The sequence below is a fragment of the Solibacillus sp. FSL K6-1554 genome, from assembly GCF_038005185.1.
Lineage (GTDB): Bacteria > Bacillota > Bacilli > Bacillales_A > Planococcaceae > Solibacillus > Solibacillus silvestris.
Map to the genome: position 1 here is coordinate 3692501 of NZ_JBBOSS010000001.1, position 47500 is coordinate 3740000.

The following is a 47500-nucleotide window of genomic DNA, read 5'->3' on the forward strand; positions in this document are numbered from 1 at the left end:
TCCATGCGTAGTGCATCTGGTAAACCTTCAATATCAGATAGCGTTAAAATGCTAGGGTTTACTACTAAAATGTAAGCCATTGCCAAGAATGTTGTAAAGCCACCTAAAATTTCTCGGCGATAATTAGTTCCAAGTTTATCGAACTCGAAATACTTTTTCATAAGAAACTTTCCTCCGTGTTGTCGTCTTCAACATCTAAAGAACACTTAACCTTAAAAACAAAAAAGACACGCAAAGCATAAATGCCGCATGTCCACGATTTAAGGAAAATAAGTATATTACACTCCCATTACAGTAGTGTTGTAACAACTTATTTATAAATCGTAGTCGAATCATTTACGGTGATTCGGTAGAAACTCACGGGCCATATTCCCGACATTATACGACGACGTATTTAATTTACGTTAGTAATATATCATTTCAATTTTTAAATTACAAGCTATTTCCGAACGTTTTTTATATATTTTAGATCATAGTTCGTAAAAACATCCGTAAATTAGCCATTTTCTTCTATTGATGTGTATTTATTTGTTATTAATAAACTTGGCATAATCAAAGATTCAATCTAAAATTCTAGTATATTCATACAAAATAGGGGGACTTTAACTTGAATGAAATTAAGGTTGTTGTAAAGGGTGTTCTTATTAAAAATAATAGATTACTCATCGTGCAGCGTTCTCAAATTGAAACTGTCGGTGCCGGCACATGGGAGACTGTCGGTGGGAATCTTCATTTCGGCGAGTCATTTGAAACTGCACTAAAAAGGGAATTTTCAGAAGAAGTAGGACTGAATATTACTGTTAAAAATCAATTATTTTCAACAACATTCCATACGAGCAAAACACGCCAAATTGTACTACTCACTTTTTTATGTGATACAAAAGAAGAGCAAATTACGGTTTCCGATGAACACGAACAATATTTATGGGCGACAAAGGATGATCTGCTCACTTTATTGCCGCAAGAGATTATCGAAGACTTCTCCCAGCATAATGTATTAGATTTATTAAACTAATAAAATAATTTTATAAAAAGTTTATAGAAATGTTATATAACTCCTCTATAGTAAAGTTTGAACAAATAGAGGGGGGATTTTTTTGCACCAGCAACGAAAATGGGCAATGCATTTAATTCGCTTTGCAGCTGTTTCCGGTTTTATCGGTGTATTAATCGGATCAATTATGAGCGGTAACATGAACTTCGCTTTACGGCCAGTCCACGCACACATTGTATTAGTAGGTTGGTTATCAGTCTTTGCTTGGGGGATTTTCTATTATTCAGTACCTGTCCGTAAGCTAATCTTAGTTAAAATCCAAAGTATTTTAGGCATGATCGGAGCTTTTGGTTTATGTGTAGGAATGTGGTTACATTATTTAAACCCGCTGGACACAAATGAAACATTGAACATGGTGTTCTTCATCGTAGGCGGTACTCTTTTACTAATCGCATTTTTCCTATTTATAATTGTGACATTTTTTGTCGAAAAGAAAGAAAATTAATTATATCTAGCTCTATTAATTAAGTGCATTTTCCTTTAATATGTTAAAATAATAAAAGTAACATCGAGAATGTTAAAGGAGGTTTTTAAATGCCCTATTGGTTACATAACACATTATTTGTACTTTTAATAATCGTTACTTTTGGATGTGTTACTAGTGGAATTGAGTGGAAATCTCGCGAAAAAGCCACAGTTGAAGAATAATTTAAGCTTAAACGACTTACTATAATGTAACTAACATACAAAAAAGGAAGCCTACGCTAAATAGGCTTCCTTTTTTATGGTTATCTTATAATCCGCGGTTAGTACGTTTTAACGGATCATCTTCCAAATGGTCCACATCATTTAAATGATTCGTAGTATTAGTCGTATCTTTAACATCCGCTTCTTCACGACGAACCGTATCTGATACAGTTTCCGTATCTGTTACTTTTCGTTTGCCGACAACAATTTCTTCTGTCACGACATCTTTTTTCGTAACCTCTACCTGTTCTTCAGTTACAGGGATATGGATTTTCCCCTGCTCTTCATAAGCATGAGTGATTCCGTCACGCAGCTGACCATTTGCATTAAGTGTTGTGTCCTCATTAACAGGACGTCTTTCCACATAAACTTCTTCATGTTCTACCGGCACCTCAATCGTTTGCTGCTCTTCGACTACATGTTTATCGACCTGCACCTCACCCGTTTGCACGCGTTTTTTATCTACTTGCAAGCGTTCTTCATGAAGCGCTAAACGTTCTTCATCCGTTTTCTCATAATCACGCTCATAATGATCATTCAAGCCATAATTTTTAGTACCTTCATCAAAATAAGTACCATAATCTTTATCTACATACAATAAGTATTTCCCAGCCTGTAATTCATCATAGTAACGGTTTCGTTCTTCCTCAGAGATACCCATTTGCGTAAAGTGCTGATCGCGTACTAAGTCTTCACCCATCATGAATGCTTTAAAGCGATCCCACCAAGAACCTTCTTTGTAATCAGTGCCATAGCCATCCGTGTTAGTGCTGTAACCTTTTGAGTTTCGGTACATCGATAGTTGATCATTGCGATTAGATACAATATACATATCCTCTTCACCATAACCTTGTGCACGAAGGCGATCCATTTCTGCCTGTAATTCTGCTTCATTATCATAAATACCATATAATTTGTTATCACGTGTTTCCATGTTTCATTCCTCCAGTTTCATTAATTTAATTTTGTATACCTACTGTCTATACTTGTTTGGCATACTATACAATACCTTTCCTCCTAAATAATAAACGTGAGGATAGTAAATTTAACATTCTGTAATAAAAATGAAAGAAAAAGATACACTGCTATGACAATAATTTATTATTAATAAGGGTAAGGCGAAATCAGAGCACAAAAAAACATAGAAAGATGTTACTCTTCCTATGTTGCCATTCAACCTATTCATCGTTTTGCTTTTGTTTCTTTTCCAAATACTGTGCACGCAATTTTTCAAGTTGCTGCTTTTTATCGAATTGGGCAGGCTTGTTTTTTTCATGATACTTCGCAACAGCTGCCTTACCTTTACTATCCAATTGATATTTCCCCATTTTGTTCACCTACTTCTTTTCGCTTTTTCCACCAATGTTCGTACTCTTCAACTGTCAATGGCTTTGAATAATAGTAGCCTTGGACGATCGGCACTTTCTCCAAGCCCATAATAAACTGAACTTGCTCCTTCGTTTCGACACCTTCTACCAGAACATTTAAATCAAGTGAATAGCACAAGTGAATAATCGATTTTAGGATTGAGGCATCTTTTGCGGAATTGGGCACACCATCTATAAATGATTTATCAATCTTAATAGTGGATATCGGTATTTCTTTCAAATAAGATAGAGACGATAAACCTGTTCCAAAATCATCCAGTGCTACAGACAAGCCCTTTTCCCTGAAAGTTCTTACTGCTGATATAGCATTATGAATATCATGAATGACACTTGTTTCAGTAATTTCCAATTCAATTTTAGATGCTTGAATTTTATACTTAAGCAAACTCCTATTGATTACTTTATTTAAACGCGGTGATGTCAAATACATACCCGGAATATTAATCGATATTTGTGGCAGCTCTATCCCTATATTAGTCCATGCGGCTAATTTTTGGCAAACTCTCTCGATTAGCCAATCTGTCACATCTGAAATACGATTAGCATTTTCTAATATCGGTATAAATACCGCCGGAGATATTATTCCGTACACCGGATGCTTCCAACGCATAAGTGCCTCTATTCCTACTACACTATTTTGCTCCGGATGCACTTTCGGCTGATATACAATGAACAATTCATTTTCATCCATCGCCCGTTGAATATCAAGGCTTAATTGACGTTCAAAATTAAACGTATGAATTTTTGGATCGTACTTAATTATTCCATGCCTGGATTGTGTCGACGGAGCATGTAATACCGCAATTGCATTGGTAAAATGTTCATGAACCGCCTTTTTTTCATCTGACTGCGAAACAGCAAAAACTGCTTCTATCGAAACCATACGTTCATCGATATTTAACGGACGCTCTAACAAAAGACAAATACTCCGTAATCCATTGATTGTATTTTGCACACTTTCAGCAGGTGCATGTATCACCGTAAAGCGATTAGCTTCCGTGCGATACAATTTCGTCTCCTTTGGCAGACTGGTTTGCATTATTTCTATTACACTTTTCACAATTGCATCCCCAAAAGAATAGCCATAAGCTAATATATACTTCTCTACGTTGTTTAAATGAACAATGGCCACCATTTCCGTATTCTTTTTAATATGCTGGTCTTCTGTAAATTGATTATGGTTTGGCAATTGTGTCAACGCATCAAAATATTTCATACGGAAGTCAACATAGCTATCTAGGCGACTGGCTAAAATTGCAAGTCCAAACAAACTGCCAATCCCAATTGTCACAAACAACGCGACTTCAATCATATTGGAATCATGCGTATGTACACGGATCGGCCCCTCTACATAAAAACTCATCGCTAACATACCTGTATAGTGCATGCTTGTTACAGCGATAGCCATTAAAAAAGCGGCGACACTTTTCACCAAAACCTTTTCCATTTTAGTATCAGTAATCGAAAAGATGTACAAAGAGGCAAACGATGCCACAATTGCTATCAAGATCGATAAGCCAAACAGGACCGGATTATAAACAACCTTCGCATCCATTTCCATAGCAGCCATACCTATATAATGCATAAGTGCTATACCGCATCCCATAAAAAAACCAGCTGCGATAAAGATTTGAACCTTTTTATAGTCGCTATTGGTTAAATAAAATGCCATATACGATGCACCAATAGCAGGGATGACAGATATAATCGTCAGTACCAAATTATGCTTCATAGGTATGGATATGACGAACGCACTCATTCCAACATAGTGCATTGACCAAATTCCAAGCCCCATTGCCAGTGAAGCCAACACTAACCATATATTTTTATGAAAAAAACCCTTTCCATTGATGCGCCGATTAATATAAATCGCTGTATAGGATGCACCAAAAGCGATAATGAAAGACAATAGCATTACTAAGGGATCATATGTTCCTTCAATAATATGCATGCTTTCCAAGTCAGGTTTTGTAAACAAAGAAATTCGCTCCCCTTATCTGATTGGTAATTAATGTTCCAATTATTCATGTTGACCTCAATTGCTGCATCTTGATAAGAAGTGCATGTTGGCTTCATAAAGTTTAATACATCCAATTTAAATTGAACAGAATAAAAATAATTCTTTTTTTTAAAGATAATCTTTGCGAACAAATTCTTTTCTTTCACATCCGATACACACTAGCACAATTGAAGTATGTCTCCCTGTTCTTTCGCATTACCGAGACATAAAAACCCCTGGAGGTTAGATTTTTTCTAACTTCCAGGGGCATTATCATTAAAAGAATGTTTTTTTGTAAATGTAATAGGACTAGAATGATGAATGAGACATTAGACAACTAGTACTATTCCCACTCAATCGTTGCTGGTGGCTTAGAAGTAATGTCATACAGCACGCGGTTTACGTGCTTCACTTCGTTGACGATACGTACAGAAATCTTCTCTAGTACATCGTAAGGGATACGTGCCCAGTCAGATGTCATACCGTCGATTGATGTTACACCGCGGATACCGATTGCGTAGTCGTACGTACGGCCATCGCCCATTACACCTACTGAACGGATGTCAGGTAATACAGCGAAGTATTGCCAAATGTCGCGCTCCAGGCCGGCATTTTTAATCTCTTCGCGCAGGATGTAGTCTGCTTCTCGAACGATTTCCAGCTTTTCTTCTGTTACTTCACCAAGTACACGGATACCTAAACCAGGACCCGGGAAAGGCTGACGCCATACAACTTCTTCAGGTAGACCTAATTCAAGGCCTAAAGCGCGTACTTCGTCTTTGAATAGTGTATTTAATGGTTCGATTAATTCAAACTTCATATCTTCCGGTAAACCACCAACATTATGGTGTGATTTAATTGTTTGGGCAGTTGCTGTACCTGATTCAATAATATCTGTGTAAAGGGTACCTTGCGCTAAGAAGTCCATATCTTTTAGCTTTGATGACTCTTCATCAAATACGTAAATGAACTCATTACCTATAATTTTACGTTTTTGCTCTGGGTCAGAAACACCGGCAAGTTTATTCATGAAACGCTCACGAGCATCGATTTTGATCAGTTTCATATCGAAATCTTCTGTGAATGTTTTCATTACCTGTTCAACTTCACCTTTACGGTTTAAGTTGTGGTCCACGAACATACAAGTTAATTGGTCACCGATTGCTTTGTGGATTAACACTGCTACTACAGATGAATCAACTCCGCCTGATAATGCACAAAGTACTTGCTTATCTCCAACTTGCTCACGGATTTTCGCAATCTCGATTTCAATGAAGTTCGCCATCGACCAGTCGCCTTTTGCTTCACAAACATTGAATACGAAGTTTTTCAGTAAATCATTTCCGTATACAGAGTGGCGTACTTCCGGATGGAATTGTACTGCATAAAATTTACGAGAAGCATCAGCCATTGCCGCGATCGGGCATGCAGGGCTTGTCGCAATTACTTCAAAACCTTCTGGCACTGCTGTTACATGGTCACCGTGGCTCATCCATACAACTTGATTTTTTGGTAATTCCGCAAATAATTTATTATCTGAAGTAATGTTAATTTCAGCTTTCCCGTACTCACGAGTTGCTGCGCCTTCCACTTTACCGCCATGTGTTTGGGCCATTAACTGCATGCCATAGCAAATACCTAAAATCGGTAAACCTAATTCAAAAATCGCCGGATCTACATGGAATGCTGATTCATCATATACAGAGTTTGGACCACCTGAAAATACAATACCTACAGCATTCATTTCTTTAATTTCTTCAGCAGTAATCGTATGTGGATGTAATTCAGAGAATACACCGAATTCACGAATACGACGAGTGATTAATTGGTTGAACTGACTACCGAAATCAAGAACGACAATCTTTTCTTGTTCTTTTAACAAAGGAGTTGACACTATTTCCACCTCTTCTAATTTTTTGCGGCCTATATTAAGAAAAAAAACGCGTAAGAAAATAATTTCTACGCGTTCATATTTCATCTCTTCTTCAAGTGGGTAAACCTATCCCTTATAAGGATATAGTGGGACCCACCGTCATAGATAAGTTATTTAGGGTAACTTAGTAGAAACATCTGGACCATATTACCAGACTTATATGAAGGCACAATACTATTTATTTTTCTAAATTTTACTCTTTCGTCGAGTTAAAATCAACCACTCGTACGATTGATTAAATATTCCCAAATTTCTTTCATTTCAGTCGTGTTCATTTGGTCGGTCTGTTTTGCATAAATAAGTCGCTCATAAAATGCCGTCAACTCACTCATTTTAGTGGTATCCAGCTGTCGATCAACACGCATTGCAAACTGTTGCAATGTTTCGTCTTGTCCTCGTTTCAAATGAACCCGCTCCAACTGTTTTAATAACACAAAATATGCTTCTTCAAATGTTGCTGCTTTATCTAATTTCGATTTGTTCATTTGAACTGCAAGTTTTGGTTGCCATTTTCCGCGTTTTTTCCAAGCAACAATTAACCCAATCACAACAAGAGCCAGTAATCCGTACAGCACCCATTTAAATTTTGACCAGTCCATTCTACTTGTCCCATTAGTTGATTGCTTAGTTGTATCTTGTTCTTCCAACTCCGGCTTTGGTGCTTCCGGTTCTTCCATATCAGGTAGCTGCTCTTCTTCGGGAGCTTCGAAATCTACATCATAATTAATATTCATCGGATTACTAAAGCCAATTGTCGGCTCAAACGGCATCCATCCAATACCGTCAATATACGCTTCCACCCATGAATGGGCATCATTATTCGTCACTTGATACGTAACCATACCGTCTTGTGAATCGATTCGGTCTCCACTTGAAAAACCTTTTACCCAACGTGCCTGAATCCCTATCGAACGAAGCATGACGACCATCGAAGTAGAGAAGTTATCACAATATCCAAGCCTTGTTTCAAACAAAAACTGATCTACATAGTCTTGATCTGCTGATGGAACTTGTACATTTGTCGTTTCATATTGAAAGCCACTACGCGCAAAGTAACCTTCAATTGCACGAGCCTTGTCATATACACTGTCATACATGTCGGTAATTTCAAGAGCTAAATCAGTTACACGCTGCGGAAAATTATCCGGAAGCTGTAAATAGCGCGAATCATTTTCAGTTGAGGATAATGATTCTTTCAAAGCAACGTAACTATATTCCGGCTGTTGAAATGTCATCTCGTATGATGCAGGAGCTACAACATCGCTGTTTATAAGAGGCAGAATTTTTTCATTGCCTGTATTAAATCTCAATCCAGTTTGTGTACCGTCTAGATTATAAGAAGTAATGCCATATGCCTGCAATAAAAACAAGTATTCTTCATTTATAGCCTGCACTTCCACCGACTGAGGCTCTTCTCTTCCAGGCTTGATTGAAAGCGGGAGAGGATCTGCAAACTTAAGCGTTTGTTGCAATGACTCATCATCTGATTGCTCCCAACCTTTAGACGTATAAAAATCTTTCGTCTCAACACGCCAATATTGACGGATCGGTGTTTTTATTTCATAGACAATCGTATTATCCCCCGCAAACGGTCCACCCAGTCGCTCATCATTTTCCCCGTAACCAACTGTTGCAACCGATTGACTGGCATTACCCCCAATACCTGCAATATTTTTTACATATGGAACCGGGTCCGACCATTGAGGCTCTGCTTTCGGCATGACTGTTGCAACAATTCCTGCAATCATAACAAAAATGATAATTGGAGTCGCATATTTCAAGTAGTTCATCCAATCTTTTTGCATTTCCGCGGCCTGCATAAGTCGTTTTATAAACAGCAACGATGTAAGCACAAGACCTAGTAACATTACTTTAACAATCGCCGCTGTGCCATCGTATTCTGTAAAAGTATCGAGTGTCCCGATGAAAAATACTGTAAGCAGCAGGAAATAGTAAATGCTATAGCGCACACTTACCCAATGCTGAATTAAATAAATAAGCATCCAGATCAATATAAAAAACAAACTTGTCCGAAATGGATCACTCACATAAATCCACTCACCTGCAAGCAATATATCCAAATTGTATTTCAGTTCTTCCGATAAAAATTGCGTCGTCGTCAATGCTTCATCTTTATACACACTGACAACAAACCATGTAATGTATGCTAACTTAATAAACCAATTAACAATAAACGGCAGCGAAAAAATCCCCAGTACTAAACATATCCCTATGAATAATACAAACTGCGTAAAGTAGCCTGTGTTCGTTAACTCCATTACCGGTATTAACCATTCTCGTAAAATCAGAAAAACAATAAAATAAAAAATAGCGAGTTCTATTTTTTCGGCTGTGCTGTGTCTCATGCGTGCTTCACCTCCGAATACGTTCGCTGTAACTCGTCCATACCGACATAATGCACTTCATTATTTTGGCTTATATGCTGCACCGGATCTTTTTGGTCACTTACGACAAAACATATAATTTTGCGAGCATATTTCGTTCCGGCATTTAATACTTCCTGCAGTTCAGGAGTCATTTCACCAGTAATGATAACAACAACAGAGCGGCTCATCATTTTCTGTTCTTCAAACAATAAACGTTCTACACCAAACTGCGCATCCGGTACGACCGTTGCTAAATGCTGCAGGACCGTTTCATACTGTTTACCTGTTTTAATCACCGGCGTAAAATAACGGTCGACCCCGACACTTAAAAATGAAACATCGCCCTGTTTTTTTACAATTTTATTAATATAGGATGCCGTGTAATCGACAACATCATCAAAGTTCTTCTGCACTGCGCGATCAATTAGCACAAATGTATTTTGTGATTTTTGATCTTCAAATTCCTTTGTACGCAGTTCCCCATTTTTTGCAAAGGATTTCCAGTGAATCCAAGAAAAGCGGTCACCCGGTACATATTCGCGGACACCAGTCGCAACCGTCGTATCCTTAATTAAAGAATAGCGCGATTGACTTGTACCTTGGTCATATTGCATTCCAATCGGCAATAATTTGACATCGGATACTTTTGGATATACTAAAAACAGCTGCGGGTGATTCATTACAACATTCCGTATTGTCCATCCAAAAAAGTCCGTACATGTAAACAGCAATCCTCTAAAATGATGCTCTCCTCGTTTTAACTCCTTCAATTCATAAGTCCACTTAAACTCGCGCTTCCACCCAACCAAAAATAGTTTCGTTACATTTCCGTTCGGTTTTTCAAAATGTTCCTCCCTCATAGGTAATTCTCGGACCATCATAAAAACAAACGGAAACCAGCTCGTATTGCGGAATGTTACGGTAACTTGAACATTGCCCCCACGTTCAACTCGTTCTTTCGATAAAGTACGGGATATTTCTTTAAAACGAATCGGAATAATTGCCAGTAAAATCGAATAGACCAAAAACGGTAAAATCGTGAAGAAAACAAACCAGCTAACAAAGCCCCCTTGGAACATTGCATAGCAATACGTAATTATAAGCAACGAAACAACGGTAATTAAACGCCCGCCATGCTTTAGAAACTGCTTGATTCCCTTCATTACGGCACGTACCTTTTTACTGGAACATGGACATAACGAAGAACACTTTCAATCACTTGTTCTTCCGTAATTCCTTCATAGCGTGTTTCTGGTTTTAAAATAATTCGGTGGCCGAAAACGAATTTCGCTAAATATTGAACATCATCCGGAATAACGTAATCTCTCCCTTTCATAAAGGCATAGCTTTGCGCAGCACGCATTAATGCGATGGAAGCACGAGGACTTACACCTAAATACACATTTTCATGATGACGTGTATGTTGTGCGATGGACACAATATACTCTTTAATATTATTTTCTACATGTACTTGTTTTGCTTGTTCTCTTAAATCGTTCAACTGCTCGATTGTTAATACCGGGAAAAGATCATCTATCGGAACCGATTTTTCGGCACGATTCAGCACTTCAATTTCCTCTTCTTTCGTAGGATAGCCCATCTTTATTTTCAGTAAAAAGCGGTCTAGTTGCGCTTCCGGAAGCGGATATGTCCCCTCATATTCAATCGGGTTTTGTGTTGCCATTACAAAAAAAGGCTTTGGCAGCTGAATCGTTTCACCGTCCACCGTAATTGACCCCTCTTCCATACTTTCCAACAGAGCGGCCTGTGTTTTTGGTGATGTACGGTTAATTTCATCCGCTAACACAATATTGCCGACAATCGGCCCCGGACGGAACTCAAACTGTAATGTTTTCGGATTATATATAGAAACGCCAATTACATCAGATGGCAGTAAATCCGGTGTAAATTGAATACGTTTAAAGCTTGCACCCAGTGACTTTGAAAGCGCACGTACCATCATTGTTTTCCCAACGCCCGGCACGTCTTCCAGTAATACATGCCCTCCTGCTAATAACGAAACAATACTTAGCTCGGCAATCTCTCTTTTTCCTATCATTACTTTTTCGATATTTTTAATTATTCCCTCGATCTGCTCATTCATGAATAGTCCCCCCACCTGAAATCGTTGCATCTTCGGCATATAGTTTAAGCATAACGAAAACAAAATGCGAGCACAACTAGTTTACCCGGAAATTGGAAAATCACCTTACTTTTCCAGAGAGAAGTAAGGTGATTTATCAGATTTTATCGAATACTATTGTTTCCAGAAATCATCGAAAACTGTAATCGGCATATTGCGTTTATGCATGGAGCGCAAGTAATGTCCTTCAAGCTTTTCACGAGCCTGCTCCGGAATTTCCTTACCTTCCAAATAATCATCAATTTGTTCGTACGTTACACCAAGCGCCGCTTCATCCGGCAATGCAGGGCGGTTTTCCTCTAAATCTGCCGTCGGGACTTTTTCATATAAATGTACTGGACAGTTTAAATGCTTTAAAATCGCACGACCTTGGCGTTTATTTAAACGGAAAATCGGCATTAAATCTGCACCACCGTCGCCATACTTTGTATAAAAGCCTGTTACTGCTTCTGCAGCATGATCTGTACCAAGTACGACACCATCATTCGATGCTGCAATCGAATATTGTACTTTCATTCGTTCACGCGCTTTTTCATTTCCTTTGGCGAAATCACTCAACGTAATTCCAGCTTCCAAAAGTGCATTTACACTTGCATCTACAGCATTTTTGATATTAACCGTATACACTTTTGTCGGCTGAATGAAATCGAGTGCATCTTGGCAATCCTTTTCATCAAATTGTTTGCCATAAGGTAATCTTACCGCCCAAAACGAGTAAGAGGATGCTCCCGCTTCTTCGTTCAGCTCATCGATAGCCATTTGTGCAAGCTTACCCGTTAACGTAGAGTCTTGCCCACCGCTAATTCCAAGCACAAATCCTTTTAAGAAAGGATGATATTTTGCATATTCCTTTAAAAAATCAATGGACTTACGGATTTCCTGTTCTACATCGATTGTCGGCTGTACTTTTAACTCTTCAATAATTTGTTGTTGCAACATAGCCAATGTCTTCACTCCTTATCGTTCTTCGAGTTCTGTTACCATATCGCGCACTTCCTGGATATTTCGCATTTTATTATCCCAGCATTTTTGGCTTAAATCGACCGGATATTCCTCAGGATTTAACGAACGTTTATACTCATCCCAAAGTAAATCCAAGTTATTGGACGCATATTGACGGATCTCCATTAAGGTTGGATTTTCATAAACAATCTCACCCTTGTCAATCACTTTCCGATGCAATTCCTTCGCTTCAAAGTTTGTTACGAATTTCGAGACAAATGTATGCACCGGATGGAACATTTTAATTCGTTCTTCAGCAGCAGGATTTTCATCAGCCATTGCGATATAGTCCCCTTCTGATTTCCCGCTTTTCTTATTAATAATCCGGTAAACTCTTTTTAAACCAGGTGTCGTTACTTTTTCAGCATTGGCTGAAATTTTGATCGTATCTTCCATTTCACCATGATCATTTTCAATGGAAACCATTTTATAGACAGCACCTAAAGCAGGCTGGTCATATGCAGTGATGAGTTTTGTACCAATTCCCCACATATCCACTCGGGCACCCTGCGCTTTTAGGTTTAAAATTGTATATTCATCCAAGTCATTTGAAACGATAATTTTTGCATCCGGGAACCCTGCTTCATCAAGCATTCGGCGTGACTCTTTTGAAAGGAAGGCAATATCCCCGCTATCTAAACGAATTCCGATAAAGTTTATTTTATCGCCAAGTTCTTTAGCTACCTGAATTGCTGTCGGGACACCTGACTTTAATGTATTGTACGTATCCACCAAAAACACACAGTCTTTATGACGCTTCGCATAAGAATGGAATGCATCATAATCGTTTTTATACGCTTGAACCAATGCATGTGCATGTGTACCTGATACAGGAATATTAAACAACTTTCCAGCCCGAACATTGGATGTCGATTCAAAACCGCCGATCACTGCTGCACGTGCTCCCCAAACAGCTGCATCCATCTCTTGCGCACGACGTGTACCGAATTCCATCGCAATTTCCTTTTGGACAACTTGCTTGATACGGCTTGCTTTTGTCGCAATCAGCGTTTGGTAGTTTACAATGTTCAATAGAGCTGTTTCAATCAGCTGGGCTTCCACTAGCGGTGCTTCGATTCGTACAATTGGTTCATTCGCAAAAACAAGTTCCCCTTCTTCCATCGAATACATAGAACCCGTAAAACGAATTGTTTTTAAGTATTCAATAAAATCCTCTTTATAATGGAGTTCATCACGTAAATAAGCGATATCTGTTTCACTGAAACGAAAGTCTTTTAAATAATTCAGCATGCGCTCCAAACCCGCAAAAATTGCATAGCCATTCCCAAAAGGTAATTGTCTGAAATACAACTCAAATACAGCTTTACGGTTATGCATCCCGTCTGCCCAATAGCTTTCTGCCATATTGATTTGATATAAATCGGTATGCAAAGCAAAACTGTCATCTACATACTTTTCGTTCATCGTAAGTTCCCTTCTTCCAAAACATAATTTAGTCATAGTATACACCATCTTGAATTAATTCGAAGTATGAAGATTCTTTCTTCCATGTTATCTACTTTTACATGGCAGTTAATTTTGTTGTGCTGGTTATATAGTTTTCCCCAATTGACTAAATAAAAAACGTTTCGGAATTTTGTCGGGCAGCCTACTATTGGATTTCACCTGCTTAAAAGCCCTATTCCCCCTTCCTTTTTTTGACATCATCTCACAATGCGATAAAACCAATCGAAAATACATGTTAATTTTCCTAACATTAGTTATTGATTTATCTTAAAATCCAATTTATCATGTTAGGTAACATAACACAAGGAGTTGTTGAGCATGAAAAAGATTGAAGCGATTATTCGACCTGAGGTGTTTCCACAAGTTCGAGAAGGGTTGGCTCTTGAAGGAATTGATGGTTTAAGTATTTCTGAGATTGCTGGAGCTGGGCGACAGGAAGGTAAAATCGGATTGTTTCGCGGAAATTCTTTCTCAATGGAATTTTCGCAAAAGCTCAAACTCGAAATGGTTGTTGACAATGCCAAAGTTCAACCGATTATTGATGTATTATTGCGCGAAGCTTCTACAGGGGAAGTTGGTGACGGTAAGATTTTTATATACCCTGTAGAACAGGCGATACGTATCCGCACTAAAGAACTTGGTTCTATTGCAATTGACTAAAAATGTTCCTAAAAGGAGGAGTTTTTAATGACGAATGAAGCATTGGAATTATCGATTAACCTAGTTTGGGTAATGCTCGGGGCGTTTTTCGTATTCTTCATGCATGCGGGATTCGCGATGGTAGAGGCAGGGTTTACACGCTCAAAAAATGCAGTCAATATTTTAATGAAAAACATTTTAACGATTTCAATCGGAGGCCTTGTCTACTTTGCAGTCGGATATGCCATTATGTTCGGTGAAAGTTCAGGCGGATTGATTGGTTCTTCCGGTTTTGCTTTAAACGGTGTAGATGATATCGCATTTTTCGTTTTCCAGGCAATGTTTGCTGCGACATGTGCAACAATCATCTCAGGTGCTGTTGCTGAACGTACAAATATTACGGCGTATATCGCATTGGTCGTTATCATGACAGCTATTATTTATCCTGTTGTCGGCCATTGGGTATGGCAAGGTGATGGATGGTTAACTTCTTTAGGCTTCGTCGATTTTGCCGGATCAACAGTAGTACATTTAACCGGCGCTGTTGGTGCTCTAGTAGTCGCAGCAATCGTTGGTCCTCGTATCGGGAAATATGCTAAAGGTGTCGTAAACGTTATTCCAGGTCACTCCATTCCGCTTGGCGCATTAGGTGTTTTCATCCTTTGGTTAGGTTGGTACGGCTTTAATGGTGCATCAACATTGGCAGCAGATCCGGCATTAGTTCCAGGCGTTATTGCAAATACTTTCTTATCCGCATCTGCCGGTGTAATTGCTACCGCCCTTTATACACGACTTCGTTATGGCTTTATCGATGGTTCTTTAACATTAAACGGTGCCCTAGCCGGTTTAGTAAGTATTACCGCCGGCGCTGCTAACTTAAGCATCGTCGGATCTATTATCGCAGGTGCTGTAGGTGGTGCTGTGTTAGTAGAAGCCGTCCGCTTTATTGAACACAAACTAAAAGTGGATGATCCGGTTGGTGCTGTTGCTGTACATGGTGTTGCTGGTATTTGGGGTACATTAGCAGTCGGATTATTCGATACTGCTGGCGGTGGTCTATTTTACGGCGGCGGTGCTGAATTACTAGGCGTGCAGGCATTAGGTGTAGTCGCAGTAATCGCATGGACTGCAAGTACTGTTGCCATTGCAACGTACATTATTAAAGCATTTATTCCTCTACGTGTTACACACGAAGAAGAAGTCCAAGGTTTGGATATTTCCGAACATGGCGCATACGCTTATGAAATGCAGGAAACTTTTAAAGGTCTTTCAAAAACAAATGACAGTTTTGCCCAACGTCTAACGAACCTAGGAAAAGTATCATCTACTTCCAATGTACAGGATAGCGGGACTAAAACTAAAGCTAAAACTGGGTTCCCGAATTCTTTAAGCTCAACTAAGAGCTAAAAGCGAAATGTGTGCCCCTTTCCCCCACACATTTTCGAACCATTCTTTCAATAGATTATCAGCTGAACAAGGAGCTGTTCTGAAAGTTTTTTTCAGGCGGCTCCTTGTTATTTTGCTTTCTACACTTAATAGATATATAGAAATTGACAGTGAAGGAGCAACATATAATAGAACTAGCTATTTACTTTAACAATGTATCGTTTGAAGTGAATCAATCAAAAACTATTCATCCTAATTATTTTATAATCGCATGCAAAAAATCAAAAGGGGTATAGACTAAGACCACTTCGAGTAATTTACGAGAATAGCGCTATGGTATAATTTTAAGAAAATGACGAATTTTAAGGAGATGTTTTTTATGGCATTACGTGACTTTTTCATTTCATTATCTGAAAACCAAACTCTTAGCAATGCAGCAGGGCAATACGGTTTAAAATTAGGCGCACAAAGCGTTGTTGCAGGGACAACAATTGAAGAAGTAATCGAAAGCATTCGAAAATTAAACGAGCAAGGAATTTCTTGCACCGTCGATAATTTAGGCGAATATGTTACTGATGAATCAGAGGCAACACAAGCAAAAGAAGAAATTTTAGCTATGATCGAAGCCATTCAGGTTGAAGAATTGGATGCACATATTTCCTTGAAACCTTCACAGCTAGGGTTGGATATCGATATCGATTTCTGCTACGACAACTTGTATGAAATTGTAGAACGCGCCCATGAATATGGAATCTTCGTCAATTTTGATATGGAAGATTATAAGCGACTTCAGCCATCCTTCGATATACTGGAGGAACTTGCAAAGTCATTCGATAATGTCGGAACAGTTATTCAAGCATACTTCCACCGTGCAAAGGACGATATAGAAAACTTTAAGGATTACCGCCTTCGAGTTGTAAAGGGTGCCTATAAAGAATCGGAAGAAGTAGCGTACCAGGATAAGCTTGATATTGATATTAACTTTATTGAGCTGATTGAATACCATTTGGCACACGGACATTTTACATCGATTGCCACACATGACCACAATATTATTAAGCATGTGAAGTATTACGTCGAGCAATATGATATTCCGAAAGAAAAATTCGAATTTCAGATGCTTTACGGGTTCCGTAAAGACTTGCAGCTGGAACTTGCACGTGAAGGCTATCAAGTATGTGTGTATGTACCCTACGGTAAAGACTGGTACGGCTATTTCATGCGTCGCTTAGCTGAACGTCCACAAAATATTAGCCTAGTGACAAAACAAGTATTCAATAGAAAGACAAACATTTTACTGGCAGTAGCAGCTGGAGCATACCTCCTTGGACGATTAACGAAAAAGAAATAACTGCCTTGCCTCAATTTAAAAAGACCCCTCATTTTGTTCACAGACAAAGCGAGGGGTTATTTAGTAGTGAATTAATTTCATGCGCTTACAACAATCACATTTTCTTTTTATTCCAGCCTTTTTCTTTGAAGCGGGCGATTGCTTCGATTCGGTTGCCGACACCAAGCTTATCAAGTATGACGGAAATATAGTTTCGCACAGTACCTGCAGATAAATAGAGCTCTGCCGCAATTTCCTTTGTTGTCTTCCCTTCCGCAACAAGTTCCAGCACTTGGCTTTCTCGTTCCGTCAGCGGATTTTCACTGTCGTCTTCATAAACAAAATCCACTAGCTCCGGCGCGTAAATGCGACGTCCATCCATAATGATTCGTATGGAATTGACAAGCTCCTCAATTGGACTGTCTTTCAATAAATAGCCGCGCACTCCCGCTTTTCTTGCACGTTCAAAATAACCCGGTCGCGCAAACGTTGTTAAAATAATAATTTTGCATTCGCTTCCTCTTAACGCTTCGGCAGCATCTAACCCCGTTTTAATCGGCATTTCTATATCCATAATACAAATGTCCGGATTCAGTTCTGTCACCATCTCGATGGCTTCTTCCCCATTTTTGGCAAGCCCGACTACTTCCATATCCTCTTCCATACTAAGCAGTGACTTCATCGCCCCAAGCAGCATTCCTTGATCTTCTGCAATTACAATTCGAATCATTTCACGTTCTCTCCCTTTTGATGCGTGATCGCCAACGGTATTTTCAGCACGACCGTCGTCCCTTCATCGCTCTCTATTTCAAGTGAACCATTGATAAATTCAATACGCTCGTACATCCCTTTTAAACCGTTTCCACCAAGTAATGTATTGGAGCGTTCAAAGCCAATCCCATTATCCTGAATCGTCATCTTGAATTCATCTTCGCTTTGATAAAAGCTAATACGGCAAATCGTTGCTTCACTATGTTTGACGATATTTGTAACTGCTTCTTTCAAGCACATACTAATAACATTTTCCGCTAAAACCGGCATTTGAATTTCACTTTTATCTCCATTTAACCGCAGCTTAATCTGTGCTGCTTTTAAGATTTGTTCGACCCGGTAAAGCTCTTCTTCAACCCTCACAGCGCGCATATCAGCGACAAGCTCACGTACTTCTTTTAACGCGACACTTGCAGTTTGACGAATATCCCTTATTTCCAAAATGGCTTGTTCAGGATTTTTTTCCACTAGTCGTGCAGCTAAATCACTTTTTAAACCAATCATAGAAAGTTTTTGACCAAGTGTATCATGTAAATCACGGGCAATACGCTGACGTTCCTCAAACACAGTCAATTCAGAAATACGTTCCCGTGCTGTTTCCAGCTCACCTTCCAAGTTTTCCCGTCTCGTTCTTGAAAAGAGCGTAAACGGTAATAGCACAACACCTAGCATATTAATAATAATAAATGGTGTTTGCGATAAGAATAAGTCAAGGAAAATGAAATACCCCCCAACAATAGAAATAACGGTAAATCCTATATGTAAGCCATACATAATATAAAATCCAACCGGCTGTTTAATATTACCAATGAAAAATGCCGTAAACAATGCCAAATATACGTAACCAAAAACTAGTGTCATTACGATATTCAGTAACATTTGAAAGCTGATCCACATATATTTCAGCCCAGGCCTTGCACTGAAAGAGAAATAATGACATAAGAAATAACTCAAAATTAAAGTGATCCCTAAAATAATCTGCCATAATGCGAACGATTGTATAATGAAGAAAAATGGCATTATACAAAAGATTATCCATATATATATACTCAACATCGGACTTTTCGGGATGATACTATACCATGTTTGCATAATTGCCTCGATTCTCTTTTTACCTATATTCTATAATAAAACAGGTACCTCAAGCTATAAATTGAGGTACCTTATCTTTTGTATAAAGTTAGTTCGTAACAGTTCGGTCACGCGTTGCCTCAAGTTCTGCCGCTTCTTTAAATGTAATAAAGCGGTAATTTTCGGCATCGTATAATTTGTAGCGAATTGATTCTAAGCTTGTCTTTATTGTAATCGTCGTTGCCTGTTGAAGCGGCTTGATCGACTCATGTGCATCTTCCAGCTTATAGTTCGGTACACGCGGTGACAAATGGTGTACGTGGTGGAATCCGATATTTCCTGTAATCCATTGTAGTACTTTCGGTAATTTGTAGTATGAACTTCCTTCTACTGCAGCTTTTACATAATCCCACTCCGAATCAACTTCAAAGTATGAATCTTCGTAAGTATGCTGAATATAGAACAGCCAGATCCCTAATGAACCTGCAATAAACAATGTTAAACCATGTACTAATAAGAATGTTGACCAACCAAATATTAAAATAAGGGTTGTACAAATAACTAATAATGCGATGTTATTGAAATACGTGTTTAAGCGCTCTTTACGCTTTGCATCTTTACGATTAAAACGATTCAGTATAAGTACCATAAATAGTGGTCCTAAACCGAACAGGACAATCGGGTTACGATATAAACGATAACCTAAACGACCTAATTTTGACTTTTCAAGGTATTCATCAACTGTCAGCATATCGATATCGCCAATCCCGCGCTTATCCAAATTTGAACTTGTTGCGTGGTGAATCGTATGCTCACGTTTCCACTTTTCGTAAGGGAAAGATGTCACAATACCTGTAATATTACCGATAATGGCATTCGCCTTTTTGCTTTTGAAGAATGAACCGTGTGTACAGTCATGGAAAATAATAAATGCACGAATAACAAATCCTGAAGCAAGGATACTACATAACGCCGTATACCATGGAGAGTACTGCAGTAATACATAACCTGCTCCCCAAATTAATAAAAGTGGTACAAGCGTATTTAATATTTGTTGAATACTAAGTCGCGTTTCTGACTTTGCGAACGGTGCAACATCTTTTCTCAGCTGCTTTGTTTTATCTGCATGTGTGCTTACCATGTGTCGATCCCTCTTTCCACAAAAATTATTAACCTAATCATATAAAAAGGAGAATCATGATAAAATGCTCAAACATCATATATTTTTTATGACAGTTGTCATATGACCTGGTAACAACAAGTATTGCTTCTAATTTTCCTGTGGAATTTTTGGTCCATCCAAATCTAACTGGTAAAACACCAGATCCAGCCATTTCCCGAATTTATAACCCGCATTGCGGATTGTTCCGCTATATGAAAATCCGAATTTCTCATGTATTTTAATACTGGCGATATTTTCTTTATCAATACAGCCAACCATCGTCTTTACACCTTTTACTTTTGCTTCTTCAATAATTGCATTCATTAGTTTACTCGCAATCCCTTTTTTATAATGATTTTTATGAACGTATACTGAATGCTCTACTGTATATCGGTTGGCTGGATAGGCACGGAAACTGCCGTATGTCGCATAGCCCGCAACCTCTCCGTCTTCTTCAAATACGAATAGCGGATAATCTGAAGCCTGCTTTTCTTCAAACCATTGCAAACGGTCTTCCAATGTCTGTTCCTTGTACATGTAAATCGCTGTGGAATTAAGAATATTATCGTTAAATATTTCCAAAACAGTCGGTATATCTTCTTTTGTTGCACGTCGAATCATCATTTCTTCCTCCTAAAGGTCGCAAAACCGCCTTACCTCTAAATAAGGTAAAGCGGTATTTTTAAATCAATTATACATTAAAATAACGAGCATCCGGGTGGGCAAATACAATAGCTGATACACTTGCTTCCGGCTCCATCATAAAGCCTTCTGTTAAATGTACGCCAATCTTTTCCGGTTTTAATAAAGAGAACAGCTTCTCCTGATCTTCCAGGTTCGGACACGCCGGATAGCCAAAGCTGAATCGCTGCCCTTGGTATTTTGCCGCAAATCGATCACGCATCGTAAAGTCTGTTGCATCCGAGAAGCCCCACTGGTCACGGATTTCCTGGTGGATACGCTCCGCAAATCCTTCCGCAAGTTCAAGTGCAGTCGCTTGTAATGCATGGCTTTCCAAGAACTTCCCTGCTTGTTTCAGTTCATTTGCTTTTTCACTTACCCCTTTACCTGCTGTAACGACCATTAACGCAATATAGTCCATTTCACCGCTGTCTACCGGCTTTAAATAATCCGACAAACATAAAAATGGGGCTGCTTGCTGGCGAGGGAATGTAAAGCGTTTGATTTCAGTTTTTGCATTGTCCGGGCTGTATACGACAACATCATCGCCATCGGATTGCGCCGGGAAAAATTGATACATTCCAGAAGCACTTAATCCGCCGCTTGTTAAATAACCATTTACTAAATCCGTTAATAAAATCGCGCGTTCATCTTGGTCTGCAAGCAATTGTTCCAAGTTCCCTTTAAGCCCTAAATGGTGTCCGATCAATGTACGCATATTCACATACGGATGTAAATGGGCTACCGAATAATCCGGTTTAATATGCGGCACTAAATCTTTTGGCTTCCATACCGCCGCATCCCCAACTGTTCGTACCGGCTTTTCGAGAACCGCCACCGCTGGACGTGCCGCACGTTTCGCATCTGATTCCAGACGCTTTTCTCGTGCATCGCGCAGTTCTTCTATGAATACATGACGCTCGTTAGTATTCATTAAGCGATTCGCCTGTTCTAAACCTTGCATTGCATCTTTTGAATAGATTACCGGTCCATCATACTGATCGGCAATTTTCGTCTCAGTAAAGCGACGTGACAATGCCGCGCCTCCTACTAATATCGGAATATCAATACCGGCTTCTTTAAAGTCTTGTGCCGTAATGACCATTTGCTGAGCCGATTTTACAAGTAAACCTGACAATCCAATAAAGTCGGGTTTTTCTCTTCGAATTGTTTCAATCAGCTGTGCAGGTGTTACTTTAATCCCTAAATCTACAACACGATAGCCGTTATTGCTTAAAATAATGTCGACCAGGTTTTTCCCGATATCATGAACATCGCCTTTTACTGTCGCCAAAACCATTGTCCCTTTATTGGCACTCGTATCGCCCTTCTCCATAAACTGCTCTAGGTGAGCGACCGCTGCTTTCATGACACCGGCACTTTGAAGTACTTCTGCCACAATCAGCTGGTTTTCGTTAAACAGCTTGCCGACTTCCGCCATCCCTGCCATTAATGGTCCATTAATAATATCAAGCGGTGTATCGAACTTTTCGAGTGCTGCATTTAAATCTTCAATTAACCCTTCCTTCGTACCTTCCAATATGTAATACGCAAGACGTTCTTCCACTGTCGCCGGTAATTCTTTTACGACTGCATCTTTCTTTTTATCACGGTAAAAGTCAGTAAATACAGCGAGTGTTTCATCATTTGTATTGAAGATTAAATCGTTCGCCAGCTTGATTTCTTCTTCAGGAATCGATGCATAGCGCTCCAGTTTTTCAGTATTTACAATCGCATAGTCCAGGCCTGCTTGTGTACAGTGATATAAATACACCGCATTTAATACTTCACGCCCAACTGGCGGTAAGCCGAACGAAACATTACTTACACCGAGCACTGTTAAGCAGCCAGGTAAATGTTCTTTAATGAGGCGAATTCCTTCGATTGTTTCCTCAGCGGCACCAATATATTGCTCGTCACCTGTACCTACCGGGAACATTAACGGGTCAAAGATAATGTCTTCTGCTGACAAGCCCCATTTTTCTGTTAACAGCTTATAAGAACGCTTCGCTACTTCAAGCTTTTGCTCACGTGTAATAGCCATTCCAGTTTCATCAATCGTACCGACAACAAGTGAAGCCCCATATTTTTTCACTAGTGGCATAACAGCATCGAAACGCTCTTCTCCATCTTCCAAGTTAATCGAGTTAATAATGGCCTTCCCTTGCGAAAACTTCAGTGCGACTTCCATTACTTTTTCATCTGTAGAGTCAATCACGAGCGGCACTTTAACTTTTTTCACAACTTCCTGCATGAAGTTTTTCATATCTTCTACTTCATCACGGTCAGGGTTTGCTAAACAAATATCGATGACATGCGCCCCGTTTTTTACTTGTGCACGTGCAATTTCTGCAGCTTCTTCAAATTTCCCGTCAACAATCAGGTTTTTGAATTTACGTGAGCCAATTACATTCGTACGCTCCCCGATAAATAACGGACGCATCGATTCATCATATTGCAATGGCTCGATACCTGATACGACATGTCCGTGCGTTACATCTTTCGGCTCGCGTGGTTTATAGCCATCTACAGCTTCGCGGATTGCCGCGATATGTGCTGGCGTTGTACCACAGCAGCCGCCGACGATGTTCAACCAGCCTTTTTCTGCAAAGCCTTGCAGTTTTTTCGATAATGACTCCGGTGTTTCATGATAGCAGCCTTCCTCGTCCGGTAAACCGGCATTCGGATAACAGCTAATATATCCATTTGAAAGCTCTGCCAATGAACGGATATGATCGGTCATAAATTCCGGACCTGTTGCACAGTTCAGTCCGACAGACAACGGCTTAATATGCTCAATAGAAATATAAAATGCTTCGATTGATTGCCCGGCAAGCGTTGTTCCCATTGGCTCAATTGTTCCTGAAATCATGACAGGCAGCTCTTTGCCAAGTTCCTCAAATGCACGGTGAATGGCAATCGTTCCCGCTTTAACATTGAGCATATCCTGGGAAGTCTCCATTAAGAGCAGATCCGCCCCAGCTTCGATTAGCGCTTTTGCCTGTATATAAAAGTTTTCTTCCAACTCTTCAAATGTAATACCGCCTGTTACCGACAATGTTTTTGTAGTAGGTCCGATTGCACCTGCGACAAAGCGCGGCCATTCTGGTGTCGAAAACTCTTTTGCCGCCTCTAGTGCAATTTTAACCGCCCGCTTATTAATTTCAACCGCCTTGTCACCTAAGTCATATTCATCCAATACGAGTGGTGTACCGCCAAACGTATTGGTACAAATAATATCAGCGCCAGCAGCTAAATATTCACGGTGGATTTTACCCAATACATCAGGTCTTGTCAGCACCAGGTTTTCATTACAACCGTCTAAGTCTTCTCCGCCAAAATCTTCATATGTTAGGTTTTCTGCCTGAAGCATCGTCCCCATGGCACCATCGATGATAAGTATTCTTTTTTGTAATTGCTCATGAATCGGGTGATTATACATTCGACTGAACTCCTTTACTTTCCACATCATATTGTTTTACATAGTCCATTAATTCCAGCGTCATATCATAGCGTAAAAACGGTGTAATTAAATAAATACCGTTAAAGTATTCACACGCTGTATCGAGCAGCTCTTTAGCAATCGCAATTCCTTCTGCTGTCGATGCTTCCTTGTCATCCCCACAGGCAGCCATGCGCGCAAGTACTTCATCGGACAGTTTAATGCCCGGTACTTCATGATGTAAAAATTCCGCGCTGCGTGAAGATGTTAGTGGCATAATCCCGATATAAATCGGTGTTTCCAAATGCTTCGTCGCCTCATAGATTTCGATAATCTTTTCTTTCGTATAAACCGGCTGTGAAATAAAGTAATCTGCTCCATGCTCGATTTTCTTTTCTAAACGGGCTACAGCACGGTCCAGTACACGAACATTCGGATTAAAGGCAGCGGCTACCGAGAAATTTGCCTGTTTACGCAGCGATTTCCCAGTAAAAGAACCACCTTTATTTAACTGCTTAATTAGAGAAATCAGTTCCATTGATGAAACATCATATACGCTCGTCGCCCCCGGGAAATCCCCTACTTTTGTCGGGTCTCCTGTCACGACAAGAATATCATGAAGTTCCAGTGCATCAAGTCCCATTAAATGTGACTGAAGCCCAATTAAATTTCGGTCACGGCATGTCAAATGCGGCAATGAACGAATTCCTTGCTCTTTTAAAATCGCAGCCATCGCGATATTACTGATGCGCGGTGAAGCAAGTGAGTTATCAGCCATCATAATGACATCGGCTCCTGCTTTAGATAACTGTTTTGCCCCTTCTACAAATCCGTCAATTTCCAGATGACGTGGCGTATCCAGTTCCACTATAACTGAACGTTCACGTTTTGCTTTTTCGTGGAGCGGCTCCTGTTTGCGTGGCTCCGGAATTCGGACAAATTGTGTAGACCTGTGTTTTTCTTCCTTCGTTTCAATTGGCTGCATATTCGCCAAACGTTTTTTTACGGCTGCAATATGCTTCGGTGTCGTCCCGCAGCATCCGCCAATTAAACGGACACCTTGGTTTACGAGTTCAACTGCTGCACGTGCGAAATAATCGGTTTCCGACTCATAAACTACTCGACCATCTTCAATGTCCAATAATGATGCATTCGGATAAGCTGATAAAAAAGCTTTATTCGGTAAATTAACCCCTTCAAATGCCTGAATTGTATGGAAAGGACCTAATCGGCAGTTACTCCCAACAATATCTGCACCTAACCTTTCCAAGTCTTGAAACGCTTCATTTAACGTCATTAAATTTTGAAGGACACCCGGTTCCTGCATCGTCACTTGAGCAATGATCGGCAAATCGGTCATCGAACGTAATAGATGGACACAATGCGATAATTCTTCAAAATCGTAATACGTTTCCAATAAAAATCCATCCGGTTCACCTGCTAGTAATACTTCCGCCTGTTCTTGGAACGCTGCTAAAATTTCATCTAATGTTGCATCACTTTTACGAATTCCCCGAATACCACCGATTGTTGCCAGAACATATTGCCCATCCAGGGAAGCTGCCCGCTTTGCGATCTTTAACGCTGCTTCATTAAACTCCTTCACACGATTTTCATAACCATAACGTGCAAGCTTAATGCGGTTAGCTCCATATGTATTGGTCTGAATAATATCTGCACCTGCCGCAATATATTCACTATGAATTTTCTCTATAATATCAGGACGGGCAATATTCATTTCTTCATGGCAATAATCCAACCCATATGAATAAAGAAGTGTCCCGATTGCTCCGTCGGCTGTTAAAACCCGTGTTTGTAATTCTTCAAGTAAACCCATTGCCTTCACTCCATCATTTACAGTATTTTCAGTATTTTAACGATACAAAAAAGCCTTCTTTCATTAAAGAAAAGAAGGCATAGTAGTTATCGACTTAATCCCTTCTCATCTTCTGGCATTCGCCACTGGATTTAGCACCTGACTTAATGTTGGTTGCTGAAGTTTCATCGGGCCAGTCCCTCGACTTCTCTTGATAAGAAATAATATGAATTTTTGAAATATTTAAATGAATCATAACGTTATCTAATACGTCCGTCAATACCCTTTAGCTGAATGAAGTATTTTTTTACATAATTCGACTAATAATGTGTTCAGCTGTTTTTTTGCCGTTTTGAATACAAGCACCGATTCCTACTCCGAAATAGGCACATCCTGCTAATAGAACATTCGGGTAATCCGTTGCCAGTTGCTGTATAACTTTTGATAAGGCTTCATTATGCGCCAAATCATAGCGCGGCATTTGGTCAATCCACTTTGTTACATTAATGACAGTTGGATCCGCTTCAACACCTAAGCTGAGACGAATGTCTTCCAATGCAACTTTTGTCAGTTCTTCATCTGACATGGCTGCCAACTCTTCATAGCGCGGATTAATATCTTTATAAAACAAGCGAACGAGTAAATTGCCTTCTGCTGACGTATGCTTCCATTTACGGCTCGTCCATGTCGATGCATTACAAATTAAATCACTATTATGCGAAACGATAAAGCCGGTACCATCAGCCGGTAATATATCGTCCGGTACATCAAAGCCAACATACATCGTTAAAGTAGATGCCGTCGTGAACTTTTTCAGCTGTTCCTCTAATGAATTATCCTGTATTACATAATGTACCGTCTCATTTGGAACGGCCAGTACAACAATATCTGCCAATATTGTTTCATCTTCCAGCACGACTTCATATTGCTCACCTTTTTTTAGAATTTGCTTTGTTACTGTCTTTCTCATGAATTCAACTTCCGGCAGCTGTTCTTCTAAACGATTGATTAATGCTGATAAACCCGGACGGAAAGAAATAAACTTCTTATTCGCAGCTTTTTCGAATTGCTCGCGATGTGCCTCGAAGCCTTTAATAATCGATCCGTAGTTGTTTTTATAATCCACTAAATACGGCAATGTAGATGCCAGGCTTAATTGATATAAATCGCCTGAATAAACTCCTGCCAATACTGGGGCAATTTGCTTTCGAACAATTTCTTCACCTAAAAAATATTCTAAAAACGTACCGATAGAGCTTTCTTTAGTAAATTTAGTATTCGGGATTTCTAAATCTTGAAGGGCCCTCTTCTTTCCTTCTTCTGAAATTAACGTACTTGACATGAGCGATTCTACACTCATCGGAATACCGAATGTCGAACCTGCCGGAATAGCATGCAGCTCGTTATTCGTATGAATGTAGGAAATACCTGTTTCGTTATAGACAAGCTCTGATTCAAAATTAAGCTCCTTAACAAGCTCCAATACCCCTGGATGGCGTGCTACAATTGAATCAGCCCCTGTTTCCATAATAAACCCTTTATCGTATTCGGAATGAATTTTTCCGCCTAAATATGCGTTCTTTTCAATCAGTATTAACCGCGCTTCCACGTTTTGCTCATGCATTTTATTTTTCAGATAATGCATCGTACATAGCCCGGTAATTCCTCCACCTACAACTACTACTGTTTTCATATCCATTCTCTCCTATTTCGTTCGCTTCTCTTCTTATAGTATAAACTTTTTCATACGAAATATGGTCAGATGGGTATTACAATTTTCAGAACTCCATAAGAAAAGCCACCCTACCTCGACAGATTCCCAGGTAGGATGGCCTCTATTTTACTTATAAGAAAGTTGCTTTGTCAGGGAAATTATTTCTGCTTCCAAAGATGTAGAACGTTTATCAAAATAGCGTATACGTTCATTGCTGCGGTTTTCTAAATGTTTGTTAAGATCTAGCATATTTACAGCGTCGCCGGCAAATAGCTTTAAAGTACGAACACCAGATTCAATTTTCCGAACTTCTTTTCCATATACAAGTGCGGAATTGTCTGTTGTTTTACCTTTTTTCAATTCCAAAATATTCGTATTAATAAGCTCATCAATTTGATCGTAACGTTTGTTTTGTTTATCAGTCATCATTTGAATTTTTTGTTTGTATTTAATAACATCTTTATGGTCTAATCCAGTTTGGACATAGCTTTTTAAATATTCGACAATTGTACATAGCGTCGTCAGATTCTCTCGCTGTTCTAATAGCATTTGTTGTAGTTTTTGAATACTATCCTCATTATGATCAGAAGAGAATTGTTGGACTGCAAACATATACATAAAAATTCCCCCTTCTTAATACTTTCCCCTTATAATATATTTCCTATTTTCCATTAAAATTAAACCTATATTTATCAATGAAATAGGTCTAATTTATGACAAGGAAATAGAAAATCAAAACTTTTTAGTATCTATTACATTATTATTCATATATATCGTTATTTAGAACTTTTAGCTTTTCTTGCCACTTGGCAGCTTCTGCTATATCCCTCTGTTCGTAGTAGCTTACTACTTTTTTTGTTGCTTCCATGTCTCCCAGCAAGCTTGCTTTTTTATAGTAATGGATTGCTTTTTCATTATTTCGTGCTACCCCATGACCATTTTCATAGCAGTAGCCGATATTAAATGTTGCATCAACATGAAACTGTCCGCTCGCTTTTAAAAACCATTCCAACGCTTTTTCATTATCTTGCTGTTGACCGAGCTCTCCTGAAAAATAAATCATACCCATTCGGTACATTGCTTCTTCATCTTGCTTTTCTGCACTGCGGGAATAGTAAGCAAAGGCTTGTGATTCATCACATTCGGTACCCAATCCTTGTTCATACATGATCCCGAGTGTAAACATTGCTTCAGCAATACCGAATTGCGCAGCCATCTTAAACCAGCTGAGCGCTTGTTGCTCGTCGACTGCTGTTCCCTCACCGTTCAAATACATATCTGCTAAATTATTCATTGCATCAGGGTGGCCTAAATGTGCAGCACTTTTATAAAGTAAAAATGCCTGCTGCTCACTCCCTTTTTCACCAAGCTCCTCAAAATAGCAGTTTCCCAGTTCATACATAGCTTCTCTGTTCTGCTGCTCACTCGCCTTACACAGCAATCCGTACATTTCGTCATATTGTCCATACTCTTTATATAATAAGGCAGTATTAACCATCGCCTGTTCGTCTCCATTACATGCTGAGATAAACTGCTCAAGCCACTTTTCCTCATGCTCTATTTCATGTTGTTTAAGCCATTTTCTAAATTGACTTTGCTCCATATTGTTCACTCTTCTCTTTGCTGAAAATACTGCAGTAAATATTGTTTAAACTCAGATGCTGCTGGAGGCAAATAACGATTTTTTGCCCATGAAACACAAACGGAGCGGTAGCAAGGCGGATTCAACTTCAAACGTTTTACTTTATAGTGATCTAGCCCTTTAATATTCGGAATTACGGATATGCCCATTCCGGCACCAACAAATCCTGCAACTGTATGCATTTCTTCAGCAGCAAATGTTGTATTCAACACGATGCCCTGCTCTAAAAACAGCTCATCCACTAATTGACGGAGCGAATTTCCCTTTTTAATCGCAATAAACGGTTCATTCTTCACTTCATCATATTTAACAGCATCTTGCTGTGCTAACGGATGTGTTGTGGGGACAATGACAAAAAGCTCTTCCACAAATAATTCTTCCGTCTCTATTTCAATTACCCTTGATTCTATTTTTTGCGAAAGACATAAATCGATGGCTCCCTCTTCAAGCCGCTTTAATAAGCTTAACGAAGTCGCCTGCGTTAAAGAAAACTGCATGTTCGGAAACGCCTCGCTCGTTGAAGCAATCAGTTCTGGCACTATTTCCATACCTAGTGTATGAATAAAGCCAAATGACACTTCTCCAGAACCCGGTTTGATAATATCTTCAAATTCTTCTTTAATCCGATCGTATTCATCCAAAATGACATTGACACTTTGCAGAAAAAGCTCGCCAAAACGGTTCAGATAAATCGATCTTCCTTCACGGTTAAAAAGCGGTACACCTAAATGTTGTTCGATGTTCGCAATCGATTTACTTAACGCCGGTTGGGAAATGGCTAAAACCTCTGCCGCACGTGTCATATGTTGCATTGTAGCAACGGTTTTGAAATATTGAAGCTGTTCAATCTCCATTTTACATACCTCACATCATTCATAACTTTTTTGCATCAATATAATAAAAATAATAAATTGTACTTATATGTTTATACTCTTTATAATAGTCGATAACAACAGGTTTTCATATCAAAATTATTTTTAAATTTCAAGTGTTTTTTTGAAGTTTTGTAAAATTGACATAAAAAAAGGAGTCTAATTGACAATGAAACTCATCGCGCCGAAACCTTTTACAATTGAATCCGGAAAACGTGCCGTATTATTGCTGCATGGCTTTACCGGCAATACAAATGATGTAAAACGTTTAGGAAAATATTTAGCGGATCGTAACTATACAGTACATGCACCATTATATAAAGGCCATGGTGGTGGCCCTGACTTATTAATTCAATCTCAACCCGCTGAATGGTGGGACAGTGTTATAGAAGGCTATGATGAATTGCGTAATCGTGGCTATGAAGAAATTGCAGTAGCAGGTGTTTCTCTAGGCGGCATCTTCTCTTTAAAGCTTGGCGAAGAACGTCCGACTAAAGCGATTGTTACAATGTCTGCTCCAGCAACAGCCAAATCAACAGATAGTTTACAAAATCGGATTATTGACTATGCTATTAACTATAAAAAGTTATCGGGCACTTATGATGAATCAGTTGATAGCCGTAATAAAATTGCGGAACTTGTGAAAATGCCTTCATTAAACTATTTACAAAATATGATTAATGAAACAAGTGAAAAACTAAATGTTATCAACACTCCGGTCCACATTTTACGTGGCTTGGAAGATGATGAATATTATTGTGAAAGTGCAGATCTAATTTATAGTTCAGTAAATTCACGAATTAAATCAGTTAAAACTTTCATTAATTCCGGACATATATTAACATTAGGTAAAGAACGTGAATTAGTGTTTGAAGAAATTTACCGTTTCTTTGAAGGGTTAAAGTGGAAAGAATAATTATCACCACTTTAGCTGATAATTGACATTGTGTCCCCTTGCAAAAATCCCCGTTTTTGCAATGATATAGACGAGTTTGCTTTTGTTTACTCGTCAGCAAAAAACGAGCGTTAAATGGATCCCCGTCCATTTAACGCTTGTTTTTTATTGTTTATTTATTGCCAGCACTAAAATTTTCGCTATTTGAGCACGTGTGACATTGCCTTTAGGTGAAAATGTTGTTGCACTTGTTCCCTGCACTACGCCCGTATCATATAAAAAAGTAATCGCTAACTGTGCTTCACGATCATAGTTCGCTATATCTTGGAAAGGCGCCAGTTTTGCCGGTTCGTATTGCTGCCCAGCTTGAACAGTTGAAAGACGCATTAAAATTAATGCTAACTGTGAACGTGTAATTTTGCCCTGCGGATTAAAATTTCCGTTGTTTTCTTTAATTAGCCCCGCTTCATATGCAGCGGCAATCCCATTTTGAGTTTGCTGTGCATAATGACTAATATCATTAAAAGGTGCTTTATTTTTTGCAGTTAATCCAAAGGCCTGCGAAATGACAGATATTACTTGAGCACGCGTCATATTGGCATTCGGCTTAAATGTACCATCCTCATACCCATTCATAATACCCTTTGCATAGACAACATCAATATAATCTTTGCCCCAATGGTTTTGAATATCAGTAAATGGCACTTTTACAATCTCGCTATCTGTTGTATCTTCTTCTGTTTCTTTAAACAAGGCATTCAAATAATCCTTCATCATCGCATCCGCAACGACTTGATAACCTGCTTCACTTAAATGAATATTTTTAGGGTTCGGTAAATACGTTTTTACGTCCGTTGCAATCTGTGCTGCCACTTCAGTAAATATACCACCATTATCTTCTACAATACGCTTCATTGAATTATTCAAATTCGTTACTAGCATGTTTAGCTGTTTCTGAATTGCCGGATCTTCAATATAAGGAAACGGATTGTAAAGTCCCATGACGATCATATCAACTTCAGGATTAATTTTATAAATGTTATCGAAAATCTTTTTATAGTTTACCGCAACATCCTGTATGCTCTTAATAACACCTGCTGTATCAAAACTAAACTTACCCGTTTCAGAGCGATTTACGTTCTTTAAAATATCATTTGCTCCAACACTTAATGTAATCAGGTCTGCCTGATGAATCGCTTCCTGGATTGCTGCTGATTTTTCCGAAACACCATTTAAATCGTAAATAGGTTTAGTGACATTTTCTTCAATACCCTTTAAAACGTCGACTGTTGTATAGCCTGGATAAGAAAAACCTTTATTGAATACAATTTGGCTTTTCTGATCTTGGTACTGTTTAGCAAGTAAGTCAGCATAACCAAAACCAATTTCACCGTTTTCATTCATTCCCGCTGCCAGTGAGTCACCAAGCGCTACATAATGAAATGACTTACTTTCATCTTCTGCCTGCACTATATTTGTGAATGGTAAAACGAGTTGTAAAACGAGCACAAGTGCCAGTAAAACCGAAAACTTTTTCATCCAATTCCCCCTTATTTTGGAACATTTCTATATTATAATTTATCGATTATTAAAATACAAAACAATAAAAAATCGATTGCTTTGCAAAGAACAAAACAATCGATTTTTATAAATAATTCGGATACTTATCGGATTACATCATTCCTGGCATACCCATGCCACCCATGTCCGGCATACCGCTGCCTGCTGGTTCTGGAATATCTGCAACTACTGCTTCTGTTGTTAAGAACAGTGAAGCTACAGAAGCTGCGTTTTGTAATGCTGAACGTGTAACTTTCGCTGGGTCAACTACGCCTGCATCAACCATGTTTACCCACTCGCCTGTTGCCGCATTGAAGCCAATACCTACTTCTTCACGTTTTAAACGGTCAACGATAATTGAACCTTCTAAACCAGCGTTTTCAGCAATTTGACGAACTGGTTCTTCTAAAGCACGTAAAATAATACGTACACCTGTTGCTACATCGCCTTCTACTTGATCCAATACTCTTTCAACTGCCGCATAAACATTTAGAAGTGCTGTACCACCACCTGATACGATACCTTCTTCTACTGCTGCACGAGTTGAGTTCAATGCGTCTTCAATACGTAATTTGCGCTCTTTTAATTCTGTTTCTGTTGCAGCACCAACTTTAATAACTGCAACACCGCCAGCTAACTTCGCTAAGCGCTCTTGTAGTTTTTCTTTATCAAATTCAGAAGTTGTTTCAGCAAGTTGCGCACGGATTTGGTTTACACGACCAGCTACTGCATCAGTGTTACCAGCACCTTCAACGATTGTTGTGTTATCTTTTGATACGATAACTTTAGCAGCACGACCTAAAGTTGATAAATCAGCTGATTTTAAATCTAAGCCAAGATCTTGTGTAATTACTTGACCCCCAGTTAATACAGCAATATCCTCTAACATTGCTTTACGACGGTCACCGAAACCTGGAGCTTTTACTGCTACAGCGTTGAATGTACCACGTAATTTATTTACTACCAATGTTGCAAGTGCTTCACCTTCAACATCTTCAGCAATAATTAAGATTGGGCGACCTTGTTGAACCACTTGTTCTAATACTGGTAAAATCTCCTGAATGTTTGAGATTTTTTTGTCTGTAATTAAAACGAATGGATTATCAAGTACTGCTTCCATCTTATCCGTATCTGTTACCATATAGTGTGATGCATAACCACGGTCAAATTGCATACCTTCTACTACATCTAATTCTGTTGTAAAACCTTTTGATTCTTCAATTGTAATAACGCCGTCGTTTCCTACGCGCTCCATCGCATCCGCAATGTATTGACCGATTTCTTCATCAGCCGAAGAAATTGCCGCTACTTGTGCGATAGATTCTTTATTTTCAACTGGACGTGCAATTGCCTGAAGCTCTGTTAATGCAGCAGCAACCGCTTTATCCATACCTTTACGAATACCTACTGGGTTAGCACCAGCTGTTACGTTTTTAAGTCCTTCACGAATCATAGCTTGTGCCAGTACTGTTGCAGTTGTTGTACCATCACCTGCGATTTCATTCGTTTTAGAAGCTACTTCCGCTACTAATTTTGCACCCATATTTTCATATGCGTTTTCTAACTCAATTTCTTTTGCGATGGATACACCGTCATTTGTAATAAGTGGAGAACCGAATTTTTTCTCTAAAACAACGTTACGTCCTTTAGGTCCTAAAGTTACTTTTACAGCGTTAGCTAATTTATCTACACCAGATGCCATTAATGAACGTGCTTCTTCTGAAAACTTAATATCTTTTGCCATAATTCATTTTCCTCCTAAATTTTACGATCTATTTTTTTGATTTATTGTTTATGAAGATGTGCAGCTAGCAAAGCTTAGTATGTATAACTAGCTGCAATTTTCTTTTGATTTTGTAATTATCCGACAATTGCAAGTACATCGCTCTCACGCAGGATTAAATATTCTACGCCGTCGTACTTCACTTCCGTACCAGAGAATTTAGAGAAGATAATTTCGTCGCCTTCTTTTACGTCAAGCTCAAGACGAGTGCCGTTGTCAAGAACACGACCTGTACCTACTGCCACTACTTTACCAGTTTGTGGTTTTTCTTTTGCTGAGTCGGGTAAAACAATACCAAATGCAGTTTTTTCCTCTACCTCAACAAGTTCGATAATGATGCGATCTCCTAATGGTCTTAACAATTGAAACAACCTCCTAAGAAATTTTCTATTTTTAGCACTCTCGTTTGTCGAGTGCTAACACATTTATTAGTTTAATGAATTCCATATTTTTTTGCAAGTATGTGCACTAAAAAATTTTGATTTATTGGCAAATTCCTCTACAATAATGTTAAATGTATAACAGTGGGCTATCATAATAGCCCATATTAAACTCTATAATAGAAGGTACAGCATTCCACATACTTTTTTGGGATGTGTAATTCTACTAGTCAGTAAGAGAAAGAAGGTTTTTCATCCGTGACTTCCCGTTCATCAGATAAGTTCAAAACGCAGAAGACCGCATTCTATGTGTTAATAACTTATATCATCTGTCAGTTATCAGTCTTATTACTTATATTCATCCCAGGCTTAAAAGATTCCCTTTTACAACTATTTTCTGGTATGTCTGAGCAGGATCAACTTATAAAATTATCTGCTTGGTGGTCAACTATTTCATTTGCGGTTGCTTTTATTGTGAGTTTTATATTAATCTCCCGAAATAAGCAATTTTGGGATGTATTTAAAGGGGAAAAGGCATCAATTGGTGCTTCTATTGGTTGGGGTATCATCGGTTTCTTCCTTGTCTTTTTAGGGCAGACAATCGGCGCATACATTGAGCTTGCTTTAGGAATTGATATGGGCTCGGAAAATACCGAAGCCATTATGAGTGTCACAAAGGTAGCGCCGATTATGATTATTGCGACTGTCTTATTAGGACCAATCTTGGAAGAGCTTGTATTCCGTCGTGTAATTTTCGGTTCAATTATACAAAACTATAATTTCTGGATTGCGAGCATTATTAGTGCTATTGTATTTGCTGCGATTCATATGGATTTTACGCATATTTTACTGTATACAATTTGCGGTATGATCTTCGCATTTTTATATCATAAAACAAAGCGCCTTCTCACACCGATTATCGCGCATATTCTATTAAATGGTTTCGTCACATTTATCCAAATGAATGCCGATAAGTTTCAAATATAACTTTTACCCGCTATTTTACATAGCGGGTTTTTTAGATAACCTTCTTTAAAAGGAAACTAAAAAAACGCTACCAAATTCGATAGCGTTACCATTAACTGTTATTCATCTGCTCCATTTGCCGACGCTGCATTTCGAGTAGCTCTTCTACCTGCAGCTCACGCTCTCGTTCCTCTTCTGCTAAAATTCGCTCTTTTTCTGCCACTTCATATTTTCGATAACCAAGACGTGCAATGACAATACTTACTTCATATAAAATAAATAGTGGTATTGCAATAATGATATTCGATACTAAATCAGGCGGCGCGAGCAATACCGAAATCACGATTAATACAAAATACGCATATTTTCGGAATTTCACCATGAGTTTCGGATTAATAATTCCGAGACGTGAAAGAAACAGCGTTACAACAGGCAATTGAAACAGCACCGCAAAAGGCACTATTAACTTAATTAAAAATGAGAAGAATTCATTAATACCAATTGTTTGCGTAATATTCAAATCATTGGATAAATCCGTCATAAAGCGCATAATAAATGGAAATAACACAAAATAAGCAAAGGCTATTCCCCCTATACACAGTGCAAAAGCATACGGAATATATTTCAATGTTGCCTTACGTTCAGCCTCATGCAAACCAGGTGTTATAAAAGCCCATAGCTGGTATAGCAGTATTGGCGATACAATAACGGCAGCTACAATAAATGTAACTTGTAAATACACGGTTAAAGGATCTGCCGGACTAAATGCATTCATCGAAAAACTGGCAGCTAAATCGCTGCGTTGAATGTATCGAATAAGTGGTTTCGCCGTATAGAATCCGACGAAAAGAGCCATCACGAAGAAAATCGCCACGAAAAATAAGCGCTTTCTAAGCTCTTCCATATGTTCAACTACGGTTAATTCTCTTGAATTCATAGCAATACATCCTTATTTTACTTAACTTCGTTTTTTTCGTTCTCTTTATGTTCAATCACTTTTTTCTTTGTATCAAAATCGTCATCGTCGTCCGTCAAGCCTTTCGTAGCGCTACGGAATTCACGTAAAGTTGTCCCCATTGCACGACCTAATGATGGCAATTTTTTGGGACCGAATATTAGCAAAGCAATCAGTCCAATGATTATTAGGCTCACAGGTGTAATCGCATTTAAATGTACAATCACTATAGCCACCTCCTCTATTATTATGTATATTTTACATTAATTAACTAGAATTTGCTATTTATAGTAATGAACATTTTGTTACTTACCTGAGTTTCGTACTAAATACGTAAGTGCCTGTAATTCTACCGATAGATCTATGTTCATCACTTTAATCGTGTCAGGAACAGATAATCGTACTGGTGTGAAATTTAATATACCTTTTGCATTTATTTTAACGAGTCGGTCTGTCATCATTTGTGCTGAGCGGGAAGAAACCGTCAATATTGCTAACTCCGCGCCAAATTCCTTATACATTTCCTCCAAACGATCTGGATGGAATACTGGAATATCACTTATCGTCGTTCCTTCCATCGGTGCTTTCGAATCAAATGCAACAACGATACGCGTGTTGTGATTTTTTTGGAAGTTATACTTTAGTAAGCCATTCCCCAGATTCCCGACTCCTATTAATGCAACATTCATTACCTCGTCCTGGTCTAAAGTTTGTCGGAAAAACTCCAGTAAGTACTGGACATCATATCCATACCCCTTTTTACCGAGTGCCCCAAAGTAAGAAAAGTCACGTCGAATCGTAGCAGAATCTATTTTCATCGCATCACTTAATTCCTGTGAAGAAATACGCTTTTTACCTTCAGTTGCGAAGTTTTTCAAAAATCGATAATAAAGAGGAAGTCTTTTTGTTGTTGCTTGTGGAATTTTTACTTCTTGTTTCACACATTCTCCTCCTATGTACATTGGGAAATCTTTTTCAAATAATGCCTCTGTATAACGTGTCGAGATGACCTGCTCGATTTGATCAAGTAGTTGTCGCCAAACGATATGGCACGCTTAACATAAACTCCACTCTTTGTGCAGAAGCAAGTTAATCTTACTAAACAAGGAGCGACAAGTAAAGTATCCATCGTTGCGTACAATGTTCCCATCCATTAAACTAAATAGGAGAAACTGAGGTGTAAACAATGATTGTCTTACAAGTAAATCAATTATATAAATCCTTTATTACAGATGAAATATTAAGCGGTGTAAAATTAGAAGTTCAGCACCGTGATCGTGTGGCATTAGTAGGGCGAAACGGTGCCGGCAAGTCCACATTATTAAAAATAATTGCCGGACAAATGAGCTACGACTCTGGTGAAATTATTATTCCAAAAGATATTCAAGTCGGCTATTTGGAGCAGCATGCAGGTATCGACTCTGAACTTTCAATTTGGGACGAAATGATGACAATTTTCGCAAACTTGCAAAACCAGGAACAAACGCTGCGTCAACTTGAACAGCAAATGGCCGATCCTGCCATTTATGAAGATAGCGAACAATATGCACGTATCATGGCAGAGTATGACCAGTTGCAGCATGATTTCAAAGATGCAGGCGGTTATCAGTATGAAGCCGATACCCGTTCTGTTTTGCATGGTATGCAATTTTTCCCTGAAGATTATCAAAAGCCGATTCGTTCTCTATCCGGGGGACAACGGACACGACTGGCTCTCGCAAAGCTTCTTTTATCAAAGCCCGACCTCCTTATTTTAGATGAGCCGACCAACCATCTTGATATTGAAACACTGTCATGGCTGGAAGGCTATTTAAAAGGTTATGATGGAGCTATTTTAATCGTCTCACATGACCGTTATTTCCTAGATCAGGTCGTGTCGATCGTTTATGAAGTATCCAGAACAAAAGTGTCGAAATATGCAGGGAACTACAGTGCTTATCTAGATGAAAAGGCGAAGAACTATGAACGTGATTTAAAAATGTATGAACGTCAAATGGATGAAAAAGCCAAGCTCGAAACTTTTATTCAAAAAAACCTTGCCCGGGCTTCAACTACAAAGATGGCACAGTCACGTCGCAAAGTGTTGGAAAAGACTAGTTGGATGGAATCTCCTGATGGCGATGAAAAAAGTGCCAACTTCGGCTTTACAATTGAGCGCCAAAGCGGAAATGATGTACTGTCGGTGGATGATTTAACAATTGGGTTCACGAACAAGGCGATTTCCGAAAATATTGGAATGCGTGTCTTTAGAGAAGACCGTATTGCACTTGTCGGTCCAAACGGTGTTGGGAAATCTACTTTATTGAAAACAATCGTTCAAGATATCGAGGCACTTGCCGGAGATATCCGTTACGGTACGAATGTGCAAATTGGCTACTATGACCAGGAACAGGCGAAACTTCATTCAAATAAACCTGTTCTTAATGAACTTTGGGATGAATGGCCGTTATTAAATGAAAAGGATATCCGCAACATCTTAGGCCGCTTCCTTTTTAGCGGGGATGATGTATCAAAAACAGTGAGCTCCCTATCTGGTGGAGAAAAAGCACGTCTTGCACTTGCAAAATTAATGATGCAAAAATCAAATTTCCTAGTACTTGATGAGCCGACGAACCATTTAGACTTGGATAGTAAAGAAATATTGGAAAATGCTTTAATTGATTATCCTGGAACATTGCTATTCGTTTCACATGACCGTTATTTCATTAATCGTATTGCCACTAAAGTTGTTGAACTATCAAGCACGGGTTCGTTCGAATATTTAGGTGACTATGATTATTATGTTGAAAAGAAAGAGGAACTTGAAGAATTAGCTGCAATGAAAGCAGCAGCCATTGAAAAAAATACGACTGAATCGACCGTTCAAACAAAGTCTACATCGATGATTGATAAGGACGCGAAAAAAAGAGAACGTCAAATTCGTCGTGCTATTGAAGATATTGAAAAGCAGATGGGGGCTTTAGATGAAAAAATCGCCGTCTTTGAAGAACAACTTTGTGATCCTGCCATTTTTTCAGATCATGAAAAGACATTATCGATTCAATCTGAGCTGAATGATTTGAAAGAACAGCATGAAACATTTGAAATGGAATGGCTTGAACTAAACGAAGAGCTCGAACAGCTATAATTTTGGAGTGTCCATCAACATATGGGCACTCTTTTTTTAGAGGCAGACGAAAAGCTTGTTTCTCCAAAAACTTATGTTTTGTATTGCTATTGTATAATATTAACCCTTTCTATCATCCAATCTACATAATAATCATATATATAGGTCAATACGCCAAATTTCAACAAATTTCTCCACAATTTTATTCACAATATAAATCTAGTAATATCAACATATCAACATAGTTTTCCACATTATCCACATTTAAAATCAAAGTTATGCACATTGCTGTGTGAAAAAGACACTACTATATATAGATAAGTCACATGTTACCCACAAGTTATTCACACTTTGTGTATAAGTACGCATGTTCGCAAGTTTTTTTGTGGGTATTTAACTTTATCTGTGGATAATTTTCAGAAAAGTTGAACAGTCAATAAAAACTTGTTATAAATGAGATTTATCCATCATAAATTACTAGATTCGACTTTTTTATATTATTGAAAGAAAACAATTAAATAATTTTTTATTTTCTCTATAAAAAAAGCATGGCGAAAGGATATACTGCTACATCCTTTCACCATGCTTCTATACCCTATTTCCAGCTCATGAGCTCCATCCCAGGTCGCCCATTCATTGCTAAATTCCCACGAATCCCTGCTTCATACATTTCATACGCAGCTGCACCAATCATTGCAGCATTATCTGTACATAATTTTAAAGGTGGCACATAAAATGGAATACCTTCTTCTTTAAAGGCTTTTTCCAATGCTGTCCGTAATCCTTTATTCGCTGATACACCGCCAGCTGCAATTACTTGTTTTACCTGAAACTCACGTGCTGCTCGTACTGTTTTACCCGTCAATACTTCCACTACACTGTCTTGGAAGCCTTTTGCAACATGCTCGGCAATAATTTCTTCACCGCGCTGATCCATATTGTGTTTATAGTTAATCACTGCAGATTTTAAGCCACTGAAACTAAAGTCGTATGAATCCTCCTCCAACCATACACGAGGGAAAGGCACGGCTTCTGTTGCTTCATGGGCAAGACGATCAATATGAGGACCACCTGGATATGGCATATTCAAGACACGGGCTACTTTGTCATATGCTTCACCTGCCGCATCATCACGCGTTTCACCAATAACTTCAAAAGAACCATGTTCACGCATTAGGACAAGCTCTGTATGTCCACCTGATACAACGAGTGCCAACAGCGGAAATTCCATTGGCTGTACTAGATTGTTCGCATAAATATGCCCGGCAATATGATGTGTCCCGATCAATGGCAATCCGTGTACAAAAGCGAAAGCCTTAGCCGCATTAATACCGATTAACAATGCACCGACTAACCCGGGCCCTTCTGTTACGGCAACAGCGGTTAAATCTTTCGGTTCCATATTTGCCTGTTTTAATGCTTCTTCTAAAACAATTGTCATTTGTTCAACATGATGACGTGATGCGATTTCCGGGACAACCCCGCCAAAACGCTTATGACTCTCAATTTGCGATGATACTACATTCGAAATAATCTCCGTGCCATTTTTAATGATGGCCGCTGCTGTTTCATCACAACTTGTTTCAATTGCTAATATATAGTTATCCATTATAAATTCACCCACATTACTAACGCATCTTCCTGGTTATCCGTATAGTAGCCTTTACGAAGACCTCCGTCTAGGAAACCAAGTTTGCGATATAAATTTTGTGCAACAGTATTCGTTACACGTACTTCTAAACTCATGACATCCATATTAGCTTCTTTCGCTACTCGCATCGCTTCACGCATAAGTGTTTCACCAATGCCTTGACCACGTACAGACTTTACAACCGCTACATTTGTAATCTGTGCTGCATCAATAACAAGCCAAATTCCACAGAAGCCGATAATTTCACCTGTTTCGTCTTCAGCGACTAAATAATGTGCATACTGGTTTTCCGTCATTTCGTAATAAAACGAATCCAATGTCCATGGTGTAGGAAATGATGCGAGCTCAATTTTATGAACGGCCTGAACATCATCTATTGTCATTCTGCGATACCGTACCATTAAAGTTGCTCCTTTTTCTGTTCCTTTATCCAATTCGCTTCTGCTTCTGCAATACGGCGATATTGGGGAACAAAAGCATGAACAGCCTCAATTGTCGGTAATGGCATTTGTTGTGCCAAAGCAATTAATTCGGACGCACGCGGTAAATCCATCGTAAATTGAGCACGGATAGCAAAATCACCTAATACTTGCTGAATTTTTTCCATGTATAAATCGACATCTGTTCCGACAAAGAATATTGGCTGTTGTAATTGCTGAAGCTTCTGTAATAATCCGTCTATATGATCATGGTGATCTTCAATAATCGGTTCCATAGTATCTGCTTTATATATTCCGGCATATACATTTTGACGACGAGCATCGATTAATGAACAGATTGCATAATTAGCAGTACGGGCATTCGCAGCCAATGCTTTCAAGCTTGATACGCCTACCAATGGCTTTTGCAGTGACCATGCCAAAGTTTTGGCAAGAGTGACACCAATACGCACTCCTGTATAAGAGCCGGGACCTTCAGAAACGGCAATCGCATCAATCTGTACCGGTGTAATGCCTGCCTTGTTTATTACTTCTTCAATTGCCGGCATGGCACCAACCGAATGTGTTAATTTTATATTTTGCACGACTTCTGCAATTACTTTATTATCTTGTACTATGGCGACAGAAAGCGGTGCATTTGCTGTCTCTATTCCTAACCAAATCATTTTAATAACTCCTTACAAAGACGAACATATTTTTCGCCTATCGGTTTCAATACAAATTTACGTTTCGTTTCGTCGATGCGTATAATTTCAATTGCTAAACGCTCTTCAGGCAAATCTTCCTGAATAAGATGTGCCCATTCCACAACTGTTACAGCATCCCCATAAAAAATTTCTTCCCAGCCTAAATCTTCATCGCTATCTTCCAGACGATATACATCCAGGTGATTAAGCGGAATACGTCCTACATATTGCTTCATAATCGTAAATGTCGGGCTATTGACCGTTCGTTTTACTCCAAGCCCTTTTGCAAAGCTCTGTGTAAATGTCGTTTTGCCCGCCCCTAAATCACCTTCAAGTGTAATCGTATATTGTGGCTCGACTAATTCTGCCAGTCTCATCGCAAGTGCTTGCGTTTCTTCCAGCGTATTTATATCTTTTTCAAATATCATTTGATTGCTTCCTTCCACAAAAAAATCCATTATCTCTAGTTTACTTGAACTGAGGCAATTGTTCAAAATGTATCACTTTTATATTGACCATACTCAATAACGTTAATATAAAGTAGCTGCGAAAAAAAGAAAAACACTCATTTTTTCTGAGAAAAAGTGAATGTTCCTGAACTTCCCTTTATTTGATTTTCATTATCTGGAACAATAGGATAGTTAAGAAGTATTATGAGAATACATACATGTAACCTCATTTGCTGTAATCACTAACGCTTTGATTTTCCTTTACGTTCCACTATTTCTTTTTTTACCAATACATCATCCTCAAATTTTAGGCGATATCCTTTCGTCAGAAGAATTTCATCGTTCCATTCATAAGTACCGTTATTAATTTGCTGACCGGCACCCCCGGAAATACGTACTACGTCTAAATAAGACATCCCTTCTTTTACTTCTTTATACTCTTCTTCATTCATGTATTTTTGCCATACGTATGTATTGCTTTCTTCTATCTCTAAAACTTCATCATGACAAGCTGTTATTAGCATTGTCAGCAACATAACGAGACAAATAGATAGGAAGACATAAAAACCCTTTTTATTCATTTGTATCCCCCTCAATTATCCTTATAAAACCATTCCCGAAATTAAGTGGTTCAAACATTACTAAAATGAAAAGGAGAATACGAACGTATTCGCATCCTCCTTATTTAAATAAACTTAAATTCTTGTATTCATCAACTAGCCTTTATTAACTTATATACCGGGAATCCAACCTGGTCTTGACAGTATTTTCTCCATTAAAGGACCTGGAATTACAGTATCGATTTTCTTATCATAAGCTGTTACTACACTTTCCCCATTCTGTACCTTTTCCACCCAATGAGGTTCAATTAATAAGGCACGACCAAGTGCTACTAAATCTGCTCCTAACTGTAATGCCTGATCTGCTTCTTCACGAGTATAAATTGAACCTACACCAATTAATGGTTTACGGCCATTTAACAAGCTGTGAATTACAGAAATACGATTTTGTTGGCCGTTTTTATAACGATGTGTTTCAGATTTAAAATCTCCAATTGAAATATGCAAATATGTTAGCGCTGTTTTCGCTAATTCGTCTACTAATCTTACTGTATCATCCATCGTAATACCATCTTCTTCAGGCTCTTCCGGGCTGAAACGGTAACCGACAATAAATTTTTCATCAGCATATTTGTTTTTTACTTTAATTACTTCCTCTACAACTTCCAATGGGAAATGCAATCTATTTTCAAATGTTCCCCCGTATTCATCTGTTCTTTTATTTGTAAAGGCAGAGAAATACTGTTGAATTAAATACGTATTTGCACCATGGATTTCAACGCCGTCAAAACCTGCTTCAACAGCTCTTCTTGTTGCTTCAGCATATGCTTTAACCATTTCTTTTGTTTCTTCAAGAGTTAATGCACGTGCTTCTTTTTTCTCAATTGTAACAGCTGTACTTGCACTAACAACATCTCCATTTGGTACTAAATGTTGTAGTGATTGTCGGCCTCCATGATGAATTTGTAAAACCGCTTTAGCACCGCCTTGTTGAATAGCCTGTGCAATTCTTCGCAAGCTTGGAATATAGCGATCTTCATGAGCGGCGATTTGTCCTGGGAAAGCTTTTCCGTTTGCTGCAACATATGCGCATGCTGTAATGATCATTCCTGCTCCTTCAGCACGTTCTTTATAATATGTTATTTCCTCATCGGAAACTGTATCATCTTCATTTGCAGAGTAAGTTGTCATAGGTGCCATTACTAAACGATTACGTAACTCAACCTGTTCATTCAATTTAAACTTTTCAAAAAGTGCTTTCATTACAATTCCTCCCTTTTGCTATGTATGTACTTTAACGAAACTGCATTTTATTTTCAAGTTAGAGCTCCTCATAAATTTAAATGAGGTTTTTAAAAAAACAAAAAAACCCACTGATTCCTCAGCGGGTTTGCGTTGTGCGAAGCGACGTCCTACTCTCACAGGGGGAAGCCCCCAACTACCATCGGCGCTAAAGAGCTTAACTTCCGTGTTCGGTATGGGAACGGGTGTGACCTCTTTGCCATCATCACTTCACTATTTTCGGCTTCCAATTCACGGCGCTATCCTTCGTCAACTTCCCTCGTTCTTTCAGTCACGTACTTAAGTACGCTCCTTCAATCACTCAGTCGTTTCCTCGACTAGCTTGTGTCTTGAAACCCTTAGAAAGATCATTCTTTCAAAACTGGATAAACGTTTCATTGAATTGAGCAATAAAATGTGGTTAAGTCCTCGACCGATTAGTATTCGTCAGCTGCATGCGTCACCGCACTTCCACCTCGAACCTATCTACCTGATCGTCTTTCAGGGGTCTTACTTACTTGCGTAATGGGAAATCTCATCTTGAGGGGGGCTTCATGCTTAGATGCTTTCAGCACTTATCCCGTCCATACATAGCTACCCAGCGATGCCTTTGGCAAGACAACTGGTACACCAGCGGTATGTCCATCCCGGTCCTCTCGTACTAAGGACAGCTCCTCTCAAATTTCCTACGCCCACGACGGATAGGGACCGAACTGTCTCACGACGTTCTGAACCCAGCTCGCGTACCGCTTTAATGGGCGAACAGCCCAACCCTTGGGACCGACTACAGCCCCAGGATGCGATGAGCCGACATCGAGGTGCCAAACCTCCCCGTCGATGTGGACTCTTGGGGGAGATAAGCCTGTTATCCCCGGGGTAGCTTTTATCCGTTGAGCGATGGCCCTTCCATGCGGAACCACCGGATCACTAAGCCCGTCTTTCGACCCTGCTCGACTTGTAGGTCTCGCAGTCAAGCTCCCTTATGCCTTTACACTCTACGAATGATTTCCAACCATTCTGAGGGAACCTTTGGGCGCCTCCGTTACTCTTTAGGAGGCGACCGCCCCAGTCAAACTGTCCGCCTGACACTGTCTCCTACCCCGCTAAGGGGCATGGGTTAGAAGTTCAATACAACCAGGGTAGTATCCCACCGACGCCTCCTTCGAAGCTGGCGCTCCGAGATCTCTGGCTCCTACCTATCCTGTACAAGTTGTACCAAAATTCAATATCAGGCTACAGTAAAGCTCCACGGGGTCTTTCCGTCCTGTCGCGGGTAACCTGCATCTTCACAGGTACTATAATTTCACCGAGTCTCTCGTTGAGACAGTGCCCAGATCGTTACGCCTTTCGTGCGGGTCGGAACTTACCCGACAAGGAATTTCGCTACCTTAGGACCGTTATAGTTACGGCCGCCGTTTACTGGGGCTTCAATTCACAGCTTCGCTTGCGCTAACCGCTCCTCTTAACCTTCCAGCACCGGGCAGGCGTCAGCCCCTATACGTCACCTTACGGTTTTGCAGAGACCTGTGTTTTTGCTAAACAGTCGCCTGGGCCTATTCACTGCGGCTTCTCTAGGCTATGCACCCAAAGAAGCACCCCTTCTCCCGAAGTTACGGGGTCATTTTGCCGAGTTCCTTAACGAGAGTTCTCTCGCACACCTTAGGATTCTCTCCTCGACTACCTGTGTCGGTTTGCGGTACGGGCACCTCTCACCTCGATAGAGGCTTTTCTTGGCAGTGTGAAATCAGGAACTTCGCTCATACGAGCTCGTCATCACAGCTCAACGTTAAAGTATGCGGATTTGCCTACATACACGCCTTACTGCTTGAACACGCGCAACCAACGGCGTGCTTACCCTATCCTACTGCGTCCCCCCATTTCTCAAACGGTGAGGAGGTGGTACAGGAATATCAACCTGTTGTCCATCGCCTACGCCTATCGGCCTCGGCTTAGGTCCCGACTAACCCTGAGCGGACGAGCCTTCCTCAGGAAACCTTAGTCATACGGTGCATGGGATTCTCACCCATGTTTCGCTACTCATACCGGCATTCTCACTTCTAACCGCTCCACCAGTCCTTCCGGTCTGACTTCAACGCTGTTAGAACGCTCTCCTACCACGCATACTCAAAGTATGCATCCACAGCTTCGGTGAATCGTTTAGCCCCGATACATTTTCGGCGCAGCGTCACTCGACCAGTGAGC

Annotated in this window: 40 protein-coding genes, 2 rRNA genes and 3 riboswitches (2 of these 45 cut by a window edge); of the genes, 8 read left to right on the forward strand and 34 right to left on the reverse strand. The window is 39.3% G+C overall.

The genetic code is table 11. The features are described 5' to 3' along the window. Positions 1–161, reverse strand: partial view of an NCS2 family permease gene (locus tag MHB58_RS18375; RefSeq protein ID WP_014822570.1) — the 5' end (the start) only. The gene continues 1174 nt to the left of window position 1, outside the view; 161 of the gene's 1335 nt are visible here — the first part of the coding sequence; the start codon lies at positions 159–161; its stop codon lies beyond the left edge, outside the window. Between the two features lie 143 nt (positions 162–304). Further along, positions 305–406, reverse strand: a riboswitch (purine riboswitch). A 201-nt stretch (positions 407–607) separates the two neighbouring features. On the opposite strand from MHB58_RS18375, the gene MHB58_RS18380 reads away from it, so the two are divergent. Both MHB58_RS18380 and MHB58_RS18385 read left to right on the forward strand, forming a co-directional pair. Then, positions 608–1015 (forward strand): NUDIX hydrolase, encoded by a 408-nt coding sequence (locus MHB58_RS18380; protein ID WP_008408514.1) that lies wholly within the window; start codon positions 608–610, stop codon positions 1013–1015. 82 nt (positions 1016–1097) lie between these two features. Then, a complete protein-coding gene (locus MHB58_RS18385) occupies positions 1098–1499 on the forward strand; it encodes a hypothetical protein (RefSeq protein WP_008408513.1) in 402 nt (133 codons plus the stop codon). Positions 1500–1787: 288 nt separating this feature from the next. Here MHB58_RS18385 and MHB58_RS18390 read toward each other — a convergent pair whose 3' ends face one another. The 9 genes from MHB58_RS18390 to MHB58_RS18430 form a co-directional block, all read right to left on the reverse strand. Then, a complete protein-coding gene (locus tag MHB58_RS18390; protein WP_340735799.1) occupies positions 1788–2675 on the reverse strand; it encodes a DUF2382 domain-containing protein in 888 nt (295 codons plus the stop codon). A gap of 244 nt (positions 2676–2919) precedes the next feature. Next, positions 2920–3069, reverse strand: a complete 150-nt coding sequence (locus MHB58_RS18395; protein ID WP_008408510.1) for a hypothetical protein — start codon at positions 3067–3069, stop codon at positions 2920–2922. Then, a complete protein-coding gene (locus MHB58_RS18400; RefSeq protein WP_340735800.1) occupies positions 3047–5107 on the reverse strand; it encodes a bifunctional diguanylate cyclase/phosphodiesterase in 2061 nt (686 codons plus the stop codon). The genes MHB58_RS18395 and MHB58_RS18400 overlap by 23 nt, the downstream gene beginning before the upstream one ends. A gap of 364 nt (positions 5108–5471) precedes the next feature. Continuing rightward, the gene (gene guaA, locus MHB58_RS18405) at positions 5472–7025 is read right to left on the reverse strand and encodes a glutamine-hydrolyzing GMP synthase (RefSeq protein ID WP_041865823.1); all 1554 of its coding nucleotides are present in this window, start codon (positions 7023–7025) and stop codon (positions 5472–5474) included. A gap of 118 nt (positions 7026–7143) precedes the next feature. Continuing rightward, a riboswitch (purine riboswitch) is annotated at positions 7144–7245 on the reverse strand. Positions 7246–7276: 31 nt separating this feature from the next. Then, entirely contained in the window at positions 7277–9427 is a 2151-nt protein-coding gene (locus tag MHB58_RS18410) for a DUF4129 domain-containing transglutaminase family protein (RefSeq protein ID WP_340735801.1), read from the reverse strand. Continuing rightward, complete coding sequence (locus tag MHB58_RS18415) at positions 9424–10611, reverse strand: DUF58 domain-containing protein (RefSeq protein WP_340735802.1); 1188 nt, start codon at positions 10609–10611, stop codon at positions 9424–9426. Before MHB58_RS18415 ends, MHB58_RS18410 begins: the two co-directional genes overlap by 4 nt. After that, a complete protein-coding gene (locus MHB58_RS18420) occupies positions 10611–11552 on the reverse strand; it encodes an AAA family ATPase (protein WP_014822562.1) in 942 nt (313 codons plus the stop codon). Before MHB58_RS18420 ends, MHB58_RS18415 begins: the two co-directional genes overlap by 1 nt. A 153-nt stretch (positions 11553–11705) precedes the next feature. Continuing rightward, positions 11706–12530 carry an ammonia-dependent NAD(+) synthetase gene (nadE, locus tag MHB58_RS18425; protein ID WP_041865822.1) on the reverse strand — a complete coding sequence of 275 codons (825 nt, stop codon included), beginning with the start codon at positions 12528–12530 and terminating at the stop codon, positions 11706–11708. Positions 12531–12548: 18 nt separating this feature from the next. Continuing rightward, a complete protein-coding gene (locus tag MHB58_RS18430; RefSeq protein ID WP_008408503.1) occupies positions 12549–14018 on the reverse strand; it encodes a nicotinate phosphoribosyltransferase in 1470 nt (489 codons plus the stop codon). A gap of 360 nt (positions 14019–14378) precedes the next feature. Here MHB58_RS18430 and MHB58_RS18435 point away from each other — a divergent pair, with 360 nt between their 5' ends. From MHB58_RS18435 to MHB58_RS18445, 3 genes are all read left to right on the forward strand, one after another. Further along, complete coding sequence (locus MHB58_RS18435; protein ID WP_008408502.1) at positions 14379–14720, forward strand: P-II family nitrogen regulator; 342 nt, start codon at positions 14379–14381, stop codon at positions 14718–14720. A gap of 27 nt (positions 14721–14747) precedes the next feature. Further along, positions 14748–16106 carry an ammonium transporter gene (locus tag MHB58_RS18440; RefSeq protein ID WP_008408501.1) on the forward strand — a complete coding sequence of 453 codons (1359 nt, stop codon included), beginning with the start codon at positions 14748–14750 and terminating at the stop codon, positions 16104–16106. Between the two features lie 358 nt (positions 16107–16464). Then, the gene (locus MHB58_RS18445) at positions 16465–17436 is read left to right on the forward strand and encodes a proline dehydrogenase family protein (protein WP_340735803.1); all 972 of its coding nucleotides are present in this window, start codon (positions 16465–16467) and stop codon (positions 17434–17436) included. 94 nt (positions 17437–17530) lie between these two features. Here the strand turns inward: MHB58_RS18445 and MHB58_RS18450 are convergent, their stop codons facing one another. From MHB58_RS18450 to MHB58_RS18495, 10 genes are all read right to left on the reverse strand, one after another. Then, positions 17531–18145, reverse strand: a complete 615-nt coding sequence (locus MHB58_RS18450; RefSeq protein WP_065216319.1) for a response regulator transcription factor — start codon at positions 18143–18145, stop codon at positions 17531–17533. Next, positions 18142–19278, reverse strand: a complete 1137-nt coding sequence (locus MHB58_RS18455) for a sensor histidine kinase (protein WP_340735804.1) — start codon at positions 19276–19278, stop codon at positions 18142–18144. Before MHB58_RS18455 ends, MHB58_RS18450 begins: the two co-directional genes overlap by 4 nt. Positions 19279–19366: 88 nt before the next feature. Beyond that, on the reverse strand, positions 19367–20398 hold the full coding sequence (locus tag MHB58_RS18460; RefSeq protein ID WP_008408497.1) for a fatty acid desaturase: 1032 nt from the start codon (positions 20396–20398) through the stop codon (positions 19367–19369). A 129-nt stretch (positions 20399–20527) separates the two neighbouring features. Beyond that, positions 20528–21040, reverse strand: a complete 513-nt coding sequence (locus tag MHB58_RS18465) for a GNAT family N-acetyltransferase (RefSeq protein WP_065216317.1) — start codon at positions 21038–21040, stop codon at positions 20528–20530. A 70-nt stretch (positions 21041–21110) separates the two neighbouring features. Continuing rightward, positions 21111–24542, reverse strand: coding sequence for a methionine synthase (gene metH / locus MHB58_RS18470; protein WP_340735805.1), 3432 nt, complete (start codon positions 24540–24542; stop codon positions 21111–21113). Continuing rightward, on the reverse strand, positions 24535–26379 hold the full coding sequence (locus MHB58_RS18475; RefSeq protein WP_008408494.1) for a bifunctional homocysteine S-methyltransferase/methylenetetrahydrofolate reductase: 1845 nt from the start codon (positions 26377–26379) through the stop codon (positions 24535–24537). The genes metH and MHB58_RS18475 overlap by 8 nt, the downstream gene beginning before the upstream one ends. A 102-nt stretch (positions 26380–26481) precedes the next feature. Then, a riboswitch (SAM riboswitch) is annotated at positions 26482–26579 on the reverse strand. An 86-nt stretch (positions 26580–26665) separates the two neighbouring features. Continuing rightward, on the reverse strand, positions 26666–28051 hold the full coding sequence (gene hemG, locus MHB58_RS18480) for a protoporphyrinogen oxidase (protein WP_340735806.1): 1386 nt from the start codon (positions 28049–28051) through the stop codon (positions 26666–26668). A 147-nt stretch (positions 28052–28198) separates the two neighbouring features. Then, the gene (locus MHB58_RS18485) at positions 28199–28690 is read right to left on the reverse strand and encodes a chemotaxis protein (protein ID WP_340735807.1); all 492 of its coding nucleotides are present in this window, start codon (positions 28688–28690) and stop codon (positions 28199–28201) included. 142 nt (positions 28691–28832) lie between these two features. Further along, entirely contained in the window at positions 28833–29675 is an 843-nt protein-coding gene (locus MHB58_RS18490) for a tetratricopeptide repeat protein (RefSeq protein ID WP_340735808.1), read from the reverse strand. 5 nt (positions 29676–29680) lie between these two features. Beyond that, positions 29681–30568, reverse strand: a complete 888-nt coding sequence (locus MHB58_RS18495) for a LysR family transcriptional regulator (protein ID WP_065216313.1) — start codon at positions 30566–30568, stop codon at positions 29681–29683. Positions 30569–30755: 187 nt separating this feature from the next. Here MHB58_RS18495 and MHB58_RS18500 point away from each other — a divergent pair, with 187 nt between their 5' ends. Next, on the forward strand, positions 30756–31502 hold the full coding sequence (locus MHB58_RS18500) for an alpha/beta hydrolase (RefSeq protein WP_008408489.1): 747 nt from the start codon (positions 30756–30758) through the stop codon (positions 31500–31502). Between the two features lie 144 nt (positions 31503–31646). On the opposite strand, the gene MHB58_RS18505 is transcribed toward MHB58_RS18500, so the two are convergent. The 3 genes from MHB58_RS18505 to groES all read right to left on the reverse strand — a co-directional run bounded on the left by MHB58_RS18505 (position 31647) and on the right by groES (position 35186). Next, positions 31647–33020: an S-layer homology domain-containing protein gene (locus tag MHB58_RS18505; protein WP_340735809.1), complete on the reverse strand. Its 1374-nt coding sequence runs from the start codon at positions 33018–33020 to the stop codon at positions 31647–31649. Positions 33021–33153: 133 nt separating this feature from the next. Beyond that, complete coding sequence (gene groL / locus MHB58_RS18510; protein ID WP_008408487.1) at positions 33154–34785, reverse strand: chaperonin GroEL; 1632 nt, start codon at positions 34783–34785, stop codon at positions 33154–33156. Between the two features lie 116 nt (positions 34786–34901). After that, positions 34902–35186, reverse strand: a complete 285-nt coding sequence (gene groES / locus MHB58_RS18515; RefSeq protein ID WP_008408486.1) for a co-chaperone GroES — start codon at positions 35184–35186, stop codon at positions 34902–34904. A 276-nt stretch (positions 35187–35462) separates the two neighbouring features. Here groES and MHB58_RS18520 point away from each other — a divergent pair, with 276 nt between their 5' ends. Next, a complete protein-coding gene (locus MHB58_RS18520; RefSeq protein WP_008408485.1) occupies positions 35463–36191 on the forward strand; it encodes a CPBP family intramembrane glutamic endopeptidase in 729 nt (242 codons plus the stop codon). Between the two features lie 91 nt (positions 36192–36282). On the opposite strand, the gene tatC is transcribed toward MHB58_RS18520, so the two are convergent. From tatC to MHB58_RS18535, 3 genes are all read right to left on the reverse strand, one after another. Then, positions 36283–37107, reverse strand: coding sequence for a twin-arginine translocase subunit TatC (tatC, locus tag MHB58_RS18525; RefSeq protein WP_065216311.1), 825 nt, complete (start codon positions 37105–37107; stop codon positions 36283–36285). A gap of 17 nt (positions 37108–37124) precedes the next feature. Then, positions 37125–37352, reverse strand: coding sequence for a twin-arginine translocase TatA/TatE family subunit (tatA, locus tag MHB58_RS18530; RefSeq protein WP_008408483.1), 228 nt, complete (start codon positions 37350–37352; stop codon positions 37125–37127). Between the two features lie 78 nt (positions 37353–37430). After that, positions 37431–38066, reverse strand: a complete 636-nt coding sequence (locus MHB58_RS18535) for a redox-sensing transcriptional repressor Rex (RefSeq protein WP_014822548.1) — start codon at positions 38064–38066, stop codon at positions 37431–37433. 245 nt (positions 38067–38311) lie between these two features. On the opposite strand from MHB58_RS18535, the gene MHB58_RS18540 reads away from it, so the two are divergent. Further along, the gene (locus MHB58_RS18540) at positions 38312–40252 is read left to right on the forward strand and encodes an ABC-F family ATP-binding cassette domain-containing protein (RefSeq protein WP_014822547.1); all 1941 of its coding nucleotides are present in this window, start codon (positions 38312–38314) and stop codon (positions 40250–40252) included. Positions 40253–40826: 574 nt separating this feature from the next. Here the strand turns inward: MHB58_RS18540 and tsaD are convergent. From tsaD to MHB58_RS18580, 8 genes are all read right to left on the reverse strand, one after another. Continuing rightward, the gene (gene tsaD / locus MHB58_RS18545; protein ID WP_014822546.1) at positions 40827–41840 is read right to left on the reverse strand and encodes a tRNA (adenosine(37)-N6)-threonylcarbamoyltransferase complex transferase subunit TsaD; all 1014 of its coding nucleotides are present in this window, start codon (positions 41838–41840) and stop codon (positions 40827–40829) included. After that, positions 41840–42283, reverse strand: coding sequence for a ribosomal protein S18-alanine N-acetyltransferase (gene rimI / locus MHB58_RS18550; RefSeq protein WP_008408479.1), 444 nt, complete (start codon positions 42281–42283; stop codon positions 41840–41842). Before rimI ends, tsaD begins: the two co-directional genes overlap by 1 nt. Then, positions 42283–42987, reverse strand: coding sequence for a tRNA (adenosine(37)-N6)-threonylcarbamoyltransferase complex dimerization subunit type 1 TsaB (gene tsaB, locus MHB58_RS18555; protein WP_340735810.1), 705 nt, complete (start codon positions 42985–42987; stop codon positions 42283–42285). Before tsaB ends, rimI begins: the two co-directional genes overlap by 1 nt. Beyond that, complete coding sequence (gene tsaE / locus MHB58_RS18560; RefSeq protein WP_008408477.1) at positions 42984–43436, reverse strand: tRNA (adenosine(37)-N6)-threonylcarbamoyltransferase complex ATPase subunit type 1 TsaE; 453 nt, start codon at positions 43434–43436, stop codon at positions 42984–42986. The genes tsaB and tsaE overlap by 4 nt, the downstream gene beginning before the upstream one ends. Before the next feature lie 263 nt (positions 43437–43699). Next, positions 43700–44038 (reverse strand): hypothetical protein, encoded by a 339-nt coding sequence (locus MHB58_RS18565; RefSeq protein ID WP_087618576.1) that lies wholly within the window; start codon positions 44036–44038, stop codon positions 43700–43702. A gap of 150 nt (positions 44039–44188) precedes the next feature. Next, positions 44189–45280 carry an NADH-dependent flavin oxidoreductase gene (locus tag MHB58_RS18570; RefSeq protein WP_340735811.1) on the reverse strand — a complete coding sequence of 364 codons (1092 nt, stop codon included), beginning with the start codon at positions 45278–45280 and terminating at the stop codon, positions 44189–44191. A gap of 136 nt (positions 45281–45416) precedes the next feature. Beyond that, a 5S ribosomal RNA gene (rrf, locus tag MHB58_RS18575) occupies positions 45417–45532 on the reverse strand. A 183-nt stretch (positions 45533–45715) separates the two neighbouring features. Further along, a 23S ribosomal RNA gene (locus MHB58_RS18580) occupies positions 45716–47500 on the reverse strand (it continues 1144 nt past the right edge of the window).

Excerpts from the sequence above, each read along its gene's own strand:
- MHB58_RS18390 (WP_340735799.1), bottom strand. The coding sequence starts at position 2,675 with ATGGAAACACGTGATAACAAATTATATGGTATTTATGATAATGAAGCA.
- MHB58_RS18395 (WP_008408510.1), bottom strand. The coding sequence starts at position 3,069 with ATGGGGAAATATCAATTGGATAGTAAAGGTAAGGCAGCTGTTGCGAAG.
- MHB58_RS18410 (WP_340735801.1), bottom strand. The coding sequence starts at position 9,427 with ATGAGACACAGCACAGCCGAAAAAATAGAACTCGCTATTTTTTATTTT.
- MHB58_RS18415 (WP_340735802.1), bottom strand. The coding sequence starts at position 10,611 with ATGAAGGGAATCAAGCAGTTTCTAAAGCATGGCGGGCGTTTAATTACC.
- MHB58_RS18420 (WP_014822562.1), bottom strand. The coding sequence starts at position 11,552 with ATGAATGAGCAGATCGAGGGAATAATTAAAAATATCGAAAAAGTAATG.
- nadE (WP_041865822.1), bottom strand. The coding sequence starts at position 12,530 with ATGTTGCAACAACAAATTATTGAAGAGTTAAAAGTACAGCCGACAATC.
- MHB58_RS18430 (WP_008408503.1), bottom strand. The coding sequence starts at position 14,018 with ATGAACGAAAAGTATGTAGATGACAGTTTTGCTTTGCATACCGATTTA.
- MHB58_RS18435 (WP_008408502.1), top strand. The coding sequence starts at position 14,379 with ATGAAAAAGATTGAAGCGATTATTCGACCTGAGGTGTTTCCACAAGTT.
- MHB58_RS18440 (WP_008408501.1), top strand. The coding sequence starts at position 14,748 with ATGACGAATGAAGCATTGGAATTATCGATTAACCTAGTTTGGGTAATG.
- MHB58_RS18445 (WP_340735803.1), top strand. The coding sequence starts at position 16,465 with ATGGCATTACGTGACTTTTTCATTTCATTATCTGAAAACCAAACTCTT.
- MHB58_RS18450 (WP_065216319.1), bottom strand. The coding sequence starts at position 18,145 with ATGATTCGAATTGTAATTGCAGAAGATCAAGGAATGCTGCTTGGGGCG.
- MHB58_RS18455 (WP_340735804.1), bottom strand. The coding sequence starts at position 19,278 with ATGCAAACATGGTATAGTATCATCCCGAAAAGTCCGATGTTGAGTATA.
- MHB58_RS18460 (WP_008408497.1), bottom strand. The coding sequence starts at position 20,398 with ATGGTAAGCACACATGCAGATAAAACAAAGCAGCTGAGAAAAGATGTT.
- MHB58_RS18465 (WP_065216317.1), bottom strand. The coding sequence starts at position 21,040 with ATGATTCGACGTGCAACAAAAGAAGATATACCGACTGTTTTGGAAATA.
- metH (WP_340735805.1), bottom strand. The coding sequence starts at position 24,542 with ATGTATAATCACCCGATTCATGAGCAATTACAAAAAAGAATACTTATC.
- MHB58_RS18475 (WP_008408494.1), bottom strand. The coding sequence starts at position 26,379 with ATGGGTTTACTTGAAGAATTACAAACACGGGTTTTAACAGCCGACGGA.
- hemG (WP_340735806.1), bottom strand. The coding sequence starts at position 28,051 with ATGAAAACAGTAGTAGTTGTAGGTGGAGGAATTACCGGGCTATGTACG.
- MHB58_RS18485 (WP_340735807.1), bottom strand. The coding sequence starts at position 28,690 with ATGTATATGTTTGCAGTCCAACAATTCTCTTCTGATCATAATGAGGAT.
- MHB58_RS18490 (WP_340735808.1), bottom strand. The coding sequence starts at position 29,675 with ATGGAGCAAAGTCAATTTAGAAAATGGCTTAAACAACATGAAATAGAG.
- MHB58_RS18495 (WP_065216313.1), bottom strand. The coding sequence starts at position 30,568 with ATGGAGATTGAACAGCTTCAATATTTCAAAACCGTTGCTACAATGCAA.
- MHB58_RS18500 (WP_008408489.1), top strand. The coding sequence starts at position 30,756 with ATGAAACTCATCGCGCCGAAACCTTTTACAATTGAATCCGGAAAACGT.
- MHB58_RS18505 (WP_340735809.1), bottom strand. The coding sequence starts at position 33,020 with ATGAAAAAGTTTTCGGTTTTACTGGCACTTGTGCTCGTTTTACAACTC.
- groL (WP_008408487.1), bottom strand. The coding sequence starts at position 34,785 with ATGGCAAAAGATATTAAGTTTTCAGAAGAAGCACGTTCATTAATGGCA.
- tatC (WP_065216311.1), bottom strand. The coding sequence starts at position 37,107 with ATGAATTCAAGAGAATTAACCGTAGTTGAACATATGGAAGAGCTTAGA.
- MHB58_RS18540 (WP_014822547.1), top strand. The coding sequence starts at position 38,312 with ATGATTGTCTTACAAGTAAATCAATTATATAAATCCTTTATTACAGAT.
- tsaD (WP_014822546.1), bottom strand. The coding sequence starts at position 41,840 with ATGGATAACTATATATTAGCAATTGAAACAAGTTGTGATGAAACAGCA.
- rimI (WP_008408479.1), bottom strand. The coding sequence starts at position 42,283 with ATGGTACGGTATCGCAGAATGACAATAGATGATGTTCAGGCCGTTCAT.
- tsaB (WP_340735810.1), bottom strand. The coding sequence starts at position 42,987 with ATGATTTGGTTAGGAATAGAGACAGCAAATGCACCGCTTTCTGTCGCC.
- tsaE (WP_008408477.1), bottom strand. The coding sequence starts at position 43,436 with ATGATATTTGAAAAAGATATAAATACGCTGGAAGAAACGCAAGCACTT.
- MHB58_RS18565 (WP_087618576.1), bottom strand. The coding sequence starts at position 44,038 with ATGAATAAAAAGGGTTTTTATGTCTTCCTATCTATTTGTCTCGTTATG.
- MHB58_RS18570 (WP_340735811.1), bottom strand. The coding sequence starts at position 45,280 with ATGAAAGCACTTTTTGAAAAGTTTAAATTGAATGAACAGGTTGAGTTA.